Source organism: Providencia sp. 2024EL-00732 (genome assembly GCF_044006275.1).
GTDB lineage: Bacteria > Pseudomonadota > Gammaproteobacteria > Enterobacterales > Enterobacteriaceae > Providencia > Providencia huashanensis.
The window spans coordinates 57672-115342 of sequence record NZ_JBIPDG010000007.1 but is presented as its reverse complement, the minus strand read 5'-3'; the positions used below and the strand labels follow the sequence as shown (position 1 = coordinate 115342).

Annotated in this window: 47 protein-coding genes and 2 pseudogenes (2 of these 49 cut by a window edge); 28 read left to right on the top strand and 21 right to left on the bottom strand. The window is 40.9% G+C overall.

Going from position 1 to position 57671, the window contains the following annotated elements; genetic code table 11:
• The 3 genes from ACHB7C_RS12845 to ACHB7C_RS12835 all read left to right on the top strand — a co-directional run.
• On the top strand, positions 1 to 449 hold the 3' portion of the coding sequence (locus ACHB7C_RS12845) for an ABC transporter substrate-binding protein (RefSeq protein WP_370661211.1). It extends 412 nt beyond the left edge of the window; the window shows 449 of its 861 coding nt (coding positions 413-861); the start codon falls outside the window, past its left edge; the stop codon is at positions 447 to 449.
• A 157-nt stretch (positions 450 to 606) separates the two neighbouring features.
• Entirely contained in the window at positions 607 to 2091 is a 1485-nt protein-coding gene (locus ACHB7C_RS12840; RefSeq protein WP_042848784.1) for a sugar ABC transporter ATP-binding protein, read from the top strand.
• Positions 2092 to 2095: 4 nt separating this feature from the next.
• Entirely contained in the window at positions 2096 to 3073 is a 978-nt protein-coding gene (locus ACHB7C_RS12835) for an ABC transporter permease (protein WP_370661210.1), read from the top strand.
• Positions 3074 to 3137: 64 nt separating this feature from the next.
• On the opposite strand, the gene ACHB7C_RS12830 is transcribed toward ACHB7C_RS12835, so the two are convergent.
• From ACHB7C_RS12830 to ACHB7C_RS12820, 3 genes are all read right to left on the bottom strand, one after another.
• Complete coding sequence (locus ACHB7C_RS12830) at positions 3138 to 4145, bottom strand: LacI family DNA-binding transcriptional regulator (RefSeq protein WP_048608281.1); 1008 nt, start codon at positions 4143 to 4145, stop codon at positions 3138 to 3140.
• 215 nt (positions 4146 to 4360) lie between these two features.
• Positions 4361 to 5155 carry a sulfite exporter TauE/SafE family protein gene (locus ACHB7C_RS12825; protein WP_395347508.1) on the bottom strand — a complete coding sequence of 265 codons (795 nt, stop codon included), beginning with the start codon at positions 5153 to 5155 and terminating at the stop codon, positions 4361 to 4363.
• A 56-nt stretch (positions 5156 to 5211) separates the two neighbouring features.
• Positions 5212 to 5556: a co-chaperone YbbN gene (locus ACHB7C_RS12820; protein ID WP_042848788.1), complete on the bottom strand. Its 345-nt coding sequence runs from the start codon at positions 5554 to 5556 to the stop codon at positions 5212 to 5214.
• A gap of 128 nt (positions 5557 to 5684) precedes the next feature.
• Between ACHB7C_RS12820 and ACHB7C_RS12815 the strand changes: the two genes are divergently transcribed.
• The gene (locus ACHB7C_RS12815) at positions 5685 to 6560 is read left to right on the top strand and encodes a leucine-rich repeat domain-containing protein (RefSeq protein ID WP_395347506.1); all 876 of its coding nucleotides are present in this window, start codon (positions 5685 to 5687) and stop codon (positions 6558 to 6560) included.
• Here ACHB7C_RS12815 and ACHB7C_RS12810 read toward each other — a convergent pair.
• The 4 genes from ACHB7C_RS12810 to ACHB7C_RS12795 form a co-directional block, all read right to left on the bottom strand.
• Positions 6553 to 6786: a hypothetical protein gene (locus ACHB7C_RS12810; RefSeq protein WP_158516013.1), complete on the bottom strand. Its 234-nt coding sequence runs from the start codon at positions 6784 to 6786 to the stop codon at positions 6553 to 6555. The genes ACHB7C_RS12815 and ACHB7C_RS12810 overlap by 8 nt on opposite strands.
• Before the next feature lie 72 nt (positions 6787 to 6858).
• Positions 6859 to 7605, bottom strand: coding sequence for a polymorphic toxin type 24 domain-containing protein (locus ACHB7C_RS12805; protein ID WP_042848791.1), 747 nt, complete (start codon positions 7603 to 7605; stop codon positions 6859 to 6861).
• A gap of 447 nt (positions 7606 to 8052) precedes the next feature.
• The gene (locus ACHB7C_RS12800; RefSeq protein ID WP_042848792.1) at positions 8053 to 8277 is read right to left on the bottom strand and encodes a hypothetical protein; all 225 of its coding nucleotides are present in this window, start codon (positions 8275 to 8277) and stop codon (positions 8053 to 8055) included.
• Complete coding sequence (locus ACHB7C_RS12795) at positions 8274 to 9821, bottom strand: VENN motif pre-toxin domain-containing protein (protein WP_395347504.1); 1548 nt, start codon at positions 9819 to 9821, stop codon at positions 8274 to 8276. The genes ACHB7C_RS12800 and ACHB7C_RS12795 overlap by 4 nt, the downstream gene beginning before the upstream one ends.
• Before the next feature lie 57 nt (positions 9822 to 9878).
• Here ACHB7C_RS12795 and ACHB7C_RS12790 point away from each other — a divergent pair, with 57 nt between their 5' ends.
• The gene (locus ACHB7C_RS12790; RefSeq protein ID WP_210846918.1) at positions 9879 to 10166 is read left to right on the top strand and encodes a SymE family type I addiction module toxin; all 288 of its coding nucleotides are present in this window, start codon (positions 9879 to 9881) and stop codon (positions 10164 to 10166) included.
• Between the two features lie 47 nt (positions 10167 to 10213).
• On the opposite strand, the gene ACHB7C_RS12785 is transcribed toward ACHB7C_RS12790, so the two are convergent.
• The 6 genes and pseudogenes from ACHB7C_RS12785 to ACHB7C_RS12760 all read right to left on the bottom strand — a co-directional run bounded on the left by ACHB7C_RS12785 (position 10214) and on the right by ACHB7C_RS12760 (position 27044).
• Positions 10214 to 10594 carry a DUF6911 family protein gene (locus tag ACHB7C_RS12785; protein WP_210846917.1) on the bottom strand — a complete coding sequence of 127 codons (381 nt, stop codon included), beginning with the start codon at positions 10592 to 10594 and terminating at the stop codon, positions 10214 to 10216.
• Positions 10594 to 22380, bottom strand: coding sequence for a hemagglutinin repeat-containing protein (locus ACHB7C_RS12780; RefSeq protein WP_395347502.1), 11787 nt, complete (start codon positions 22378 to 22380; stop codon positions 10594 to 10596). The genes ACHB7C_RS12785 and ACHB7C_RS12780 overlap by 1 nt, the downstream gene beginning before the upstream one ends.
• Positions 22381 to 22391: 11 nt before the next feature.
• Positions 22392 to 24100: pseudogene (locus ACHB7C_RS12775) on the bottom strand (ShlB/FhaC/HecB family hemolysin secretion/activation protein).
• A 453-nt stretch (positions 24101 to 24553) separates the two neighbouring features.
• Complete coding sequence (ccmB, locus tag ACHB7C_RS12770) at positions 24554 to 25219, bottom strand: heme exporter protein CcmB (RefSeq protein WP_042846836.1); 666 nt, start codon at positions 25217 to 25219, stop codon at positions 24554 to 24556.
• Positions 25204 to 25836: a cytochrome c biogenesis heme-transporting ATPase CcmA gene (ccmA, locus tag ACHB7C_RS12765; protein WP_395347501.1), complete on the bottom strand. Its 633-nt coding sequence runs from the start codon at positions 25834 to 25836 to the stop codon at positions 25204 to 25206. The genes ccmB and ccmA overlap by 16 nt, the downstream gene beginning before the upstream one ends.
• A gap of 29 nt (positions 25837 to 25865) precedes the next feature.
• A complete protein-coding gene (locus ACHB7C_RS12760; RefSeq protein WP_042846838.1) occupies positions 25866 to 27044 on the bottom strand; it encodes an ion channel in 1179 nt (392 codons plus the stop codon).
• A 329-nt stretch (positions 27045 to 27373) separates the two neighbouring features.
• On the opposite strand from ACHB7C_RS12760, the gene cptA reads away from it, so the two are divergent.
• Positions 27374 to 29083, top strand: coding sequence for a phosphoethanolamine transferase CptA (gene cptA / locus ACHB7C_RS12755; RefSeq protein ID WP_042846839.1), 1710 nt, complete (start codon positions 27374 to 27376; stop codon positions 29081 to 29083).
• Positions 29084 to 29127: 44 nt separating this feature from the next.
• Here cptA and ACHB7C_RS12750 read toward each other — a convergent pair whose 3' ends face one another.
• Positions 29128 to 29814 carry a DUF421 domain-containing protein gene (locus ACHB7C_RS12750; RefSeq protein ID WP_042846840.1) on the bottom strand — a complete coding sequence of 229 codons (687 nt, stop codon included), beginning with the start codon at positions 29812 to 29814 and terminating at the stop codon, positions 29128 to 29130.
• 308 nt (positions 29815 to 30122) lie between these two features.
• On the opposite strand from ACHB7C_RS12750, the gene ACHB7C_RS12745 reads away from it, so the two are divergent.
• The 4 genes from ACHB7C_RS12745 (at position 30123) to ACHB7C_RS12730 (ending at position 33870) form a co-directional block, all read left to right on the top strand.
• Complete coding sequence (locus ACHB7C_RS12745) at positions 30123 to 30446, top strand: hypothetical protein (protein ID WP_042846841.1); 324 nt, start codon at positions 30123 to 30125, stop codon at positions 30444 to 30446.
• Between the two features lie 216 nt (positions 30447 to 30662).
• Positions 30663 to 31106: a GNAT family N-acetyltransferase gene (locus ACHB7C_RS12740; RefSeq protein ID WP_042846842.1), complete on the top strand. Its 444-nt coding sequence runs from the start codon at positions 30663 to 30665 to the stop codon at positions 31104 to 31106.
• Between the two features lie 71 nt (positions 31107 to 31177).
• Positions 31178 to 31444 (top strand): DksA/TraR family C4-type zinc finger protein, encoded by a 267-nt coding sequence (locus ACHB7C_RS12735; protein WP_042846843.1) that lies wholly within the window; start codon positions 31178 to 31180, stop codon positions 31442 to 31444.
• Between the two features lie 419 nt (positions 31445 to 31863).
• Positions 31864 to 33870, top strand: coding sequence for a choline BCCT transporter BetT (locus tag ACHB7C_RS12730; RefSeq protein WP_042846844.1), 2007 nt, complete (start codon positions 31864 to 31866; stop codon positions 33868 to 33870).
• A 98-nt stretch (positions 33871 to 33968) separates the two neighbouring features.
• Here ACHB7C_RS12730 and ACHB7C_RS12725 read toward each other — a convergent pair whose 3' ends face one another.
• The 4 genes and pseudogenes from ACHB7C_RS12725 to hpaR form a co-directional block, all read right to left on the bottom strand.
• Positions 33969 to 34574, bottom strand: a complete 606-nt coding sequence (locus ACHB7C_RS12725) for a hypothetical protein (protein WP_272679005.1) — start codon at positions 34572 to 34574, stop codon at positions 33969 to 33971.
• Positions 34571 to 35674 carry a hypothetical protein gene (locus tag ACHB7C_RS12720; protein WP_395347496.1) on the bottom strand — a complete coding sequence of 368 codons (1104 nt, stop codon included), beginning with the start codon at positions 35672 to 35674 and terminating at the stop codon, positions 34571 to 34573. Before ACHB7C_RS12720 ends, ACHB7C_RS12725 begins: the two co-directional genes overlap by 4 nt.
• A gap of 24 nt (positions 35675 to 35698) precedes the next feature.
• Positions 35699 to 35869, bottom strand: a pseudogene (locus ACHB7C_RS12715) (DUF637 domain-containing protein); the annotation flags it as partial.
• Between the two features lie 986 nt (positions 35870 to 36855).
• Entirely contained in the window at positions 36856 to 37311 is a 456-nt protein-coding gene (hpaR, locus tag ACHB7C_RS12710; RefSeq protein WP_042846846.1) for a homoprotocatechuate degradation operon regulator HpaR, read from the bottom strand.
• A 428-nt stretch (positions 37312 to 37739) separates the two neighbouring features.
• Between hpaR and ACHB7C_RS12705 the strand changes: the two genes are divergently transcribed.
• The 17 genes from ACHB7C_RS12705 to ACHB7C_RS12625 all read left to right on the top strand — a co-directional run bounded on the left by ACHB7C_RS12705 (position 37740) and on the right by ACHB7C_RS12625 (position 54672).
• Positions 37740 to 38369: a fumarylacetoacetate hydrolase family protein gene (locus ACHB7C_RS12705; RefSeq protein WP_042846847.1), complete on the top strand. Its 630-nt coding sequence runs from the start codon at positions 37740 to 37742 to the stop codon at positions 38367 to 38369.
• Positions 38369 to 39148, top strand: coding sequence for a fumarylacetoacetate hydrolase family protein (locus tag ACHB7C_RS12700; RefSeq protein WP_042846848.1), 780 nt, complete (start codon positions 38369 to 38371; stop codon positions 39146 to 39148). The genes ACHB7C_RS12705 and ACHB7C_RS12700 overlap by 1 nt, the downstream gene beginning before the upstream one ends.
• Complete coding sequence (hpaE, locus tag ACHB7C_RS12695; RefSeq protein WP_210855501.1) at positions 39148 to 40614, top strand: 5-carboxymethyl-2-hydroxymuconate semialdehyde dehydrogenase; 1467 nt, start codon at positions 39148 to 39150, stop codon at positions 40612 to 40614. Before ACHB7C_RS12700 ends, hpaE begins: the two co-directional genes overlap by 1 nt.
• A gap of 223 nt (positions 40615 to 40837) precedes the next feature.
• Positions 40838 to 41719 (top strand): 3,4-dihydroxyphenylacetate 2,3-dioxygenase, encoded by an 882-nt coding sequence (hpaD, locus tag ACHB7C_RS12690; RefSeq protein ID WP_042846850.1) that lies wholly within the window; start codon positions 40838 to 40840, stop codon positions 41717 to 41719.
• A 9-nt stretch (positions 41720 to 41728) separates the two neighbouring features.
• Positions 41729 to 42112, top strand: a complete 384-nt coding sequence (locus ACHB7C_RS12685; RefSeq protein ID WP_042846851.1) for a 5-carboxymethyl-2-hydroxymuconate Delta-isomerase — start codon at positions 41729 to 41731, stop codon at positions 42110 to 42112.
• A 40-nt stretch (positions 42113 to 42152) separates the two neighbouring features.
• On the top strand, positions 42153 to 43379 hold the full coding sequence (locus ACHB7C_RS12680) for a Bcr/CflA family multidrug efflux MFS transporter (protein WP_080750906.1): 1227 nt from the start codon (positions 42153 to 42155) through the stop codon (positions 43377 to 43379).
• Positions 43376 to 44839: an NAD-dependent succinate-semialdehyde dehydrogenase gene (locus ACHB7C_RS12675; protein WP_395347492.1), complete on the top strand. Its 1464-nt coding sequence runs from the start codon at positions 43376 to 43378 to the stop codon at positions 44837 to 44839. The genes ACHB7C_RS12680 and ACHB7C_RS12675 overlap by 4 nt, the downstream gene beginning before the upstream one ends.
• A 192-nt stretch (positions 44840 to 45031) precedes the next feature.
• On the top strand, positions 45032 to 45835 hold the full coding sequence (gene hpaH / locus ACHB7C_RS12670; RefSeq protein WP_129466846.1) for a 2-oxo-hept-4-ene-1,7-dioate hydratase: 804 nt from the start codon (positions 45032 to 45034) through the stop codon (positions 45833 to 45835).
• 9 nt (positions 45836 to 45844) lie between these two features.
• Positions 45845 to 46651, top strand: a complete 807-nt coding sequence (gene hpaI / locus ACHB7C_RS12665) for a 4-hydroxy-2-oxoheptanedioate aldolase (protein ID WP_042846854.1) — start codon at positions 45845 to 45847, stop codon at positions 46649 to 46651.
• A gap of 163 nt (positions 46652 to 46814) precedes the next feature.
• The gene (hpaX, locus tag ACHB7C_RS12660) at positions 46815 to 48182 is read left to right on the top strand and encodes a 4-hydroxyphenylacetate permease (protein WP_042846855.1); all 1368 of its coding nucleotides are present in this window, start codon (positions 46815 to 46817) and stop codon (positions 48180 to 48182) included.
• Between the two features lie 189 nt (positions 48183 to 48371).
• On the top strand, positions 48372 to 49262 hold the full coding sequence (gene hpaA, locus ACHB7C_RS12655) for a 4-hydroxyphenylacetate catabolism regulatory protein HpaA (protein ID WP_042846856.1): 891 nt from the start codon (positions 48372 to 48374) through the stop codon (positions 49260 to 49262).
• A 514-nt stretch (positions 49263 to 49776) separates the two neighbouring features.
• Positions 49777 to 51339 carry a 4-hydroxyphenylacetate 3-monooxygenase, oxygenase component gene (hpaB, locus tag ACHB7C_RS12650; RefSeq protein WP_042846857.1) on the top strand — a complete coding sequence of 521 codons (1563 nt, stop codon included), beginning with the start codon at positions 49777 to 49779 and terminating at the stop codon, positions 51337 to 51339.
• A 19-nt stretch (positions 51340 to 51358) separates the two neighbouring features.
• The gene (gene hpaC / locus ACHB7C_RS12645; protein ID WP_042846858.1) at positions 51359 to 51877 is read left to right on the top strand and encodes a 4-hydroxyphenylacetate 3-monooxygenase, reductase component; all 519 of its coding nucleotides are present in this window, start codon (positions 51359 to 51361) and stop codon (positions 51875 to 51877) included.
• 227 nt (positions 51878 to 52104) lie between these two features.
• Positions 52105 to 52662, top strand: coding sequence for a LemA family protein (locus ACHB7C_RS12640; RefSeq protein ID WP_129466848.1), 558 nt, complete (start codon positions 52105 to 52107; stop codon positions 52660 to 52662).
• Positions 52663 to 52692: 30 nt separating this feature from the next.
• Positions 52693 to 53733 carry a hypothetical protein gene (locus ACHB7C_RS12635; RefSeq protein ID WP_349483911.1) on the top strand — a complete coding sequence of 347 codons (1041 nt, stop codon included), beginning with the start codon at positions 52693 to 52695 and terminating at the stop codon, positions 53731 to 53733.
• 1 nt (position 53734) lies between these two features.
• Complete coding sequence (locus ACHB7C_RS12630; protein WP_042846862.1) at positions 53735 to 54277, top strand: LemA family protein; 543 nt, start codon at positions 53735 to 53737, stop codon at positions 54275 to 54277.
• The gene (locus ACHB7C_RS12625; protein WP_042846863.1) at positions 54274 to 54672 is read left to right on the top strand and encodes a hypothetical protein; all 399 of its coding nucleotides are present in this window, start codon (positions 54274 to 54276) and stop codon (positions 54670 to 54672) included. Before ACHB7C_RS12630 ends, ACHB7C_RS12625 begins: the two co-directional genes overlap by 4 nt.
• A gap of 20 nt (positions 54673 to 54692) precedes the next feature.
• On the opposite strand, the gene ACHB7C_RS12620 is transcribed toward ACHB7C_RS12625, so the two are convergent.
• The 3 genes from ACHB7C_RS12620 to ACHB7C_RS12610 are packed head-to-tail and all read right to left on the bottom strand — an operon-like array spanning position 54693 to position 57027.
• Positions 54693 to 55877: a cyanate transporter gene (locus tag ACHB7C_RS12620; RefSeq protein ID WP_042846865.1), complete on the bottom strand. Its 1185-nt coding sequence runs from the start codon at positions 55875 to 55877 to the stop codon at positions 54693 to 54695.
• Positions 55877 to 56341: a nucleoside deaminase gene (locus ACHB7C_RS12615; RefSeq protein ID WP_048608315.1), complete on the bottom strand. Its 465-nt coding sequence runs from the start codon at positions 56339 to 56341 to the stop codon at positions 55877 to 55879. The genes ACHB7C_RS12620 and ACHB7C_RS12615 overlap by 1 nt, the downstream gene beginning before the upstream one ends.
• Positions 56341 to 57027 (bottom strand): ankyrin repeat domain-containing protein, encoded by a 687-nt coding sequence (locus ACHB7C_RS12610; protein WP_131680455.1) that lies wholly within the window; start codon positions 57025 to 57027, stop codon positions 56341 to 56343. Before ACHB7C_RS12610 ends, ACHB7C_RS12615 begins: the two co-directional genes overlap by 1 nt.
• A gap of 83 nt (positions 57028 to 57110) precedes the next feature.
• Between ACHB7C_RS12610 and ACHB7C_RS12605 the strand changes: the two genes are divergently transcribed.
• Positions 57111 to 57671, top strand: partial view of a LysR substrate-binding domain-containing protein gene (locus tag ACHB7C_RS12605; protein WP_187550652.1) — the 5' portion only. 294 nt of this gene lie beyond the right edge of the window; 561 of the gene's 855 nt are visible here — the first part of the coding sequence; the start codon lies at positions 57111 to 57113; its stop codon lies off the right edge, out of view.

Here is a 57671-nt window from a genome sequence, read left to right as displayed (position 1 = left end):
GTATTCCAGTAGTCCCAATTCTAGAACGTGTTCGCGGTTTCGAAGCCGCCATGAAAGAATATCCAAATATCAAGATTGTGACTAAATTGAACGGTAAGCAAGAGCGTGATACTGCAATGAATGTCACAGAAAACATGCTACAAGCTAACCCTACACTAAACGGGATCTTCAGTGTTAATGATGTCGGTTCTTTAGGTGCATTAGCCGCAATTGAATCCTCTGGTCGTGATGTGAAATTGGTCAGTGTTGATGGTTCACCTGAAGCTGTTGCTGAAATTGCAAAAGGTAACTCTCCGTTTATCGCAACTTCTGCGCAGTTCCCGCGTGACCAAGTCCGCATTGGCTTAGCAATGGGGCTAGCAAAATATTGGGGCGCTAACGTACCGAAAGAAGTCCCTATTGATGTTAAGTTAATCGACAAAACTAACGCTAAAGATTTCCACTGGTAATCGTTCGTTTTATAAATAATGTATTGCACCCATATCCTATGTATAGGTGCAATACATCTCCAATAACAATTAATAATAAAATGCATATTGGAATATTTATCTTCCAAATGACTTTGTTACCCATTTTTAAGCGGTGAAGAAAATATAGGGAAGCAATATGATGCAATTATTAGCATTAAAAGATGTCAGCAAAACTTTCCCTGGGGTTAAGGCGTTAGATAATATCAATCTCTCTTTGGAAAAAGGAGAGGTTCACGCATTATTAGGTGAAAATGGCGCAGGCAAATCAACGCTAATGAAAGTTTTATGTGGAATACATAAACCTGATAGCGGGCAAATTCTGATTGAAGGTAAGGAACATACGTTTCATAACTACAGAGACGCCATTAAAGCGGGTGTGGGTATTATTTTCCAAGAGTTTTCACTAATTCCTTATTTAAATGCTTTTGAAAATATTTTTTTAAATAGAGAGTTAAAGAATAAACTTGGTTTATTAGATAGAAAATCAATGCGTAAAAAGTCTCAGGAGATATTAGCTGAGCTAGGTGTGAATATTAATATTGATGAACCTATTAGCCATTTAAGTATCGCAGAACAACAATTTGTCGAAATTGCAAAAGCACTTTCTTTAGATGCAAAAATCCTCGTATTAGATGAGCCTACAGCGACATTAACACCAAATGAAGCCAATCATTTATTTGATGTGATGCGTGATTTAAAAGCTAAAGGGGTTGGGATGTTTTTTATTTCTCACCATTTAGAAGAAATTTATGAGATCTGTGACACTATCAGCGTATTACGCGATGGTCAATACATCGGTTCGCGTAAAGTCGATGATACCGATTTAGATGTGATTATCGAAATGATGGTCGGTCGTGAAGTAGAAAATATTTACCCTCATAAGCGCCAATTTGATCAACAAGAGGTCATTTTAGATGCTGAGGTCCAGCGTTTTGCTAATAGCCCTGTAAACCATATTCAGTTAAAAAAAGGGGAGATATTAGGGTTAGCTGGTTTAGTCGGCTCAGGCCGTACCGAAACCATTCTTGCCATGATTGGTGCTGATAAATCCTATAAGAAAAAAGTTATTTTAGAAGGTAAAGAAGTCAAAATTAAATCAGCTGCGACGGCTTTACAATTAGGAATTGGTTTATTACCTGAAAGTCGAAAAACTCAAGGACTTGTTTTGCCTTTCTCTGTAAAAGAGAATATTTGGTTAAATAACCACGCTCAAAAATTATTTTTAATCCAAAATAAAAAAGAACTCACTTTATCTATTGAATTAATTTCTCAAGTAAAAGTTAAAACACCAGAGCCTCATACTGCCGTTTCCACTTTAAGTGGTGGTAATCAGCAAAAAGTTGTTATTGCTCGCTGGCTAAATAAGCAAGCTAAAATTCTTATTTTCGATGAGCCTACTCGAGGAATTGATGTTGGTGCGAAATCAGAAATCTATCAGTTAATGCGCTCTCTGACTGAAAAAGGGATTTCTATCATTATGATTTCATCAGAGTTGCCAGAAGTTATCGGTGTTAGTGACCGAGTTTTAGTTTTTCGAGATGGTGAAATTGCCGCTGAGTTAAATGGGGACGATATAAACTCAACTCAGATCATGGTACATGCAGCCGGCAATATTATATAGGATAATGACTATGTCTAATCAAAGTGCTATTCCATTAACTAAAAATAAATTTAGTTTTTCTAAGCTAACAAAAATACCTGCATTTTTACCACTCGTTGGTTTAATTCTTTTATTTACATGTATGTCCATTTTTAATGAGCATTTCTTAACGGTAAATAATCTTTCAACGATTGCTCGTCAGGTTTCAATTAATGCCATTATTGCTATTGGTATGACATTTGCTATTTTGACCGGGGGGATTGACCTGTCAGTCGGTGCTGTTATGGCTCTTTCTGGAACTTTAATGGCGGGTTTAATGAAATATTATGGCATGGACCCCTATGCCGCAATCGCTCTTGGCCTATTATCAGGTATTGCATTCGGTTTTATTAATGGAATATTAGCCGCTTACGGTAAAATGCCACCTATCATTGTCACACTTGGTGCCATGATAATCGCCAAAGGCTTAGCATTAATTTATACCGGTGGCTATCCTGTTTCAGGGCTCCCCCAAGAATTTGCTTTTTGGGGACGTGAAGAATTAATGGGGATACAAGTTCCTATTTTATTAATGCTGGGGCTTTACTTAATTTTTTATGTTGTTTTAAACCACGTTTCATTTGGTCGCTATATTTATGCTATCGGAGGTAATGAAGAAGCCGCTCGTCTTAGTGGTATCCGTGTCGAACGCTATAAAATGTTAGTTTATGTGATTAGTGGTTTTACCGCGGCATTCGCTGGCCTTATTTTTACTTCCCGTGTTATGAGTGGCCAACCTAATGCAGGTGTAGGCTTTGAATTAGATGCTATTGCCGCCGTTGTGCTTGGTGGTGCATCCATCGCTGGTGGCCGAGGAATGATTATCGGAACCTTAATTGGAGCAATGATATTAGGTGTTCTCAATAATGGCTTAAATTTACTCGGTATTTCCCCTTATGTACAATATATTGTAAAAGGCTTAATTATCTGGGGAGCAACATTAATTAGCTCAATGAAACGCTAAGCTAAACTTTTATTAAAATAATATAATAAAAAAATTAAAGGGCCTCTAAACGAGGCCGCTTTAATTAGTAAACAACCAGTTTACCATCTACAAATATTTGCTTTGTTTGGTGATTTTTATTTGTTTCACGCTCTATTTCAGAAAATAATAAATCTGTAGTTAACTCACCAAGGTAAACAGAGTCATGATGAACACCTGAAATAGACAGGTGATAAGTATCAGCATATGGCGGTAAATCGACTGAAAAATAACGGCAAGACAAGCCTAATTCTAAAATAATTTTATACATACCTGCTGTGATAATACCATTAAGCCCCACAATATACATATTAGGTGTGTATAGTTCTTGAACCTTTTCCCTTAAATAAGCTTCATCATTTTTATTAAACATATAGCTACTGTATAATACATGAATGTTCCCCCTATTTGGAAAGGCCTCATATATTCCTGATAAACGCGACAAACTAATTTCCGAATCTTTAGGACCAGAAACAATTAACGTATTATCACAATCTTGCTGACTCAAAAACTTACCTGTTAATGCCCCAATTTCAAAGTTTTTCAAAAATAAACCCGAGTATTTATTTTCATAGCCATAAATTGCACGGTCTACAAAAACTAAAGGTACATTGTGCTGGTCAATTAAAGAAAGGTAACTTGGTTGATAGCCTTTATCATCGCGAACAGGAGATAGCAGAATACCACTAGCCTTATAGCTAACTAAGGTCTCAATAGCCGTTTTCTCTGCTTTTTCATCGCTATCCGAGTCAAAGATCATCACCTGATAGCCTTTTTCTTTCGCTAAACGAGAAACTGTTTGAATTAATACAACATAAAATGGGTTAAATGTGCTATCAGTAACCACACCAATTATGCGGCTATTTTTATTCTTCAAATTCCGAGCGAAAAGGTTAGGAACATAATTTAGCTCTTGAGCTATTGCCAATATTTTATCTCGAGTTTCTTTCTTTACCATTTCTGGATGGTTAAATGCCCTTGAGACTGTAATATCCGTTACATTAGCACGCTTAGCTATATCTATTATCGTTGTTGAGCTATCTTGCTTTGCCATAATTATATTAGTTAACCTTTAATGACCACCCCGATGAATATAATATTAGTTCATATCAATCTTTATCAGGGCAGAAAAAATGCGATTATTCATTATACCTATTTGCGGATGAAGATAAATCGATTTTATGCCATTATGATAGGTTAAACTACGGTTTATCAAAAATAGTGGCATACCACATAGATTAATCGATTACCTATTAATCCCTTAATAAATCAAATGAAATTCAACTCACTTAATGATGAAATAAACAAGACTAATGCAACAATAATGACCAATATTGAAAATATCGTTTTAATCATTTTAGCTGAAAGATAATTAATTATTAACCTCCCTATTAATAAACCAATAATACAAGAGACAATAAAAATAGAGCTAATTTCTTTTGGATAGGGGAATCCATTTAATACATTAATAAAAATACTAATACTACCAATACAAAAAATCACCAGTAATGATGTTGCGATAATACTCTTCATATTTAAATTGGTAAACTTCCGTAGTGCTGGGACTATCACAAACCCCCCACCCACCCCGAGCAACCCTGTCAATAACCCAGAAATTATACCAATACCACCAAGTACAGCAGCAGTTTTCATATTCCAAATAAACTTTCCTGTTTCTTGATTAATTTGGCAAATTGAATGCGTTAACTCACTTGGTTCGCCCAAAAAACCTCGATAAGCCACATAAAACATAACCATGCTGAAAGTGAGCGTTAACCAAACCGGAGAGATAATATGGGAAAGATAGATACCATATTTAGCCGTAGGTATGCTTAATAACGCAATCCAAATAGCAGCTTTATATCGAATAGTTTTATTTATAAGCCCTTGAATTGCACCAACCAAAGCAGCGAGTGTCACAGCCAAAAGACCAACTGGAGCGGCTAAAGCTACACTCCAGTTCTGGCTTACCATCAGGGCGGGGACAGCAAGAATCCCGCCACCGGCCCCAGTTAAACCAAGTAAGCAACCGATTAATACACCTTCTAAAATAAGTATTAACATTGTGAATGTCTTGTATGAGTAGTTAGAGTTAACTTAACGCAAAAAATCGAATATTACTAACTATCGAGCACCTGCTTCAATACCATTAATACATTATTTAAGGGTACCTCTCCTGCAATCGTGTGAACTAACCGAGTGTCCTGAAAAATTGCGATAGTGGGTACAGTTTTTATCCCGTACTTAGGTGCTAAAGTTGGTGATTGTGCAATATCGACAACCCCAAAAACTATTTTTTTATCATCAATGTGGTTCGCGACTTGTTGGAAAATAGGTTGCATGTTCTTACATGGTACACACCAAGAAGCCGAAAAATAAACAATAACGCACTGCCCAGGTTGTTGTTCAGGCTGATAAAGCATACGTGAAAAATTGTCGCTATCTAATAACAAGATATTAGACATTATTTCCTACCTTTTGTTATGTATTATTTTGTTTAATTAGAATATCGTGGTTGTTTTATACTATTACTGACTTTGAGCGTTACCTGAAATTTAAGGGTAACTCACTTACTCATCATAGGGAGAAACCTATGTTACACCAACATTCAGATTCTAGTTTAGCGTTAAATTTAGATTCAGGTCACCATCTAGAAATTGATTCATTAATTTCATCGCCATTTTCCTATAGTGTTATTAGTGCATATAACAATAAGTTAGCGGAGTTCCCATCATTAATAACCCAATGTAAATCATTAAAAGTCCTTAACTTATCTTGTAATGAACTTAAATCAATCCCTACTGACATAGCAAGCCTTTGTTATCTTGAGATGCTAGATTTAGGGCATAATAGCATTAATGAGGTCATTACCGAAATTGGTAACCTAAATAAGCTACAATTTCTTTATTTAAGCGATAATGGTATTAAAAAGCTTCCTGAATCATTATCAAACCTACACGACTTGTTATATTTTAATGCCACTGATAACCAATTAAAAAAACTTCCTGACCAATTTTCTAAGTTAACAAATTTGAAAGAATTAAGATTATATAACAATCAAATTACAGATTTAACAAACTCGATCACGCAGCTATCGGGTGTCCATGAGGTTTATTTAATGAATAATTCAGTAACTCATATACCCGATGATATTTTAGGTTTAGCTGCAATAAGAATACTCGACTTAAATAATAATAAAATTGATAACATATCTTCAAAGATATCAAGTCTTAAACATCTTCACACTCTTAATTTAAGGTTTAATAAACTATATTCACTACCGAGCTCTATTGGGGAAATTGAGTCACTTCAATATCTAGATTTACGTGCTAATCAGCTTAGTAATTTACCCGATAGCCTAGTAAATATACCAAAACTAATGAAGCTAGACTTACGATGGAATAATTTTAGTATAGAACCTACGATTGTAAAAATACTAAGAAGCCGAGGTTGTACTGTTTTTATATAAGCTTGTTCATATTATGAGTTTGCAAAGATAACCATTGTGTATATTTATGATGTTTTAATAAATTTTGCCATCTGAGTAGAGGTATATCTTGCTTCTGATTAGCCTTATCACGAAGGATTATCTCACCTTCCGATACAGCAGCATGCGTGGTATTGCTGTCTTTCCCTTTGTTATTCACATTGGTCAGCAGTGAACCCACCACTTTGATAGTGCCCATTGCTCTCATGTTTTACACGATGGACTCAAAAATCATGTAAATAGCTAAAAGCCCAAAGGGCAAGATATGATTGGTTATTTTTTAAATTTGGCGAGCGCCTAAGAGAAGAGCATATCGATGATTGGCATGACGGGGAGTAGCTACACCTCCGTGAGCCGCTCCAGTAACGTCAACTCGTTTCAAAATCATACCGTTAGAGTCATAGGTCGCATAGCTTGTAATATTCCCTTGGTTATCAGCTCGATAAACAGTACCGTTTTTAGGTCCATTTTCAATTTGGAACCTTCCACTTACTTGTTGAGCCCTTTCTAAAGGACCACCTGCAAGGCTAGTCGCGTTTCGAGGTGGTCTCTGGTGATTATTACCTGTATTTTGTGGTGGCTGAGAGCTATTTTCTGAATCTTTTTGTTTTCCACCTTTATTACCACTTCCCTTAATCCCAGCAACCGATATTCCCGCTCCCGGCACTGCGCCACCAATTCCAATATTTTCACCCGCTTCTTTGGCGAGCAATGCTCCTTTAGCCGTTATCGATAATGAATCATAAATCGCTTGGGCACTTTGTGCATTTTCCGCTTTCACAAAATTAACAAGTTGAGCACGATCTTCACTACTCAAATCATCAACAAGGGCAGCCCATTTCAGACCGTCAGCAACATCAATACCGCCATTTAAATCAGACCACGCACCGATAGCATCAAACGAATCCCCATTTTTAACTTCAGCAACAGTTTTATCTCTGTTGTACTCACTGATTTTGCCGTATTTAGCATAAATGCCTTTTTTATCTGCGCCGGTTCTATCCGCTTCTTCAAGTTCTCTCACCATATCAATGACATTTTGAGAGCTCAGATAGTTATTCTCAACAACAACTCATTCCATTGCGATTTAGCCAGATAAAAACATAACTCAGTCAGTTAAAAGCCGACTTCTCCAGTGCATTTTTACCATCAGAGACGATTTTCCCGACGTGCGTTTTATAGCTCTGTCGCTGATTTAGGTAGGAATAAAAACACAGATAGCTCAAAAATAAGTGGTCAAAACTAGTCAATATTCAGTAGGCTACTTACCGAATAGTGGTAAAGCCAACCCCAGCCCGCAACTGATTGCTATGGGTAATTTATTGAATTGTATGGTATTTTAGACGGTTAACCACTACACCCTCACTCGCCAAGCCGGACAGTTGATTATCCGATTGGCTGAGGAGTGAGGTAGATAAAAGAGATCCCAGTGTGGCGCTGGTTTTTTTTATAAAAACAATAGGGTTTTATTTAACTATTTTTTCTTTAAAAAACTAGACAGCCAAATACCTATAGCTCCTATGCTTCCACCAACAATGCTCATCTTCATTATTCCCCATATTTCAGCTGAGTCTAGGCTAAAATCAGTTCCTTTAATTATGGTGAGTATAAAATTAATTACAGCGATAGAAATAATACTAGCAACAAATACACCAGCGATTAATAGCAGCAAGAAGACAAATAAAAATTTCAATTTCATTTTTCATTGCCTTCTTTTAGCTTATCATTGATTTTACTATTAGTATTTTCAGTAACGACAGAACTAGTAATATTACCAGCGACCCCAGGTAATTCGGCAGGTGATAGATCTTTTGATAAGCCTAATTGCCCTTTATTTGCGCCACCTTGTAACTTCGGATTATATTTAGGATCAAAACCATCGGAGACCCAATATCCCCACTTATTAGTACCTAGCTTAATTAACTTGCCTGCTCCATAGCCAACCCCGGAACTAAGCCCTGATGTCAGCCCACCTTCTAATGGATCCTCATCTTTCAGTACACTTGATGTTGCGCCACCTAATCCATTGATTCCCACCGTTCCAACTAAACCTGTGTTAGCTGTAAACCCACCGACATAGGAAGCAATAAGAACGTCATCTGGATTGATATTACCAGTCAATATGTACTGAATACCTGCATTCGAGGTTCCACCTATAACCGCTGTCATCTGCATTCCACCCGGCAAATAGACTAAACCGCCTGCTGCTAACACTTTTGCATAAGCTCTGTTCATCGCCATACCGCGACGACAAGATTCTGAAGCAGGATTATCAGCGCACGACATCACATCTTTTCCGTGCTCTTGAACATATTGGGTATGTGTTATTTCATTTCCACCGAATAAGTTATTCTCAACCGTGGTCTTCCCTGCCTCGGCGGCATTGCCTGCGCTCGATGTATCGCCACCCACTAATCCGCCGGCTATTCCCGCAGCCAAACTCGCAAAGGCGCTCACTGTCGCTTTTTCGTCTTCCGTCAGCTCACCGACCGTTTTACCGTACAGTTCTACCGACAGCATCCCCATCGCTTCACCCGTCATGGCTCCCAGCGATTGTGCCCCTGCATTTTCACCTTTTGCCAGCGCTAATGCAACATTCGCAATACCATGGGCCGCTAAACGCCCTGCTTTATTTTTCTCTCCAATATTCTTGGCTATCTGATTGGCGATATACGGTGCACTCGCATTCGCCACCGCTTTATTCACATCACCACTCACCAAACCTTGGATTAACGCCGTCCCTGACTCCACGATACGGCGATTATCACCACCAACGCCCCATTCTGACCCTTGAACCGCTTTCTCTATACGGTCATTTAATACCGCGTTCCGAATGGCCGTTTCATCCCCTTTTAAGTTCGGATCTTTGATAGAAGCAATGGCTTTCTTACGCTCATCGTCTGTCATTGGCGTTTTATCAAAGTTTTTCCTTTCGTTCTTAGTGGCTTCTATCCTTTCATTCGTCACCGCTATATCAGTAATCTGCTTACCTAACTCGCCCACTAACTGCGTTTTCTCTATCCGCTTTTGCTCTTTCTCTTTATCAAAAATCGTATTGAGTTTTTCATGAGCATTGTCTGTATCTCGGCTTAATTCGCTGACATCTTGTTTCTGATTGTCTTTATCGCGAATAACAATGTTACCCTCCGATACCGCAGCATGCGTGGTATTGCTGTCTTTCCCTTTGTTATTCACATTGGTCAACAGTAAACCCACCACTTTGATAGTGCCCATTGCTCTCATGTTTTACACGATGGACTCAAAAATCATGTAAATAGCTAAAAACCCAAAAGGCAAGATATGATTGGTTATTTTTTAGATTTGGCGAGAGATGATTGGTGTGGCGGGGGAGTAGTCACAGTGGCTAGAGACGATTGTAAAGTAAAAACCCAAACAGCTAAAGAACAGGCGGTAAAATCAAGACAGTATACAGTGGGATACTTGCCCAACCGACAGCGCCCGAACCCCAGCCCACAACTGATTATCAGTGGTAAGTGGCTGAATGAGCTCGGGTTTACGGTGGGTAGCAACGTCACGCTCACTCGCCAAGCCGGACAGTTGATTATCCGGCTGGCTGAGGGGGAGTAAGGCGGCTAAGGAGATCCCAGTGTGGGGCTGGGATCTTTTTATTAAAATTAAATTAATAAATGATTTTGTACATTACCAGTATTAAAGAATTCATACACAACTTGAACAATAAATGAAAAATCAGTTGTTATTTGATTTTTAGGCCAATAGTCACCTAATATACAAATTGTTTCTTTAGTCATTTTTTCATCATAATATGTTCTAACTTCATAATCATCATTGATTATCTCACCTAACATTACTAAATAATTACCTAGCTCTGCCCTTACTTGTAACATTTGTGAGCCAATATCATTATCATGAATATCTAGTGTTAAGGTTCCATATCCAATTTTTAATAATGTAAGTTTTTTTTCAATATCATCCCATATAGGATTTTCACTGTTCCCTCCAGTACCGTTTAATGTCCAGCTCAATGAAAATAACATTATTTTTTCTCCTTTAATGATTTCATGCCAGGATTCCAATACAATGTTTTTCCAGTACTTTCTTCATAAACAGTTAGAGATTTTAATCCTGCCTTATCTGCCATTGCTGCAATATCTCCACGACAGTATCCACATACAGGTTCTTTTGTAACTTTCATATTCATATCTCGACCGACTGTGATACCATCTTCAAACGCTTGCTGAATAGTACCCACTTCAGCATGAGCAGAAGCCATATTTCCATTTGGTAAATATTTGCTAGGATTTTTTTCTACTTTCGCTTCTATTCTATCGTTAATTAAAGTTGGACGACTTTTGTCACCTAAAAAATAATCAGGTCTATTTCCCTGGTTAGTATCTTTAAATATTTTCCCTGTTTCTTTATCTATTAATTCCGCTTCCACCTTCGGAATAGATGTATGTATTTTTTTATCTAAAACTGTACTACTTTCCTGAATTATTGTAGTTTCTGGAGAAACAATCCCACCATTTGGCTTACCAGTCGTAACCTTGTTTCCTGTATGTCCTCCAAGAACAACCGCAGCCCCAAGTCCTAGGTTAATACTGCCTTCAGTAATTTTTCCATCTGCAATTTGACCAATCCCTGTCCCTGCTTGATATGACCCTCCTGAAATCAAAGCCAACCGCATTATTTGGCTAGCTCTCCCCGGACCCGCTAATAAAGCATCTGTACCTATCGCCGCTTGCCATGCATGCCTTTCTTCCGCACTCAACTGGCCTAAGGCTTCATAATAAGCGGAGCGATCATTTTTAAACCCACCTGGATATTTTAAAATAATTTCTATCTGTTTTTTCGCATCGCTTTCGCTCATGCCTCTTAACTGTAGCTGTATCCCAATGGCATCAAGGTACTCAGTTAATTCAAGTTGTCCTTTACTGTCTAATTCTCCCTTACGATAGAGGTCGACTAACTTGTCGGTATAAGCATCTTTATCTGATAAATAAATAATATCTTGAGAGGCTTTCTTTAAGTTTCTGCCCGCCTTTTGATCTTCAAGTGCTTTATCTCTTGCATCTCTATCATCAGGACTTAATAGGTTATTCTCAACCGTGGTCTTCCCTGCCTCGGCAGCATTGCCTGCGCTCGATGTATCGCCACCCACTAATCCGCCGGCTATCCCCGCTGCCAAACTCGCAAACGCACTCACCGTCGCTTTTTCATCTTCCGTCAGCTGGCTTACATCCTTTTTATACAGCTCTTGCGACAGCATCCCCATCGCTTCACCCGTCATGGCTCCCAGCGATTGTGCCCCTGCATTTTCACCTTTTGCCAGCGCTAATGCAACATTCGCAATACCATGGGCCGCTAAACGCCCTGCTTTATTTTCCTCTCCAATATTCTTGGCTATCTGATTGGCGATATACGGTGCACTCGCATTCGCCACCGCTTTATTCACATCACCACTCACCAAGCCTTGGATTAACGCCGTCCCTGACTCCACGATACGGCGATTATCACCACCAACGCCCCATTCTGACCCTTGAACCGCTTTCTCTATACGATCATTTAATACCGCGTTCCGAATGGCCGTTTCATCCCCTTTTAAGTTCGGATCTTTGATAGAAGCAATGGCTTTCTTACGCTCATCGTCTGTCATTGGCGTTTTATCAAAGTTTTTCCTTTCGTTCTTAGTGGCTTCTATCCTTTCATTCGTCACCGCTATATCAGTAATCTGCTTACCTAACTCGCCCACTAACTGCGTTTTCTCTATCCGCTTTTGCTCTTTCTCTTTATCAAAAATCGTATTGAGTTTTTCATGAGCATTGTCTGTATCTCGGCTTAATTCGCTGACATCTTGTTTCTGATTGTCTTTATCGCGAATAACAATGTTACCCTCCGATACCGCTGCATGCGTGGTATTACTGTCTTTCCCTTTGTTATTCACATTGGTCAGCAGTGAACCCGCTGCATTCCCCATTAACTGGTCTTCAAATGGTGTGCCTCCTGTACTGAAACCACCACTTTGGCTATCCACCTTGTACTCCGCTTTGTTTTTAATATCACCAAAGCCCAGAGTACCTGTATCCAATGTGTTTTTATCCGCCTCTGCCGTACTGCTTATGACCGCACCATCAAGTTGTGTATGCTCACCCACCGTAATATCAAAACCGCCTTTGCCTGCATTGATACCCGTTTGCTTATCTACCGATTGATAATCGCTGTGCATTTCGGTTTTATTGGCATTCACGGAAGCTGTGGTATTCAACCCTGACCCAATACTGCCAGATACACTGCCACTTTGTTGCTTCGAGTCATATTTGTCCGTCGCTTGTTGGCTAGATAGGGTCAAATCCCCACCTACATTGGCTTTAACGCTTTCACCGCTCACTTGCGCACCGGTTAGCGTGGTGTCTTTGCCACTGTTCAGCGTCAGTTGTTTACCCGCATTAACCTCTGTATCGGTATAGAACTGGCTATTGCCTTTCTCAAAACCATTGCCTTTATTCACGCTCGCATTAACATTCCAACCGCCCGTACTAATACCTGCACCGATTGAACTGCCTTTACTTTCGTTCTTACCATCCACGGTTTGAGTGTTGGTGGCACTGGTCAGGTTAATATCGTTTTTCGCAGTCAAGGTTATGTTTTTACCTGCATCCACTTGGCTGCCTTGTACCGTCAGGTTGCCTTGGCTACCCTCTTTTTTACCTGTGGCTGTAAGGTTGACATTGTCCCCAGCACTTAAGCTGCTACCTGATGCGGTATTTTGCTGTGTTTTCGTGGTGGATTTTGAAGAACTACTGCCATAAGACACATTGACGCCAAAGGCATCTGCCACACTACCACCTTCTTTCAGTCCAGCCAACTCACCGGCTTGCTGAGCTTGTACACCCTGTAAGCCCGCTTTCATTCCTTTAAGTGCAGCTAACTGACCATCATCTTCTTGTTTCGCTGATTTTGCAGTCTGCGCCATACCATCTAACAGGCTACCCGCTGTACCGCCTAACGATACCGTCAACCCACTGGATTTACTTTCCACCGTGGTGATATCCGTACGGCTATTTTCAGCCGCGGTGATACTCACATCACTGCCCGTTACATTGATATCTTTCGCCGCAATCACATCACTGCCGTGAATATTTGCACTGCCACCAGCGGTTAAGTTTACATCTCCCGCCGTACTGCCAATCACACTGCCTTTTTTCTGGTTGCTATCGGTTTCGGTAGTCACTTTTTGTGAAGTTGAACCAACCGTGAAACCTAAACCGCCACTGCTCATTAACCCTGATTTTTTTGTTTTCGACACATGAGTTTCATGCAGTGCTTCGTCAGAAGTGGTTACATTCAATTGATTGCCAGCATTGACAGTAACATCGTTAGTTCCGAGTATATTACTCCCCTCGATATTCACGTCATTCCCTGCCGTCATTTTCACACTATCGCCACTGAATATACTACTGATGGCTGTGCGCTCATTCACCTCATCATGGGTTTCTTTGGTGGTACTTGATAAGAAGCCTTTATCCTTGTGTTTGGTGTGTTTCGCATAATCACTTGTTTCAATACCGGAAGTAATATTGATGTCACGCCCAACATTGATCGCTAACTCCCCACCGCTACTCACGTTTGCTGCACGGGCAGACAGGTCTTGCCCCGCAGATAAGGTTAAATCCCCTTGAGTTTGGATTTGTGTGCCAACCTCTGTGCTGTTAGCGCCACGATAGTAATTGCTTGAATTATGGGTGTAATCAAATGCCGAGCTAACATCGCGAGTTTCTAAACTAATATCACGCCCTGCAATTATCGATGTTTTGCCATCAACCCCTAAGTTGCCGATATCTGTCGCGATTAGGTTTATATCTTGCACCGCTTTTAAGGTAAGCTGACCATTATCACCCGTGACATAGATACTGGCAGGACGCTCGAGCCATTGTGATTTGCCATCCCCACGCTGCGCCGTTTCACTGAGAATATCGCGCCCCGCTGATAACGAAACATTGTCTAAACCACGGATTTCCCCACCAACATTTTTAATATCTTTTAGGGCATCAAGCTGTATGTCTTTGCCTTGGATGCGGCCGCTATTTTCGATATTTTCAGCACGTAAGTCCGTCAATTCACGGCTACTAATTTCGCCGCTATTAAGGATATTGCCAGTCATATTCGCAGAAACATTGCGCCCCGCCAGTAATGCTCCATTGCCGTTTAGATCCCCTTGGCGAGCACGAACGTACACCTGCGGGACACTCACTAGTTCAACACGTCCATCCGGCAACGTGACTTCCTTATTCACCATCCACACAATATCTGTGGTTAAATTCGCCATCTGTTCTGGCGTTAAGGCGATACCCGGTGTCAGGTTAAATTGGTTACCGAATGCCACACCATTGGTTAACAGTGCACGATACTGTTCCTCGTCACTACTGTAGTTACCCAGTAAACGCTGCCCAGTAGTTTCAATCAGTTGGTCACGCACTAAACGCTGCTCATAGTAACCATCACCTAACCGCTTATGCAGTTGTTCATTCGTGACAATATCAATACTCGACAACCATTTTTTATAGTTAGTGAAGCGTGGGTCTGTTTCAATCAGGAATTGGCTATCACTGTTAGGTGTTAGATTAAATAGACTGTTGTCGGGTAATTGGGTATTTGGTCCAACGGTTCTGATCACTGTATCGAGGTTATCTTTACCTTGAGAGCCAGTCTCTGCTGTGATGTTTTCCCCTTTACCTGCGTCATTTTGCCCTTGAATGTCAGTGCCGTTACCCACATTGGCATTTTCGACTTGCAATGATGAGTCAACTGATTTGTCATCTTTGACATCCACTTTGGCTGAAATCGACGGTAATTGCGTCACTTCCATTTGTTGACCTGGTAACAAGTCTAATGGCGTATTTTTACCCTCTTTTAGCGTTTGTTCAGTGATAGCTGAACCTTGGTTATCTTGTAGGCTTGCAGCAGAAACCCCCTCCGCTTGCCCGTCAAGTTTATTCACTTTCACTGAATCGAGCTGAGTTTTATTGATACCACCCGCATTTTCGGTGACTTCTAATAAATGTAATGCTAAATCTTCTTCGCTATTAACCCCTTGGTATTTTGACGTGCTAGTACGCGTTTTCCATTTTTTACCGCCTTTATAGCGATAAATCGTGTTTCCATCCTCAAAAATACGACGAACACCTTGCGCTTCTTCGTTGTTTAGTTCGTAGCCTGTTAAGATCAGGTTTTGCCCTGCCACAACACGTGAATTTTCATTGTTCAGTTGCTGCCCATCAATCGTCAAATGCTTACCACTGGTGATCAGTGCTGCATCGCGTTTGATAACTTGTGTTTCATAAATAATACGGTCGTAATCATATTCATAAAAATATTTTGTCCAGTTTCCGTATTCAAACATCCGCCAGCGATTGGATTTTTCATAATGAATACCCACTTCTTTATTGAGCGTGCCATCTTCATTAATCGCATAACGAGTTTGATTACCATTTCTTGGTTGCAACTTATAACGGTTACCATTACCCGCATCATACCAATCAAAGTGCTCACGACTGACCTCCACTGCATCGTCAGTCAGTTGCAAATGAATATCTTTGTTTTCAAGTAAATCAGTTTTCAGTGTGAGGTTGCCTGACGCTTCAATATTTGCACTGTGGTTTTTCACACTTTTGGCATGACCAGTGGCTTGTAGTTGGTCATTTAATTGCTTACCGATAACTAAATCACCGTCACTGTAAATCAAACCATGGTCACGGTTTAATAGCTCAGAAACCGCAAGGTTAACCTCTTTACGCCCTGCAATAACGGCCGCTTTATCCCCTTGCTTATCATTCAAGAGGGAATTGACCGCTATTGCTAAGAAATCTCCGTAAATACGCCCTGTGCCTAGATTATCTAAAGAATTCGCAACAATGTGAGTTAATACACCGTCTATAAGCCCAGTATTAAGCACCTGACCGCTGGCTTTAATTCGGGTATTTTGCCCACTGATCTCGCCGGAAAGTTGGTTGATAACGGCCGTAGTGGTTAACGCCAGTTCGCCAAGGCTAGAAAATAACCCTTTATTGGTAAAGCCTTGTGCAAAATTCGCGGTTAAGTTCTCGCCAGCTTGAATGCGCCCTGTATTTTCAAATAACTGGTTAAGTGTCAGTGATAATGCTTTTTGTGCAATCACCTTGCCTTCGCCCGTTAATTGGTCCGCAGAAATAGCGGCTGAGCCATTACTAACCATCACCCCTTGTTGGTTCGATAATACTAAGGCTTTACCTTGGGCATTATCAGTTACATTCAACTGAGTTCCCGCTGAGAGCATCCCTTGAATATTATTCAAGCTTTGTGCCACATTCGCTTCAATGGCTTGCCCTGCACGGAGTGCACCGCTTTGGTTATCTAATGTCGTGGTTTTCAGGGTGATATTCTGCCCTTCCAAACCTTTACCTGTTTTAGCTGTATTTTTGTTATCAATAGATTGAGCTGAAATATCGAGGTTTTCATTAGCCTTGATCCAGCCTTGTTGGTTTTCAATTTGCTGTTTTACTGCCAATTCAACATTATTGAGGCCTTGAATAACACCACTCGCATTATTGAGCTGTTGCGTATTCACGTTCAAGTTTTGACCAGACAAAAGCTGCCCTTGCTGGTTTTCAATCCGTTGATGAATATCCAGCGTTGCATTTCCCTGTGACTGAACAACCCCTTGAGTATTATCGAGGTTCTTTCCTGTCACGTTTAACGCCGATTGGCTCAGTAATAACCCTTTTTGATTATCAATCTGCTCAGCATTCACGGTAAGTCCAAGTTTTCCTTGAACAGTACCTTGGGTATTAGTTAAATCCCCTGTATTCAGTTCGAGCTTGCCATTACTCGCTAATGTGCCCTGTTGGTTTAATAGCACCTGTTGCTGGGTATTGATATCCATTGACTGACCCGCAAAAATTTGGCCATTCTGGTTTTCAATACCTGTGGTGGTGAGCGATGCCGCTTCCGAACTTTGAATTTGTCCTTGCTGGTTAAGAAGCTTGCCACTGTCAATGGATAAGCCTCCACCACTTAATATGCCACCATTTTTTTGCGTGTAGCTATTATTCACCACTTCACCATGGGAATTCAGAGTCAGCTGATGGCCTGCTTGCAGTCGGCCTTGTTGATTATCCAGCGCTCCCGTATTCACCGTTAAATCATTGGCGGCAAGAATTTCACCTTCGCTATTATCAACACGCTTTTTCTGGCTATTGAGTGAAATTTGACTAGCTTGAATTTTCCCTTGGCGGTTAATTAACTCTCCAATGGTTAATGCTAAATTTTGGCTAGCAAAAATCCCCTGTTCATCTGTTTTAGCTAGGTTAGTTAAACGCTGTCCTTGGGTATCAATATTAATGGATTGCCCTTTGATCACCCCTTCGCTGTTATCCAATTGTTGGATATTCATTGTCAGCTCGGACTGACTTCCCACCAAACCTTGCTGGTTATTAACCCCTTGGCTGTTCAATGTCAGTGCATTTTTTGCCACAATACGGCCCTGCTCATTATTGAGCTCACCGGTAGTTAGGGTTAAACCCCCTTGCGCATAAATCCCTTTGTCATCACCGCTTTGGGTATTAATCAGTTGCTCACCATGGGTATCAATCAGCATCTCACTGCCTGATTGAATTGAGCCTTGCTGGTTGTCTAGTTGGCCGCTATTTAATACCAGTGTTTGCTGAGCTAACAGTGAGCCCTGTGTATTATCAAACCGCTGGTTATGGGTATTAATATTGATAGCATTGGCTTGTAAGTAGCCCAACTGGTTTTGCAGCGCCTGATTGCGCATCTGTAAAAGGCGTTCTGCGGCAATTAACCCAGCTTGGTTATTGATATTATTAGTAATGTTCAGTTTTGCATTACCATGACGAGCAACCAGCTTACCTTCTCGGTTATCAACGCTATCTGCGCTAATATTCAGGTTATTTTCACCAACAATAGCCCCATGTTGGTTCAATAACTCACTCAGCAAATTAATAGTGAGCTCACCGTTCTTCGCGGTAATAATTTGCCCATCGTTGTTATTCAAAGAATCAGCTTGTAGAGTAAAATTACCGTTACTCCCTATTTCACCCGCTTGATTGTTCAAATAACCTTGTAACGTAATTTCCCCTGCTGTATCGCCAGTTTGCAATAATTTCCCACCTTGGTGGTCAAGGGTATTTGCCGTTATTAAGATTTGTTCAGCCTGAGTGATAGCCTGATTCAGTGAAACAGCACCCGTTTGAATATTCAACGTATTTGCGGCCAGTATTTCGCCTTTATCGCCATCCAGTGACTGGCTGTTTAATGTCACATTCCCCATACTGGCGATCACTTTTCCCGTACGGTTGATCAACGATTGGGCTTCCATAAACACGCCTTGGCGGCCTGTTAGCGTTCCACCTGTGTTATCCAGAGCATGCTGAATTTGTAAGTCTAACTTACCCATTTTTGCGCTGAATATGTGACCTTGTTGATTATCAAGGGTATTGGCTTTGATCAGCCAAGAACCATTACCACTGATATCCCCTGTGTTATTATCAAGATGTTGGGATAGGTTAATAGTACCTTGCTGCTCACCCAGTTGGGTCATCGTCCCTTGTTGATGCGTTAAATTATTCGCTGTCAATTGGATGTGTTGTGCTTGCGTAGTCGCTGCACTTAGGTCAATGTCTTTACCATTAAGTGATAAGTCACCTTGTGCAACCATCTCCCCACGTTGGCCTTGCAGGTTTTCAGTCGAAACCGACATATTGCCTTGTTTACTAATCACTTTCCCATCGGTATTCGTGAACGAGAGCGTGTTGAGCATAAAATTTTGCTCGGCAAACAATGTCCCTTGGGTGTTATCTATGCCCTGCTTTGCATTTAAGATCAAAGCCCCTACTTTTGATGCCACTACCACACCTTGCTGGTTAGAAAGCTTAGCCACATCCAAGCTTAATGTGCCTTGGCTACTAATATTTCCTGATTGGTTATCAAGGTGTTGAGCTAGTTTAATTTCCCCTTTTTCACTACCTGTTTGTAGCATTTGGCCACGTTGATGGGAAAGGCTTTGCCCATCAATTTGGATATTATCGGCTTGTGTCACTGCATCATTGAGGTTCAGGTTATCTCCTGTTAAGGCGAGTTTACCTTTCGAAAGGATTTCCCCTTTCTCACCATCCAGTTGTTTTAACGCCAGATGATTATCACCAAAACTGGCAATAACTTTGCCCGATTGGTTAATTAAATGCTCTACTGCGAGCTGAACCCCCTGATTACCTAATAATATTCCTTGCGTATTATTCAGCGCCTGTTGAATACTCAGTGTCAATTGCCCCTGTTTGGCGGCAATGATTTTCCCCTCTTGGTTATTCAACTCGTTTGCCACAATATCAACTTGACCATTACTGGAGATTTCCCCTTTCTGGTTATCAAATTGATTTTGAATATGCAGCTTGGTTTTTCCTTCCCCTGTTTGCAATAAGGTTGCGCTCTGATGGATGAAGTTATTGGCTAAAATAGAAATTTGATCCGCTTGGGTTAAACCTTGGTTTAAGTTGATATCAGCGCTTTCGATGCCTAATGTGTTTTTCGCAAAAATAGTGCCTTGTGCACCGTCTAAACTATTTGCTGTCAATAAAGCTGCACCCGATAAACTGCTGATTTTACCTTGTTGGTTAATCAGTTTATCCGCTTTGATCATCAAATACTTATCGGTTTGGACAACACCACGGGTGTTATCAAACACCTTTGCAGACGTAACATCTAAGCGATGGTTCGCCCCCGTTAGTAATTTACCGTCTGTATTGTCGACTTTTTCTGCCTGTAAGCGTAAATCACCTTTGGATGTGATACTTCCTTGGTAATTATCAAGCTCATTAGTCACATTAAGCCCCATGGCTTTACTCCCCGTCTGCAACATATTGCCTTGACGGTGAGATAATGTATTCGCTTGTAACGTGATTTGCTCTGCTTGGGTGGTGGCGTTATTTAAATTCACTGATTGTGCGGTTAAATTCAATGCACCATTGGTGAGGATCTCCCCTTTTTGCCCATCTAGTGAATCCGCTTTGATAGTTAGCCCTTGCTTACCAGAGGCTAACAACGTGCCTTGCTGGTTGTTCAGGCTTTGGCTTTGAATATCCATTTTGCCATCACGGCTTAATAACTGACCCGATTGGTTATTCAGCTGTTGCGTGATAACGGAAGTCTCTCCCGCTAGATTGACCTCACCTTGTTGATTACCTAATACCTTAGTGTGTAAGGTATTTTTTGAATTTCCTTTTTGAACGAGCTTACCCTGTTGGTTGTCGATAAACTCGGGAGCAGATAAAGTGAGTTGGTGAGCAACAATCTCCCCTTTTTGGTTATCAATGCCGCGTTTAGCAGTCAATGTCGCGTTGTTCGTTGCCAGTAAATGCGCTTCTTGGGTGCGAATATCCGTTGCGGTAGACGTCAGCGCGATATTTTTGGCTTGGGTATTGGAATGGGATAGATCTACTCCGCTGCCTGTTACTGTTAATGAGTCTTTAGCAACAATATCCCCTTGTAATGCTATTTCTTTCTCGCCTTTAACCGTTAATGAACCCGCTGATGTAAGCTTACCTTTACTATCGACCCCCGCGGCTAATAATGCGGTACGGTCACTATTGATTTGCTCAGCACTTAGCGTTGCATCGCGCCCTGCGACGATTTGGCCTTTATCGGTGTTGGTTATTACCTGTTTCGCCTTAAGTTGGATATCATTTTGCGCCAGTACGGTGCCTGTGTTATTGATAGCTTTCTGGCTATTTATTGCAATATTGTGACTGGCGGTGATCACCCCAGAGTTACCCACTTTACCATCAGCAGAAAGTGTAATATCCCCGGCTTCTGCACCAATATGCCCTGCATTTCGTACCCCAACACCATGTTCTGTACCACGCATTTTGATGGTATTGGCATACATCCCCCCTAATGCAGCCACATCTAGAGCAAATTCAGGCTTATCATCAATAGAGGAGTTATCCGTTTTAAGAATGGTTTTCCCATCCGCCGCAACAGTATTTTTTCCTGTCGTAATCGCTAAATCTTTCGCATGTAATTTGGCATTAATATTCACTGAGCGAGCGATCAACGCTGTGTAGTTAGTCCCATTGCCGTTATAGCCTTTACCGACAATATTGATACTGCCTTTATCAACGTCAAAGCCCTTAATTTTGCCATTTTCAATCAATGTTTTACCGGCAGAAAGTAACGCCTTGTCCGCATTAATAAAACCACAACCATTACAGGTGATCCCTGCTGGGTTGGCGATGATCACATCGGCTTTTTTCCCTGCAACTTCAATAAAGCCATTGAGCTGGCTAGGGTCGCGGCTATTCACCTCATTAAGGATGATCTTAGCTTCCCCTTTGGCGAGCCAATCATTGCCTTGGATCATGCCACCGAGTTGCGTATTGACGTTGGTACTACTGTTGTTGAGGATCGCCCCTTTATGATCAACATCGAATTGGCTGTATTGGTTACGAGATACACCATCGCGATTTGGCGCTTGAATGTTGACTTGTGGCAAACCATTTTGTGTATTCACGACAGTGGGTTGCTGGTTACCCGGCGCTTTACCATCCGCAACAATCGTTGACGAAGAAGCGCTAAAGCTCACCATTCCCAATGTTAGCCATAGGGAAGTGACAATCGGCTTGATTGACCAACGTACGCGGCTATTTGCGGTTTTCTCAACACGGTTTTCACTTGAACAGGCAGGGCCCGCACGATGACTGCGCGTAATATCCGCCACCACCATCACCATTTGGCGGGCAGTATTAAAAATTAAGCGATAAAATAACTTGTTCATCCTGAGAGTCCTTAATAATTCCAGTTAACCGAAAACGCAAATGTAGCAGGGTCTGTTTTAAAACCATCGGGTTTAGAGAATGGGGTGCCAATTGAAAGGTCATAGCTTAAGTTGGCAGGGTTGATTGCACCACGTAGGCCAATCGCGCCGCCTGCAAGGTGTGTACCTAAATTAATGTCAGTTCCACGCCCGCTAATTTTGCCATAATCGACGCCCACATATAGCTCTTGAGCGGGGACAGGTAATGCCCATGATAATGTGTTACGTAGCGTCCAGCCTTCATCCGCACTGAGAGTACGTTCGCCATCAAACCCACGGACTGTCCAACGGTTACCAATACTGAACTGGTCTTGGGGGGTCAGCGGCCGGTCACTCCGTTGGCGTAAATATTGCGTATCAAAACGCAAGGTTTGGTCAGCTACGCTGAAAGGCACGCTCGCTGAGGCTGAAAACTGCATAATAATGGCCAGTGCCGTCGCATAATCTTGGGAGTCTTTACTGCGAAACTCTTCAAAAGCAGGCATCGCACCAAACCAACGCGTACCGTGTTGATAACTCGCCCCTAAATTAATAGTTGATTGCCCCACATATTGGCGGTGATTTAAGCCCAATTTCCATGCGGTAGTGCGGCGCTTTTGGTTTTCAATTTCGGTGTTTTGTACAAAGTTACGGGTTTCACGCAAATTCACATCATAGGTGGCGGTCGTTTTAGCCGTCGCATCACGGTACAGCACATTACTCAGTTGCAGGTTCAGGCTTTTGCTTTTACCGCGATATTCAATATCACTGTTTGCACCAGCGATGGTTTGGGTGTATTCATAATCACTTGCGGTAGTGGCAAATTGCCAATACCCAAAGGGTACCGAATAATGAGCGCTGTAGTTGGCAGTATCTTTATCGCTGGAAAACTTAAATCCCGCGTTGCCGTAATGTAGAAAAGGTCACTAAGCGAAGTCGGGTTATCCAGTGCCAACATCACCCCTGCTTGGTTTTTACCGGTACTTTTTGAGCCTGTATTGTCCACCCACGCACCTGCATGCCAATAGCGTGACTGCTGCCGATTAATTACGATTTGGGTTTCCCCTGGGCCATCCCCCGGCACCATTTCCATTGAGGCTTGCACAGTAGGTAAACGTTGTAGATTTTCTAAACCTTGCTCGATATCACGCAAATCTAATAAATTACCTGAATGCGCTGGCATCGCGGTATACAGCGTACTGTATTGTGATGAGTCATCCGTAAATATGACTTTTTGCACTTTTCCGGGCATCACAACCAACTGGAGAACGCCAGTCGATAAATCTTGTTCGGGAACCAATACGCGACTGGTGATCCAGCCATGGCTAATTAATCTATTTTGGACATCTGTCACTAATAAATTAATGCCATCAATACCAATACAGTGACCCACTGCCTGATTCGCTAGCCTTTCAATAGGCACCCAATGGGGAAATGCCTCTTGCCCACTGACAGCAACTCGTTCAATTAAGAAACAGGGATTCTCTTGCGGAAATTTTAACCGTGTTTTTGCTATAGCCGCGGATAAATTTACATCAGGGGATTTCGCATCAAACTGTTGTTGTAAAGTTTGTTGTTGATGCGTTTGGCGATTGAATAAGTTATCGGTGTTATCCGGCTTCAATAACTGTTCTTTTGCTAAAACAGGAAAACAAAAGGTAGAAAAAAGAGTTCCGAGTAGTAAGGTACGTACATTAATCATTAGCTTTTTTTAATTATTTACATTTAAGTTAAGTCAATATACGTAACTTTACATTTTTTTGTTTAAATGACAATCCTAATGTTTATTATTTAATGTTAATTATTTAATTAAAATGTAAATACAGAATTTTCTTACAAAGATAAATTTATCAAATGGATAGCAAATACAATATCCATGATAGTTGTACTCAATATAAATTTTCGGCTTAGTTAACCCCAAGTAAATGCACTTAGAATGAAAATTTAAGTAAATTAGAATCAAATAGTTGCAAGGTACACTCAATTAGAGGGTAAAGAGAATCTAATTAATTACATTTAAAATAGTTTGTTACACTTTTTTATCAGGAAGGAGGAAAAAACTTATTCGAGTTTTTAAAACCCTCTTTTCTCCCCTCGAACTAAAAAGACGAAGGTTTCAGAGGGCTTTTTGATGAATATAGATGAGATAAACCAGTTAGCTATTACTGATATTGATTTTTAATGCCGCAGCAATCGCTAAAGGGGAAAAAGTGATACTCGCAGCGAATAAAGCCGCTAAAATAGCAAAATAGCCATCTAATGGCATTTTAAAACTATGGGCTTCCATCGTCCCTGTCGCATAAATAAGTACTGGGATATATAAAGGAAGAACTAGCAGGCTCACTAAAACACCGCCCTTCTTCAATGAAACCGTTAATGCGGCCCCAATCGCCCCAATAAAACTCAGCACTGGTGTCCCTAATAGTAACGTCCCCACAAGCACTAAAAGTGTATCAGCACTGAAAGACAGCATTAATGCGGCAATGGGAGATAACAGGATCAACGGCAGACCAGTCACTAACCAATGGGCGATAACTTTAGCGAATACGCTAATAAATAAGGGGTGTGGTGCGAGTAACAACTGTTCAAGGGAACCATCAAGATAGTCGTCTTTGAATAAGCGTTCTAATGATAAGAGTGACGATAAAATTGCAGCCACCCAAAACACCCCTACGGAGATACGCGCTAATAACTGGGGCTCAGGCCCGATACTTAGCGGAAATAATGTGATAACAATTAAGAAAAACCACAACGGGTTCATCAGTTCAGAAAAACCACGAAATGCAATTTTGAGTTCTCTATTAATTAATAACCAAAACATGATTCAACCCCACCAGTCAGTTTTAGTGACCCAAATTGCCCCGACATGGCTTGATGAGAGGTAAATAAAATGATGCCCCCCTGTTTTGCATGTTGATGAAAACGCTCTGTTAAGCGTTCCACACCAGCTACATCAATCGCAGTAAACGGCTCATCTAATACCCATAATAGTGCATCACTTAGCCATAACCTAGCTAAGTTCACTCGGCGCTGTTGCCCTGCTGACAGTTGGCTAACAGGGATATCTTCATAACCAATTAAAGAAACTTCCTCTAAAGCAGACCAAATCTGCTCTCCAGCATCCCCTTTATGATGCATTTGATGATAAAACTTTAGGTTTTCGTAAGGGGTCAATAAGGATTTAACTGCCGGTTTATGCCCTAAATAAAGTAGGTGACGGGTAAACTCCTCTTTAAGTTTATCAATCGGCTGATTATTCCAACAAATAGCCCCCTCATCAGGTTTTAATAGCCCAGCCACCATGCGTAAAAGGGTGGTTTTCCCCGCCCCATTTGGCCCTTCGACCTGTAAAATTTCACTGGGCTGCACCGTAAAATCTAGCTGGTGAAATAACACTCTATTTTGCCGATGGCAACTCACCTGTTGAGCACTTAGCATGAAGCAGAATTCCTGTTTTGATTTAGAGGTTAGCTTTTTGCAACTTTATTCAACAGCATATCACTAATCGAGTCATTGGATATTGCGTCACCGCAAAGCACTTGCATCAAAACTTCAGAGCCTAGAGTCGATAATGAAAACAGCATATCCGGCTTCAATAAACGAACTTTATCCATATTGTTTTCTTGGTTGATCAAAACCACAGTTTTAACTGGGTTATCACTCCCTGCTAACTCTTTCACGCCCAATAAAGCAAATGTACTGAGTGAATCACTGTCTGTCATAATCAGCACACACTTAGCATGCTTTACATTGGCTGCAGCGAGTAATTCACTACTCGTTGGGTCCCCAGTTACAATGTTATCTTTTTCTGGATAGTGACTTCGATGGTTTTCTTGGCAAATAACTGCAACAGGTAATTCACGTTTTTTCAGGCTTTGGTAAACATTCACAGCCATTGGGGTACTGCCAATCACCACATAATGATTTTTCATATAAGAAAACCTCTTACGCACAATTTCTTTTGTGCCTTTCGCTAATACCCCAACGATATAAACCACTGAAGTGGTAAAAATCGTGATCCCTAAAAGAATGACTGTCACTGTAAATATCCGTGCATCCACGGTGACTGGGACAATGTCGCCGAAACCGACTGTTGTCATACAAACCAAAGCAAAATAAAAAGCGGTCGTGCCATCTTTAACGACAGGTAAAAATTCATCACCAATATACAAAGTACCAAAAATTGAATAGAGCAATAATGCAATAATACAGGTAATGGCCACGAACCCTGCACTGGTTAAGCTATGGTGATGATATAGCTTCCAAAATACGCAAAGTGCCACTAACAAAGCGAGGGAGAAATAGCCTTGGTGAATATTTTCTTGCACTAATTTTAGATCAACAAATGAAATGATCCCGAGTAAAAACAACGAAAACACCCAGGCGATCCGCGCACCATTGACCATAAATAACGAAAGGAAAATCAATGAAATCCCCAATAGGAAACGCGGGATATCCAGTAATTTCATAAAGCCTAATGATTTTAACCACTGTGTTAGCCCTGATTCACGCCAATCAATGTAGTCTGTATAAGCGCTTAAAACAGGTTTTAAAATCATTGCACCATCAATAATAATCAGTAAAGAAAGTAATACCCTGATTGATAAGGATGATTTCAGAAAAGCCACAAATGAGTTGTCTAACATGAGTTGCTCTCACCCTTTATTGATAAAATTTGCAAATTTTTGATATACCATAAATATATCAAAGGATAATATCAATTCGCTAAATGCGATAACACATAATTATACGTCATCATAGTATTTCTATAATAACCTATAAAACATCGTCTATAATTGAATGTCACCTTATTTGGCTATTTGCTAACATGAAAAAAACAAAGAAAAATTAAGAAATCCTTATTGATAGATAACATATTTTTGAACTTAATTTACACCTTTTTATCTAAACACCGATTTCCCAATTATTTTTCAATGTGACTTAACGATAATAGAAAACAAGAGTTTACAAAACTATGGTTAACACTACACGCTCTGCAAGGTTTAGCTGGATCTCTTTGTTCTGGCTATTAATCTACTTTTGGTATTTTTCGTCATTATTACAGCTATATGTGCTTGTTACTGGGCAAAGCAACTCTATCGGCTTAAGGGACTCATTACTTTACAGCTCCCTTTGGCTAATCCCCGCCTTACTTTTTCCAAAAAAAATTAAGCTGGTTGCAGGGCTGATAGGTATCGTCCTGTGGCTATCTTCTGTGGTTGCTCTCGCCTATTTTGTTGTTTATGGGCACCAAATATCACAAAGTGTTATGTTTGTGATGTTTGAAACCAACACCAATGAAGCTGGGGAGTTTCTTAAACAATATTTTAGTTTCAAAGTGGTTGGTGTAATACTGGCTTATACTGTCGTTGCTATTTTTCTTTGGACACGCCTAAAACCAGTTACACTTCCAAAATCAGGGCGAATCGGTATCTCATTACTGATTTTAATTATTCTGTTTGGTATCCCTTATTATAATAAAGGAATTAAGCAAGACCGCCCAATAGCCAATGTCGCCTCTTATGTGAATAGTAAACTGGCATACGCAGCTCCATGGCAGTTTGTGAGTGGTTACTTATTATATAAGAACCAACTTGCGAATATGGAAGAGCTCATTCGCGATAATAGCAAGATCCCACCATTAGAAAACTTCGTCGATGCGAATGGTAACACTCCTCGGACATTTGTGTTGGTTATCGGTGAATCCACCAGCCGTGATAGAATGAGTTTATACGGCTACACACGCCCAACAACGCCTGAATTAGATGAGCTCGCTAGGGATTACCCAACAAATTTGTCAGTATTTAATGATGTCGTGACATCGCGTCCTTACACCATTGAAGCATTACAACAAATTCTCACCTTTGCAACTCAAACAGAACCGGAGCTATTTAATTCCCGCCCCTCCATTATGAACATGATGAAACAAGCAGGTTTTAAAACGTTCTGGATCACCAATCAGCAAACGATGACCGAGCGTAATACGTTACTTACAGCGTTCTCTCGCCAAACGGATAAACAGTATTACCTCAATAATGATATGGCACAAAGCTCGCGTATATACGATGACGTGGTCTTTGCTCCGTTTAAAGAAGCGCTCGCTGACCCTGCTGAGAAAAAATTCATTGTTGTACACCTATTAGGGACGCATATGCGCTATGAATTCCGCTATCCGGAAGAAAAAGCCATATTTAAAGGGAAAGACGATGTTGTCCCCAAAAACCTTAATGAAGATGAAGTAAACGATTATAACGCTTATGATAATGCACAACATTATAATGATTATGTTGTTTCAACATTAATTAAAGACTTTGATTCTTCAAAAGAAAATGGCTTTTTAGTCTTTTTCTCCGACCACGGTGAAGATGTCTACGATACACCGCCACACAAAATGCTAGGGCGTAGTGAAGGCAAACCAAGTAAAGTCATTTACAATGTTCCTTTCCTTGTTTGGCAGTCCCCTGAGTGGTTGAATACCCATCAATTTGATTTAAATGATAAAACAACTCGCCCATTTAGTACTATGGATTTTATCTATGCATGGTCTGACTTAGCTGGGTTAAATTATACTGGGTTTGAATCTCAAAAAAGCTTATTTAACAATGAGTTTAAACCGCAACCCCGTTATATAGGCGACCCTGAAAATAAATCATCACTGATGCTTTATGATGATTTGAAGAAATAATATGAGGGTAAGTAGATGAGGTTTGCTTCATCTACTTACTTGCTTTATGCAATAATTTTTAATTCATGGCTATTTTTACGGTTTATCTTACCATCTCGTAAAATAAAACTAACTTCTCCGCGCCAAAATTCAGCTAAGAAAATATCATCGACAGAAGCAATTCCTTGTAATTCAATTTGCTGCATTAGCCATTCTTCATCCCTTTCAATAGAATCTAACTCGCTATTTCTAACGATGCCATCTTTCATCAAGATCACCGAAGGCATATTTTTTTCATCACAAATAACCGTTAGCTGCCCATCAGGCTCTATTTGTGCATAATAAATTTCTTGAAATGAGTGAATACCTTGGGCGTGTATCCGTGAAGAAATATTAATAATGTCGATTTTATTTCCTTTTTTTAAGATATTTTCCATAATGAACTGCCCTTTTTTGATGATTGGTATGGGATTACCAATTGCAACATTACGAAAAAAATTAAACTTTTTTGTTAGAAAATTCAAAGAGCTAATAAATAAAACACCAATTATTAAAATAGTAATATACTGATAAAGAGGGATAGTATCACTGTAAATGACCCCACCAATTATTCCCCCAAGCACAAAATTGCCAATAAAATCAATTGGTGTCATCTGGGAAAGCTGAGTCTTTCCTGATAAATTCATATGTGTGATAACAATAGCGAAACCAATAATAAACTTCAAAATGATAAACGAATAATAGTACGTCATATTGCTATCCCTCTATTATCTCAATTAAAAATATATTTTTATCGTTTGTAAACCGACAGCTATTCATCATTTTAGCTGGTTTGCTTACTTATATGTCTACATGACCGACTTAACCATTAAAATATTTTATTTGCCTTTCAACCAAGTCGGCCATCAAGTCTCTTTATCTACCCTAATTTATATTAACCTTTCAAAAAATCATTAATTTGTTTTATAACAATTTTACTTTCAACTATATTTAAATATGAGCATTATGATTAATGCATTTGCATGATTTCAATCACCCCTTTAATACTAAGGATATGTTTATGAATACGAAAGTTATCGCCTCACTATTTTTTGCTGGCATTATGACGGCCATAGCAGGCTGTGATGACGCATCCAAAGGGAATGATACGGTTAAGCAAGCTGAAGAAAAAGCACAACAGCTAAAAGAAGATGGTCAGCAAAAAGCAAATGAACTCTCTGAAGATGTAAAAAATAAGACCGAGGAATTAAAGCAAAACACGGCTGAGTTTGGCCAAGAAGTCAAAACAGATGCTATCAATAAAGCGGATGAAATGGCCACCGATGTGAAAGAAAAAACGGAGTCACTCAAAGCCGAAAACGATGCTAAAACAGATGAGAAATAAGTTTTAGTAACGCTAAAAACAGGAATAAGCTTTGATTAATCAATAAATCAAACGCCTATACTCTCACCTTATCTGCAACCTTAAATGCAGGCTTAAATGCCTGCATTTCCCATCTTTTATTTTTCGTAACAATAAAAGTACTAAAACCTTCCTTACTTAATGGTTATCTCGTTATATAGTGGGGTTTCTTTTATAACGTCGATATCAGGATTTTTCATGCAAATTAAATATAGCCTTGGACATGCAATCCCCAAACTCGTGGAAGATGCATTTGACCTACGCCAACAAGTCTTTACCCACGAACAAGGCTTCCCTGCTGACATCGATGTTGATGAATATGATGATACTGCCTTGCATGTCGTTTTGTACCTTAATCAACACCCAGCAGCAGTGTTACGTTGCATTCTGTTTGAAGAGACCGGGTTAGTCAAAGTGGGCCGTGTTGCGGTACAAAAACAGCATAGAGGAAAAGGGCTAGGCCGCGAACTCATGAAATTTGTTGAGCATTACGCACAACAACATCATTTCAAAAAAATAGGCCTTTCTGCACAACATACTGCCATCGAGTTTTATCACTCTTTAAAGTACCAAACAGAGGGGGAAATGTACGATGAAGACGGAATGGACCACATCTATATGACTCGCTCTTTAGAACAATAATTGACCTTGAATTTAATTTTCTCGCCTCTATATTAATATTAGGTCAATAATTAAACAAACCGAGGTTTCTTATGGCGAATGGCTGGGCAAATGAAAATGCCGTTCAAGAACAAATTGATGCAACATTAGATGACGCAATCACCAAAGCTCGTAGCCAGTTACATTCAGGTGAAAGTGCTGAGATTTGTGAAGAGTGCGGCGAAACCATTCCTGAAGCCCGTCGTTTAGCCTTACCAGGGGTCAGGTTGTGTATCAGCTGCCAAAATGAATTGGATAAAAAAAACGCTGCGTATAGCGGCTATAACCGCCGTGGAAGTAAAGACAGCCAGCTACGATAATTCTGTTAATCTCACTGCTAACTTATCGTTTTTACGTAAAAAACCGCTTGTTTTATCTATTTCGATTAACTTCTCCATAAAGAATGTAAATATTACATTATAACTTATTAATAATATGATAATTAACATGATATTTTTATTACATCCTTATTTTATTTCCCGCTGTTGTTGATCATTTATCCATATCGTGGCAGTATGTCCGCCTGATTTTTTACACTAAAGAGGGTTCAAGGCTCAAAATTAATCACTACTTTTAGCCGTTTTTACTGCTATTAACACGATGTATTTATTGTTCTTTCTACTTTGTTTCCTTAGGAAACCTTTCACAATTATCCATTGTTTCATTAAGAAGGACAGCAGGTTGCATACTTTGTCTCTATTGGTATGCCAAAAATAAAATAAAACAAAAGAAGGTTGTTATGAGTCAAATAAATGATGATTCTAAAAAAGTTCGCTCCAAAATTAGTCCCCCAGTATTTTATAGCTCCGCAATTGTTATTTTGGTCATTGTTGGCTTTGCTGCCTTAATGCCCCAAGTTGCAGAATCTCATCTAAGTCATCTTCAACAAAATTTATTTAATAACGCCAGCTGGTTCTATATCCTTGCTGTTGCGATTGTTCTATTGAGTGTGACTTATCTGGGACTCTCTCGTTATGGGCAAATAAAATTAGGACCGGATCACGCACAGCCAAATTTTAGCTATGTTTCATGGTTTGCCATGCTATTTTCCGCTGGTATGGGTATTGGTTTGATGTTCTTTGGTGTTGCTGAACCAGTAATGCATTATCTGAACCCACCTATTGGTGATCCCCAAACCGTTGAAGCCGCTAAAGATGCCATGCGATTAACCTTTTTCCATTGGGGGTTACACGCTTGGGCGATTTACGCCATAGTTGCATTAATTTTAGCCTTTTTTAGCTATCGCCATGGGCTTCCTCTTACTTTACGCTCCGCTCTTTATCCTATTATTGGCGAGCGTATTTATGGCCCAATTGGTCACGCTGTCGATGTTTTTGCGGTTGTTGGTACCGTATTTGGTGTCGCCACATCGCTCGGTTTTGGTGTTTTACAAGTCAATGCGGGGATGAACCACTTATTTGGTCTGCCCGTTAATGAAATGGTGCAAGTTGGGTTAATTATTGCTTTTACAGGCTTAGCGACTATCTCGGTGGTCTCAGGGTTAGATAAAGGTATCCGTATTTTATCTGAACTCAACCTTGGTTTAGCCTTCCTATTGTTGCTCCTTGTTCTTATTTTAGGCCCAACAGTATTACTGTTGAAATCGTTTGTTGAGAACACAGGTGGCTACCTATCAGAGATCGTCACTAAAACCTTTAATCTTTACGCTTATGAACCCAAATCAAGTAGTTGGTTAGGGGGATGGACTCTCTTGTATTGGGGTTGGTGGTTATCATGGTCTCCATTTGTAGGGATGTTTATCGCTCGTATTTCTCGTGGGCGTACTATCCGTGAATTTGTTACTGGAGTACTGTTTGTTCCTGCCGGTTTCACTTTAATGTGGATGACGTTCTTTGGTAATACTGCTATTGATTTAATTAAAAATCAGGGAGCTACTAAGTTAGCGGAAACCGTACAATCTGATGTTTCTCTCGCCTTATTTGAATTTTTAACTTACTTTCCTTTTTCTACTGTATTGTCATTTTGCGCCATGCTGATGGTCATTGTGTTCTTTGTGACTTCGGCGGACTCAGGTGCAATGGTTGTTGATACCCTTGCCTCAGGTGGTGATTCAAATACCCCTATTTGGCAGCGTATCTTCTGGGCAGCCCTGATGGGTATTGTTGCTATCACTATGCTACTCGCTGGTGGTTTACAAGCCTTGCAAACGCTGACGATTGCGAGTGCATTACCATTTGCTATGGTCTTGTTAGTCTCTATTTATGGTTTGTTTAAAGCATTGCGTGTCGATGCCTACAAACGCGATAGCCAACAGCTCGCAACGATCGCTCCTACAGCAAGCCGTAATCCTATACCGTGGCAGCGTCGCTTACGTAATATCGTTTATTTCCCTAAGCGTTCACATGTTAAGCGTTTTATCGAGGAATCCGTGAAACCTTCAATGGAAATGGTATCAGAGGAACTCGAGAAGCAAGGGACGGTTTGCCATATCCACACCGACAGAGATGACCGGATCGGGTTTGAAGTGGATTTAGGTAATGATATGAACTTTTTATATGAAGTTCGCCTTCGTTACTATATTCAACCTTCTTTTGCCTTAGCAGGTATGGGGGATGAAATTGATGAAGAGAAAAATGAAGAACAACGTTACTACCGTGCTGAAATCCATCTAAAAGAAGGTGGGCAAGATTATGATGTGATGGGTTGGGCTAAAGAACAAATCATTCACGATATTCTTGACCAATATGAAAAACATATTCACTTTTTACACTTATTGGGTAAGTAGCCCTAAAAAAGAACTTAGTCATTAGAGACTAAAGTTTATACCGCAGTAACCGCCATCTTTACGTAAAGATGGCGGTTATTTATAATACTTTCCTAACTTTAATCATGGTACATACGAGGAAAATATTCACTAATTTTGTCGTTATCGAATAACTGGTCTACAGTGAAATCAATGGTATCAGATACCGCAATTCCATGGCGCAACTCTTTGGGAAAGTCTTCAACTGAAGCATAAATAGTCGGCATCAAATAACGGAAATAATCTCCCATCTTAGTTTCACCATCATAGCCGACAGGGTAATCATCTCCAGGGTTATTGCCTTCTATAGCTTGATAAATAAAAAAGCCTTTATTGACTGACAGATTAGTATCACTGTAATGCCCCGAAGTCATTAACTCGCTTTCTATACACTCTTCAACTTCTTTTTTCGAAGATAGATGTCGATAAAGACATGATGAATATAAATCTAAAATAGCTAAGCCACCTTTATCAAGGGGATAGTTTACAAAAGTTGCTGATTCTTCCCACATAAATTCATTTAAATTATTCAATAGTTCTGTAACATTACTAATCGCCAGTAACGATTTAGGTAAATCACCAAAACCATTATTAATCATGACTGCGATTTTTCCATTTTTATCTATGGCAAACCAAGTAAAAACCGAACCAAAGCTAGGTTTCCAATTAATATCTAACATACTCATTTATCTACTCCTGTTGGCCATGTAACTAAGCAATTATCACATGTTTCTTTTATTGCTTTTAGCGGAATTGTATCTTTTCCCCAAACCTCTCTTGGCCTGATCGCTTGGGTAAATCGGATATTTTCTGGCTTAACTCCTTGACGAATCAACGAGTCCGCGGCTGATACCTCAGCACAAGAGCCAACTGTATTTTTACAAAATGTTGTATATTCACCTATTTTAACACCGAGTTGGTTCTCAACATAAATTACAGTGTCCTTATTCAGCATTTCAGCTGAAATTTTACCATCGCTATATCCAATAGCTATCTTCCCCGTCACAGGATCATACGCACCTATCATGGTGGCTGTATTTGCAGCCTGAGTCTTAGACGGGAGTCTATTAATCTCTGCGATCAGTTTGTTAGTCGCAGAGGCGTGCAACTGCTCTTTTTCTATGATGGGGATTAATTTCGAGATATTAAGCTTACCTGAAGTCAATAGCTCTTTTGAGGTGGTTGGTATTATATTTTTTAATGATTTAAGTGCCTCTTCAGAATTCACTACGACTTTATAGCCCGCTCCTCCAATTGCGGTTGTCGATATAGCAGCTTCAGGTGCTGCTATATCGGCTGCTACCAAGCCTAGCTTAGTCGCGCAGAAACTGACGCTAGCTTTACATCCAGCAAAACTTAATTTTAACCCTTCCGCAATTTGTGGAGTCGCGGCAACAACTATTTCACCTCCGAGTATGATGACAACCCCGCCGACGGCAACTAAACCCACTACTCCAGCTGCTTGTTCTCTTGCAGCAACTCTTTGTGCGGCAGCTTTATCTCCTTTAGCTGCTGCCATCATATCCAGATTGTTCTCTATAATTATTTGCTGTAGTTGATGCTCTGTATAATTGTACGTATAAACCAGCTCAGCAGAATTAGCGGCAGAAAAAGCCCCTTCTGGCTTATGGGTAATTAATGCCCCTGCAAATCCACCTAATACTTTAGTGAATTGAGTTTTGGCATCATTCCCCTTAATAGCATCTTGTAGTAATGCGATTTGTCTTTCTTGCTCATTGATATATTTTGGCTCAAACAATTTACTGTTTAATGTTATTGCAGCCAACTCTGCTGCTAGTGCACCAACAACTGCACCTTTCGCATCTCCACCAGCAATTTCAGCACTTACACCCGAAACAACAGAGTGACTTAATAGTTTTCCTGTATGGCCTAGAATCTCCCCATTGTCGCCAATAAGTCGAGCACCCTCAGCATTAATCTGATTTCCAATATTACTGAGTAAGGCAGTCTTAAAGTTAATGGTAAAAATTATTGTTATATGCTGACAATCAATCGATTGATTTTATTGATAGTGATTTTACTGATGAGTTTGGCACTAGTAAGTAGAGCCATCGAGGTAATTTCACAATTGCAAAAAAGAACATGACAGTGAGGAATTGACTACCTATCTAATAAGTATCAGTGAAGTTCGACTTCAGTGAATCTACAGGGAAAGTGAATCATTTAAGTATCTAAATAATTCAAATTGCAGGAAGGGGACAATTGAGGATAGTTTGGGGAGCATACATTAGTATGTGACCCAAATAGCCGAAAGAAGCCAACACAGCTAGAGCTCGAAATATAACGAATACAGGTTAATTTTCTAAATAGTTCGAACTCTAGCAAGGCGGCAATTGAGGATAGTTTGGGGAGAATATATCAGTATGTGACCCAAATAGCCGAAAGAAGCCAACACAGCTAGAGCTCAAAATATAACGAATACAAATTAATTTTCTAACTAGTTCGAACTCTAGCAAGGTGGCAATTGAGAATAGTTTAGGGAGAATATATCAGTATGTGACCCAAATAGCCGAAAGAAGCCAACACAGCTAAAGCTCGAAATATAACGAATACAAGTTAATTTTCTAACTAGTTCGAACTCTAGCAAGGCGGCAATTGAGGATAGTTTGGGGAGAATATATCAGTATGTGACCCAAATAGCCGAAAGAAGCCAACACAGCTAGAGCTCGAAATATAACGAATACAAATTAATTTTCTAACTAGTTCGAACTCTAGCAAGGTGGCAATTGAGGATAGTTTGGGGAGAATATATCAGTATGTGACCCAAATAGCCGAAAGAAGCCAACACAGCTAGAGCTCGAAATATAACGAATACAAGTTAATTTTCTAAATAGTTCGAACTCTAGCAAGGCGGCAATTGAGGATAGTTTGGGGAGCATACATTAGTATGTGACCCAAATAGCCGAAAGAAGCCAACACAGCTAGAGCTCGAAATATGACGAAAATTTAGGCGCTCTTTCTCTTATCAGCAGAAATATTACTATAATCTGGGCTCTCTAATGCAATTAGCTCATCTAATAGCTCGGTTAAACGTTGCATTTTTTCCTGAGAAAAGGCCTGCTCTATTTTTTGATAACCCTCTTCCACTTCTTGGCGCGCTTTGTCATATAGCTCTTGCCCTGCGGGCGTCAAAGAGACATACAATTTACGTTGGTCATTCAACGGTTTTAAGCGGAAAATTAAGCCCTCACGCTCCATACGGGTTAAGATCCCCGTTAAACTTGGACGAAGAATACAGGTTTGGACTGATAATTCATGAAAATCAATTGAACGTTTATCAGCTAAAACCCGAATGATACGCCATTGCTGTTCAGTCAAATTATACGACTTCAATATTGGCCGAAAGAACCCCATTGCGGTTTCCCTTGCCTGCAACAATGCAATTGTCAATGATTCATGCATAAGCTTAAAACTCACCACTCAATTAAAGTTATTTAATCCAATTTAGGTGCTTCACGGTGACTACCATTTTGCTGTATTGGACGTTATTTTGTTCAATCGCACACTGTCTATACTGACTTTTACACGACCAATTTACTTATTACCAAGAGTAGCACGGTCAAATAACAATCTCAAAGAAAAACCCTAAAATATTAATGAGTAAATAATTTAAAAAACAATATACAAGTTAAATATTTGTAAACCATAAAAAATAGCAAAAATAATAAACCATACAATAACAATGGGTTGCATCATTGCCATCTGATTATGTTAATACGATCACAATTAAAATTAACATTTCCATAAACCTATTGCTAATTTCAAAATTATACTTTATTAATATATTAATAATTACTCGAAAGTTAAATTCTTTTCATAAGGAGTTGTCAATGAAAGGCACTGTTTTTGCCGTTGCCCTCAACCACCAAAGCCAGCTTAATCACTGGCTAGAGGCATTCCAGCAAGCCCCTTATAAAACCCCACCTAAAACACCAGTGTGGTTTATTAAGCCGCGTAATACGCGTATTAACTCAGGTGAGCCAATCATCCATCCTATTGGAGAAGAAGTTCAAAGTGGTGCAACGCTAGCGCTAGTCATTGGTAAAGAAGCACGTAAAGTGAGTAAAACCGATGCACATCAGTTTATTGCAGGGTTTGCACTAGCAAACGAAGTGAGCTTGCCAGAAGACACCTTCTATCGTCCTGCCATTAAAGCTAAGTGTCGCGACACCTTTTGCCCAATAGGTGAAATGGCGACAACTTCGCTAAATGCTCCTGTCGATATCATCACTCAAGTAAATGGTAAGGAAGTGGATCGTTGGTCAACAAAAGATCTGATCCGCGATGCTAGCGAGTTAGTGGCAGCACTAAGCGACTTTGCCACCCTAAAACAAGGGGACGTGATCCTAATAGGCACGCCACAACAACGTGTCACTATCAAACCGGGTGACGAAGTGGTCATCCTAGCAGAAGGCTTCCCTAGCCTGAAAAACACCGTTGTGGCAGCAGGAGGAAAATAATGTCTACTATCACTAAACGCGCAAAAGTTCTGTTTAAAGGCACTGAATATTCCGTCACTGTTGGCGACAACGAAGAAATAACCTTACCAAACGGGGATGTTATTGCTGGTGATTCTTCCGATATCGTGTGGTTACCTCCTGCACAAGGGACTTTATTTGCCCTAGGCTTGAATTATGCGGATCACGCAACAGAATTAGAGTTTAAGCCACCTGAAGAGCCGCTAATTTTTATTAAAGCTGAAAATAGCTTAACGGGCCACCGCCAAGTCTCAGTCCGTCCAGATAATGTTGAATATATGCATTATGAGTCTGAATTAGTGGTCGTAATTGGTAAAGCTGCCCATAAAGTATCGAAAGAAGACGCGATGGATTATGTCGCAGGTTACACCGTGTGTAATGACTATGCGATCCGCGACTATCTTGAAAACTATTATCGTCCAAATTTACGTGTTAAAAGCCGCGATACCTTAACACCAATTGGTCCTTGGATCGTCGATAAAAGCGCAGTTAAAGACCCTCACAACCTAGCTTTATATACCTATGTTAATGGTGAACTTCGCCAAAAAGGGACAACTGCTGACCTAATTTTCGATATTCCATTTTTAATTGCTTACCTCAGTGACTTTATGACACTGCAACCGGGGGACATGATTGCCACAGGGACACCAAAAGGGCTGTCTGATGTGGTACCGGGCGACGAAGTCATTGTTGAAGTTGAAGGTGTTGGCAGACTAGTCAATACCATTATCAGCGAAAAAGAATATGAGGAACGAGTGTAATGACTAAGATTAACCATTGGATCAACGGAAAAAACGTTGCTAGCAAAGACTATTTTCAAACCACCAACCCAGCAACTGGCGAAGTATTGGCTGAAGTCGCGGCTGGTGGGCAAGATGAAATCAACCAAGCCGTTGCTGCTGCAAAAAATGCCTTTCCTAAATGGGCCAATACCCCGATGAAAGAGCGCGCTCGCTTAATGCGTCGCCTTGGTGAACTCATTGATGAAAACGTCCCTCAAATTGCGGAAATGGAAACCCAAGATACTGGTTTACCTATTCATCAAACTAAAAATGTGTTGATCCCTCGTGCCTCACATAACTTTGAATTCTTTGCCGAAATTTGCCAGCAAATGAATGGTCGTACCTACCCAGTTGACGACAAAATGATGAACTATACCTTAGTTCAACCTGTTGGTGTTTGCGCACTGATTTCCCCATGGAACGTCCCATTTATGACGGCAACATGGAAAACAGCCCCTTGTTTAGCGCTGGGTAATACCGCTGTGTTGAAAATGTCTGAATTATCACCATTGTCCGCTAACCGCCTTGGGGAACTGGCACTTGAAGCAGGTATCCCTGCGGGTGTTCTTAACGTGGTTCAAGGTTACGGTAGTACTGCCGGTGACGCGTTAGTTAAACACCATGATGTACGCGCGGTTTCCTTCACAGGGGGTACCGCCACTGGCCGCACCATCATGCAAAATGCAGGCTTGAAAAAATACTCAATGGAATTAGGCGGAAAATCCCCGGTTCTGATTTTTGAAGATGCAGACATTGAACGCGCATTAGATGCCGCACTGTTCACTATTTTCTCAATAAATGGTGAACGTTGTACCGCAGGTTCTCGGATCTTCATTCAAGAAAGCATTTACCCTGAGTTTGTAAAACGCTTTGCTGAACGTGCAAACCGCCTCATCGTCGGCGACCCGAACGATCCAAAAACACAAGTCGGTGCATTAATCAGCGAACAACATTGGAACAAAGTATCTGGTTACATTCGCTTAGGTATGGAAGAAGGTGCAACCCTATTAGCTGGTGGCCCAGATAAACCAACTGACTTACCTGCACACCTAAGAAACGGTAACTTCTTACGCCCAACTGTTCTGGCCGATGTTGATAACAGCATGCGTGTCGCACAGGAAGAAATTTTTGGTCCAGTTGCTTGCTTAATTCCGTTTAAGTCAGAAGAAGACGGTTTACGCATGGCAAATGATATCGAATACGGTTTAGCTTCCTATATTTGGACACAAGATGTGAGCAAAATCTTACGTTTATCTCGTAATATCGAAGCCGGTATGGTGTTTGTTAATACCCAAAACGTACGTGACCTACGTCAGCCATTTGGTGGTGTTAAAGCATCCGGTGTTGGCCGTGAAGGTGGCGAGTATAGCTTCGAAGTCTTCGCGGAAATGAAGAACGTCTGTATCTCCTACGGAGACCATAACATCCCTCGCTGGGGTGTGTAATAAAAAGCAAAATTATTCAGTAGCAAGCTACACCATTCTTTATTCTAAGTAATTTTGAATCAATGATAATTAATTTGGCTACTTATCCTAAATAATTCGTATTGTAGCTAGGCGGCAAGTGAAGTTATCCCTAGGAGCATACTGAAGTATGTGACTAGGGTAACTTTATGAAGCCAACAACGCTACGGCGCGAAGTATGACGGATAAGCGAAGGAGGAAGGAAATGGGTAAGTTGGCACTCGCCGCAAAAATAACACACGTCCCATCCATGTACCTATCAGAACTACCGGGTAAAAATCATGGATGCCGCCAAGCCGCTATCGATGGTCATAAAGAAATTAGCCGTCGTTGTCGCGAATTAGGCGTTGATACCATCATTGTTTTTGACACGCACTGGCTGGTCAATAGTGCTTACCACATCAACTGCGCCGATCATTTTAAAGGTATATATACCAGTAATGAACTCCCTCATTTTATTCGTGATATGGAATATGAATATGATGGAAACTCAGTCCTAGGCCAAATGATCGGCGAAGAAGCGCGCAAATTAGGTGTTCGAGCTCAAGCTCATGAAATTCCAAGCTTAACTCTCGAATATGCGACTTTAGTTCCTATGCGCTATATGAATAGCGACCGCCACTTTAAAGTGATTTCTATCTCCGCATTCTGTACTTCTCACAGCTTTGAAGACAGCCGGAAATTAGGCGAAGCCGTACTGACCGCGATCGAAAAATACGATGGCACCGTGGCTGTATTGGCTAGTGGTTCTTTATCACACCGTTTTATTGATGACCAAAAAGCCGAAGATGGTATGAATAGTTACACCCGCGAATTTGATGAGCAAATGGACAAACGTGTTGTGAAACTATGGCGTGAAGGTCGTTTCCAAGAGTTTTGCAAAATGCTGCCTGAATATGCTGATTATTGCTATGGTGAAGGGCATATGCACGATACGGTAATGCTATTAGGCATGCTGGGTTGGGATAAATACGCGGAAAAAGTGGAAGTGTTAACGGATTTATTCGCCAGCTCGGGGACAGGGCAAATTAACGCCGTATTCCCTCTTCCAAGTTATATTACTGAAAAACAAACCGCTACTGTATAAGGAATTGTTATGCCTCATTTTTATGCAGAATGCACAGAAAACATTCGTGATGAAGCCGAGCTCCCAGCGTTATTCGCTAAAGTGAATGATGCCCTTGCTGAGACGGGGATTTTCCCACTAGCTGGAATTCGTAGTCGCGCTATTTGGCTAGATACTTGGCAGATGGCCGATGGTAAGCACGACTATGCGTTTGTCCATATGACGTTAAAAATTGGTGCTGGTCGTTCCCTTGAAGATAAGCAAAAAACAGGGGAAATGATTTTCGACCTCATCAAAAACCATTTTGCTGATTTAATGGCAAAACGCTACTTAGCACTATCTTTCACCATGGAAGAGCTAGACCCTGTATTAAATTACAAACAAAACAATGTGCACGCCCTATTTAAAGGGTGAGGGTTTAGGCAGTAACTAATCGTTGTATTGAGAGGGCAAGATGGTTAAAAGTTTCGATAAACACATACCGCACTACCTAATCCCATTATTGGGGTCATTAGTGGCATTCGGCCCATTGTCTATCGATATGTATCTTCCTGCCCTACCTCAGATGGGGGTTGCTCTTCAAGCCTCTCAGGGGCAAATGCAGTACACACTAGGCGCTTTTTTTGCTGGCTTTTGTGTCGGGATGCTGTTTTACGGGCCACTGAGCGATTTGCTGGGCCGCCGTAAAATGTTGTTAAGTGGCTTGGCAATCTTTACCGTAGCAAGCTTATTATGTGCTCAAGCCTCTGATGCCAATACGTTAATTATTTTCAGGGCGCTACAAGCTTTTGGCAGCGGTGCTGCAATCGTGATGGCGAGGGCAATTGCTAGGGATGTGTATCCCGCAAATGAATTACCTAAAGTGTTGTCATTAATGACACTCGTCACCATGATTGCTCCATTACTTGCCCCATTACTAGGTGGTTTTCTACTTATCCACTTTCAGTGGCAAGCTATTTTTTATTTGTTGGCGCTGATTGGCCTATCTTCCGTGGCGGCAATTTTTTTCTTGCTCCCTGAAACATTACGCCACCAGCGGGGCACTGAGAATATTATTTGCGTTGCTTTTAAAAACTACGCTCAGGTGCTCAGCGACAAAGAAGCACTGAGTATTATCGGTACCATGGCGTTCTCTTTCGCAGGGATGTTCGCCTTTATTAGTGGCTCACCATTTGTTTACATCAGCTATTTTGGTGTTTCTGAACAGCATTATGGCCTGTTATTCGGCTGCAACATCTTGGGGATGATTGTCATGCTGTTACTCAATGTTAAGTTGCTAAAAACCTATAGTTTGACGCGTATATTGACCATGCAAAGCGGTTTTCAACTTGCGTTTGGCTTATTGTTGTTACTTTTTTATCAACAAAGCCTCTCCATAATTGTTATTCTGGTGGTACTGTTCCTATCGATGGTAAATGCTATCGGCACTAACAGTTTGTCACTGTTACTGCAACATCGCGGAAAAATTGCAGGTAGCGCCAGTGCACTCGCAATTTCAATTCAATTTGCATTGGCTGCTCTGGCTAGTGTTGCAGTTTCTGTATTACAGGATGAATCCCCATTTGCTATGACACTCGTTATGGCTATCTGTGCTGGGTTAAGTTTCACAAGCCAATATTTATCGGCTAAAAATCCCCACTCACAGGTGCAATCAGTGTCTTCGGAGAAAAACGAAAAATGAGCATAAATACCAATTCTACATTATTCCGCCAACAGGCTTATATCAACGGTCAATGGGTTGACGCACAAAACAACAACGTGTTTGAAGTGACAAACCCTGCGAATAACCACGTTATCGCCAAAGTGAGTAATGTAGGGGCGTTAGAAACCCAGCAAGCTATTGAAGCTGCTGAAAAAGCCCTCCCAGCATGGAGAGCTAAAACTGCGAAAGAACGTAGCCAGATTTTAAATAAATGGTTCCATTTGATGATGGAAAACCAAACAGAATTAGCGCAATTGCTCAGTGCAGAACAAGGCAAGTCGATAACCGAATCGATGGGAGAAATTGCCTACGGAGCCAGTTTTATTGAATGGTTTGCTGAAGAAGGTAAACGCATTTACGGTGAAACTATTCCGTCACCACTCCCAGGTCGCCGCCTTGTAACAATAAAACAACCTGTCGGTGTGGTTGCGGCAATTACGCCTTGGAACTTCCCTAATGCGATGATCACCCGCAAAGTCGGTCCAGCTCTAGCAGCCGGTTGTACTATGGTACTAAAACCCGCCGCAGAAACACCACTCTCCGCGCTTGCACTCGCGGCATTAGGTGAACAAGCAGGTATCCCTGCTGGCGTATTTAACATCGTCCCAGGCACAGATGCCCAAGCCATTGGCGGGGTAATGACCTCCAGCCCTATTGTCCGTAAATTGACTTTCACAGGTTCTACCCGTGTTGGCAAATTATTGATGGAACAATGCGCTAATACTGTGAAAAAAATGTCCCTTGAGTTAGGTGGTAATGCGCCATTTATTGTCTTTGATGATGCGGATTTAGACGCAGCAGTACAAGGGGCTTTAGCCGCAAAATTCCGTAACAGCGGGCAAACCTGTGTATGCGCTAACCGCATCTTAGTTCAAGAAGGTGTCTATGATGAATTCGCCGCTCGCTTAGCAAAAGCTGTAAATGAACTAAAAATTGGCCCATCAACCCAAGCAGATTCACAGCAAGGCCCGCTGATTAACCAAGCCGCTGTCGATAAAGTGACAGAGCACATTGCTGATGCTGTTTCTCATGGTGCGAAAGTGATTGCAGGTGGTAAACCAGCGTCGTTGGGTGGTTTGTTCTTTGAACCTACAGTGATCACCGGTGTAACCGAATCCATGAAAGTCTCTAAAGAGGAAACATTCGGTCCACTCGCGCCTTTATTCAAATTCCGTGATGAGCAAGAAGCCATTGCACTAGCGAATGACACTGAGTTCGGCTTGGCATCCTATTTCTATTCAAAAGATATCGGTCGAATCTACCGTGTTGCTGAGGCTTTAGAAAGCGGAATGGTCGGTATTAATGAAGGCATTATTTCAAATGAAGTGGCCCCATTTGGTGGCATTAAGCAGTCTGGTCTGGGGCGTGAAGGCTCACGCTACGGAATTGAAGATTATCTGGAAGTGAAATACCTCTGTTTCGGTGGTCTTTCTAATTAGAAAGACACATTAACTGGCGGTATTCGCTTTTAAAATCTTAGCTCTAAATAATTCGAGTTAGAACAAGGCGGCAAATGAGACTAATCCCTTAGGAGCATACCCGTGTGACTAGGGGATAGGCGCAAGCCTATCGTGAAGCTAACGCAGTTATAGCTCGAAGTATGACGAGCTGAGGTGCAAAAGGAGAATAAGATGTTACAAAAAGATGTCATATTGCAAATAGCCCAACGCCTTAATCAGGCTGAAAAATCACGTGAGCAGATCCGCCAGATTTCGTTGGATCACCCAGAGATGACGATTGACGATGCTTATGCCATCCAAAAAGAATGGGTTGGTTTGAAAATTGCTGAAGGACGTATACTCAAAGGCCATAAAATTGGGCTAACCTCCAAAGCAATGCAAGCAAGCTCACAAATAGATGAACCTGATTATGGCGCGCTACTTGACGATATGTTTTTTGATGACGGTTGTGATATTCCCACTGACCGCTTTATTGTCCCTCGTATTGAAGTAGAGCTTGCTTTTGTTCTCGCAAAACCCTTACACGGCCCCAACTGCACCATCTTTGATGTCTATAACGCAACTGATTATGTGATCCCTGCTCTTGAGCTAATTGACGCACGTTGCCATAACATAGACCCAGACACTAACCGTCCCCGTAAAGTATTCGACACAATTTCGGATAATGCGGCTAATGGTGCAGTAATTTTAGGCGGCAGACCTATCAAACCACGCGACTTAGATATGCGTTGGATTAGCGCACTGTTATATCGCAATGGCGTGATTGAAGAGTCTGGTGTCGCTGCCGCAGTTCTCAATCATCCCGCTAACGGTGTTGCTTGGTTAGCCAATAAATTAGCGCCGCATAATGTCCAACTTGAACCGGGCCAAATCATTCTTGGTGGTTCATTTACCCGACCTGTTCCTGCACGTAAAGGCGATGTGTTCCACGTCGACTACGGCAATATGGGTTCTATTAGCTGCCGTTTTGTATAAGGAAATACTATGGATCTGTTAGAAAATAAATTTAAAAAAGCCTTAAAAAGTGGTCAACCGCAAATTGGGTTATGGCTTGGGTTATGTAGCCCATACAGTGCTGAACTTGTTGCTGGTGCTGGCTTCGATTGGCTATTGATTGACGGTGAACATGCACCGAATAATGTACAAACTATATTATCTCAATTACAAGCAATAGCCCCTTATCCATCACAGCCAGTCGTCCGCCCACCGTGGAATGACCCGGTGATCATCAAACAATTGCTGGATATTGGTGCTCAGACACTTTTATTACCTATGGTGCAAAATGCTGAACAAGCAAAACAAGCCGTCCGTGCGACTCGCTATCCACCAGCGGGAATACGCGGTGTTGGTAGTGCATTAGCGCGTGCGTCACGCTGGAACCGTATCCCCGATTATTTAACTCGTGCAAATGATGAAATGTGCGTAATCGTGCAAGTAGAAACTCGTGAAGCAATGAATAACCTGCCTGAAATTTTAAACGTTGAAGGGGTGGATGGCGTATTTATTGGCCCAGCAGATCTCAGTGCCGATATGGGTTTTTCTGGTAACCCTAATCACCCAGAAGTTAAAGCCGCAATAGAAAAAGCTATTGTACAAATTCGTGAAGCCGGTATCGCCCCTGGGATCTTAATGGCGGCACCAGACGTTGCCGAACACTACCTGAAACTCGGTGCCCTGTTTGTGGCAGTAGGTGTGGATACCACATTACTTGCTCGTACCGCTGAAGCGCTGGCAGCTAAATTTGGCAAAACCGCCTCAGAGGTCACTCCAAGTACACCAAGCGTTTATTAACAATAAGTATCGCTAAATAGGTCAATTTTAACCCTACAGACAATTACCCTATTTAGCTAAATAAAAAAGCAATATCACAATATAGGGCAGACAGCACCATGACTGCCTACTAGTCCCTTGTACCTATAAAATCTTCAAAAGAAAGAATTGAGGGCCCTACAATATGAGTAATCAACAACTTGCAAGCACTAACCCTGCTGAGCAACATAAAAATTTAACTGAGCCACAGCAACGGGTAATTAATAAACTATTCAAACGGCTGATAGTATTCTTATTCGTACTATTTGTGTTTTCATTCTTAGACCGGATTAATATCGGCTTTGCCGGCCTAACTATGGGAAAAGATATCGGCCTCACTTCCACCATGTTTGGCTTAGCGGCAACCTTATTTTATGTCACTTATGTTATTTTTGGTATTCCAAGCAATATCATGCTCAGTATTGTGGGGGCTCGCCGTTGGATAGCCACCATCATGGTGCTTTGGGGAATTGCCTCAACCGCAACCATGTTTGCGACCGGGCCAACCAGTTTATACATCTTACGGATGTTAGTTGGGATAGCAGAAGCAGGTTTCCTACCGGGCATTTTAGTGTATTTAACCTACTGGTTCCCCGCTTATTTCCGCGCTCGTGCTAATGCCTTATTTATGATAGCCATGCCAGTTACCATGGCATTTGGTTCACTCGCATCTGGCTATATCCTTGGTTTAGATGGCGTTTTAAACTTAAAAGGCTGGCAGTGGTTGTTCCTACTAGAAGGTTTCCCATCTGTGATCCTTGGGGTACTCGTTTGGTTCTATCTGGATGATTCTCCGAAAAAAGCCAAATGGCTGACCCAAGAAGATAAAGACACGCTTCAAGAAATGATGGACCAAGACCAACTGGAATTAGTGCAACCCCATGGCTCAAAAAGCCATACAGCAATGCAAAATACCAGTTTATGGAAAGAAATATTCACCCCTGTTGTCTTGATGTATACCGTCGCTTATTTCTGTTTAACCAATACATTAAGCGCAATTAACATCTGGACACCTCAGATCATGCAAAGCTTCAATGAAGGCAGTAGTAATGCCATGATCGGCCTGTTAACTGCAATCCCACAATTTTGTACCATCTTAGGGATGATCTACTGGAGTCGGCGGTCAGACCGTTTGCAAGAACGGAAAATGCATACTGCCTTACCGTATTTATTCGCCGCCGCAGGCTGGGTACTTGCTGCCATGACGAGTCACCCAATTATCCAATTGATTGGGATTATCATGGCCTCGACAGGTTCTTTCACTGCCATGGCCGTATTCTGGACGACCCCTGATCAATCCATTAGTTTACGTGCTCGAGCTATCGGTATTGCGGTTATCAATGCAACGGGTAATATAGGCTCAGCCGTCAGTCCACTATTGATAGGTTGGCTAAAAGACCAAACAGGTAGCTTTAATTCAGGCCTCTATTTTGTGGCAGGTTTGCTGGTCGTCGGTGCACTATTAGTTATCGCTATCCCAATGAAGAACTCAAGACCAAGAGCAACACCTTAATATTTTGATGGTTTGAATGATTTGAAGGTTTTGAATGTTTTAATAATTTATGCTGCAAATAATTATTAAAGGGTGTTACCCAAAATAATTTGGTTTGCAGCTAGGCGGCAAGCAAGTTAACCCTTAAGAACATACTGCGGTATGTGACTAGGGTTGGTTTGTGAGGCCAACAACGCTGCGAGCCGAAGAATGAAGGGTAACTCAACTTTAATTACGAATATCGACATCAGTACAGACTACGACGAAACCCAAGGTAACGATGACGTTCACTACCAAACCTTTGGTAACATGGCGGCTTTCTTTGGCCGTGATATGCAAGCCCATCGCCATGACGGTTTTTTCCAATTACACTATTTGGTTACTGGTCATATCACCCTACAACTTGATGAATCTCGTTATTCGGTTCAGGCACCTTTATTTATTCTAACGCCCCCATCTGTCGCCCATGCCTTCTTTACCCAAGAAGACACTGATGGGCACGTACTAACTGTACGGCAAGATTTAATTAGCCCACTATTGGGTTCGCTTTACCCTGCTAACCCTGACTTAGTCAATATTCCAGCAATTTGTTTATCTGTTGCAGACAAACCCGAAGATATTGACACCTTCAATCATTATTGGGCGCTAATGGCTCGTGAATCGGCAAATAACGCTGTAGGGAAAGATCAGGTTTTATCCTCTTTAGCACAGGCTTTTTTTGCTTTTCTACTAAGGTCAATCCCTCTTGATGAGCACCCGACCACAGGTGTTCGAGGGGAGCATCGTTTATTCCAACGCTTTAATCAACTCATTGACTTACATTATCATGAGCACCTAGCAGTACCTGAGTATGCAAAAAAACTCGGGGTCACTGAATCTCGATTGAAAGATATGTGCCGCCGTTTCGCGAATAGGCCGCCTAAACGGCTCATTTTTGATAGGATATTAAGGGAAGCAAAACGTATGCTGCTATTTTCTGATAGCCCAGTCTCTGAAATTGCCTACCAGCTTGGTTTTAAAGACCCCGCTTATTTTGCCCGCTTTTTTAACCGATTAGTGGGTTGTTCCCCAAGTTTATGGCGCGAACAAAATATCCACTAGTACGGGTAGTTTTATCACAAAAATAACACATGTATTGCATATTAAGAATGCAATACATTTTCATGCTTCCTGATAGCCTATCTTTTCCCACCACCACACTTTTATCTTACATTTTAAAAACATTTTGATGTTTTATTGATTTTGTTTCAACATTATCAACAATGTCAAACTGATTAACAAAAAGTGAATGTCAAGATTAAAAAACAACCACCAAAAACCAAAACAACAAATATATATTAATATATAAATAAATTATAATTAATTGATATACATTGTTTTTATGTTTAATCCAATAATTACATTAACATCAAAACATCGAAGTGATCACAATTCTTTCATAAAAAACCATTTCCAACGAAAAGTACCCGTTAACCTTTAAAAAGTCTCTTTAAAACTTACTCAGAAAGCGATTCAATTAATAAACACAAAAGAAACATAAAATTAACATAATTTAGCTTGCAACCTTTGTACCCCCTATCATTGCAAGCCCTCATTGTGAGATAACGAGGTAGACATGAAACCAGAAGATTTTCGTTCAGATGCTAAACGCCCTTTTAATAGCCAGGAATATCTAAAAAGCCTACAAGATGGCCGTGAAATCTATATTTATGGCGAGCGTGTGAAAGATGTCACCACTCACCCTGCTTTTCGTAACTCCGCCGCTTCTATAGGACAATTATATGATGCGCTTCATGATAAAACGACTCATGACCAACTTTGCTGGAACACCGACACCGGTAATGGGGGATACACACATAAGTTCTTTCGTTTCGCCACAAGTGCAGATGAATTGCGCCAACAGCGCGATGCAATCGCAGATTGGTCACGCCAGAGCTATGGATGGATGGGACGCACTCCAGACTATAAGGCGGCATTCGCCAGTTGTTTAGGTGCTAACCCAGAATATTACGGCCAATTTGCTGATAACGCCCGTAACTGGTATAAACGCATTCAAGAAAGTGGGCTTTACTTTAACCATGCTATTGTTAACCCACCTATCGACCGCCATAAACCCGCAGATGAAGTAAAAGATGTTTATATAAAACTAGAAAAAGAAACTGATGCAGGTATTATCGTCAGCGGTGCAAAAGTCGTTGCAACTAACTCTGCGTTAACGCACTACAATTTTATTGGTTTTGGCTCTGCGCAAGTCATGGGTGACAACCCTGATTTCGCACTGATGTTTGTCGCCCCTATGGATGCTGATGGCGTGAAACTGATTTCACGTGCATCTTATGAATTAGTCGCAGGAGCTACTGGCGCACCATTTGATTACCCATTATCAAGCCGTTTCGATGAAAATGACGCAATCCTCGTGATGGATCATGTGTTAATTCCATGGGAAAACGTGTTGATCTACCGCGACTTTGATCGCGCTCGTAACTGGGCAGTACAAGGTGGTTTCGCTCGCCTGTTCCCGTTACAAGCTTGTGTACGTTTAGCGGTGAAACTCGATTTCATCACCGGTCTTCTGCAAAAAAGCTTGGAGTGTACTGGTGTTATCGACTTCCGTGGTGTACAAGCAGACTTAGGTGAAGTGGTTGCATGGCGCAATTTGTTCTGGTCATTAACTGATGCAATGACCTCTGAAGCAAAAGCTTGGGAAGGCGGTGCATTCTTACCTGATACTCAAGCAATTCAAACGTATCGTGTTATGGCACCAATGGCCTACACCAAAATCAAAAATATAATAGAAAGTAACGTCACCAGCGGCCTGATTTATCTACCATCTAGCGTTCGTGACATGAATAACCCAGAGATTGATAAGTATTTAGCAAAATATGTTCGTGGCTCCAACGGTATGGATCATGTTGAACGTATTAAGATCTTAAAACTTATGTGGGATGCAATCGGCAGTGAATTTGGTGGCCGTCATGAGCTGTATGAAATTAACTATGCAGGTAGCCAAGATGAAATTCGCCTGCAATGTCTGCGTCATTCATACGGTTCTGGCAATATGAAAGCCATGACAGATATGGTTGATCGTTGTTTATCCGATTACGATCAGCACGGATGGAAACGTCCACACCTGCATAACAACAATGATATTAATCAGTTAGATTCGCTGCTAAAATAATCGGCAGCAGGAGGTCAAAATGTCTTTAGAAAATGAACATCGCCTGCGTTTCAGAGATGCGATGGCAAGTCTTGGTGCAGCAGTTAACATAGTCACCACGGATGGTACTGAAGGTCGCTGTGGGATCACCGCAACCGCAGTCTGTTCAGTTACAGACACGCCACCAACTTTGATGGTATGTGTCAACCGCAATAGCGCCATGAATGCGGTATTTCAAAAGAATGGCCGCCTGTGTGTAAACGTACTAAGCCATGATCAAGAAGAACTCGCCTGCCACTTCGCAGGTATGAAAGGTTCAACCATGGAAGAGCGTTTTAGTTGGAATGTGTGGGACAACGGTATTTTACAACAACCTTTACTGAAAAATGCCCTTGCCAACCTCGAAGGTGAAATTACGCAAGTCCAAGATATTGGTACTCACTCAGTGTATATGGTTGAAATGAAACAAATCATTGTCAATGACACAGGGCATGGTCTGGTTTACTTTAAACGCAAGTTCCACCCTGTTATGCACCAAATACTTGAACCAACAGCGTAAGTAGCGATACAACTTGAAATATAACGAGTATATCTGACTGAAATAGCCTCTAATTTAAGAGGCTATTTTGTTATATATACTAAACTGTTACAGAAATACTTTACGATATTCCTTTTCTTTTTATATTACATTCCCTTTCACTCTTTTCTGATTGCATAATTAATAAGACTCTTATACGGTTAGCTAAAATCAAATTAAATAAAAACCGCTGACTAAAAGGCATTAATATGACCATCACTCTTATCATTGTAGCTGTTTTATTATTATTGGCTGTTGGCTGGGGGATATCTATTTATAACCGCTTAATCAATGCGCGTAACCAAGTGAATAACCAATTTGCTAATATCGACGTGGTTTTAAAGCAGCGTGCCGATCAAATTCCACAACTGGTCACTATTACAGAAAAAGCAATGGAACATGAAAAAAGCCTTTTTATCTCATTAAGTGACGCACGCCAAAGCTACTTTAGTGCCCAAAATATGGCGGACAAGATCACCGCTTCAAATGAAATGAACCGCGCACTGGGTAACCTTATAGCTATCGCAGAAAATTACCCTACCCTCATTTCTGGTGAGCAATTCACACAATTACAATTAGCCCTAAGCGATGTTGAAAATAAAATAGCCCAACGCCGTGAAAGTTTTAACGATGCAACAACAGAGTATAATACTGCAATACAAATGTTCCCTGACAACCTGATTGCTAATGCCTTTCGTTTTACACAATTACCATTACTTGATATTTCTGAAGATGATAAAAAATATCATGGTATCCAGTTTAAATAATATCAACGTAAAGGGTATTAGTCTGTGAATATGTATTTTTTACTCGGGGCAGCGATTGGTGCTTTAATTTTATTTATCGATAATAAGTTTTCGATAAATAAAAGAGTAAATTGGGGGATCATCCCTTTTATCAGCATTGCCTGCGGTATGTGGTACTCGCTATCACCTACTCAAGGGGATTACGGCAGTATCATTTATTATATTGTGATATTGACCATTTCCTTTTTTATTATTCGTCATATCGTCAAAGCCAGTAAAGCCGGCTTTCAGCGGTATCAGCGATTACAAAATGAAGGTTCATCAAAGTTTAGCGCTTTTCTTAAAGTACTCGTGGGGACTTTACTAGCAAGTTGCTTATTTGTAGGCTTTTTTATCGACATGCGAGTGTTTTTCATCGCATTTGTCTTAGCCTTCGTATTTAAGTTTATTGAAAATACACCAACCAAGCGCTTCTTAAAATTTCAAAAAAACCTCGCGACATCCAAAATACGCTCAATAGCTATGGGGCTTGTCGAAGTTGAAGGTGAAATAACCACAGGTACTGAAATTAAAAGCCAGTTAGGTAATAAAACCTGCTATGGCTCCTTTTATTTTGAGTATTCCATATCGAAAGATAAAGATGGTAAAAAAAGTTATACATTACAAAATAGTAAAAGCCGTATGGAGAGTTTTATCCTGACCGATGATACAGGGTCAGTAAAGGTAGAATGTGACCCCGATTACTTTGTTTATCCAGGGCTACAAGCGCATATGGATATTGAGCAAGGCAACCGTCGTTATACTGAATATTTGCTTGAATCAAAAACCCGTTATTTACTGATTGGCACCGCTGACGCGAATGAAAAAGGTGAGCCCGTTATTATCCGCAAAGCTCCTCATATGCTATTAGGTGTTTCTCCGGCTGACTATGTTGTACGTTGGAATAAAACCGGGCCGTTACGTCGGAATTTATCCATTACCGCCATTATTGCACTGTTATTGATTGGGGTTATTTTGGTTACCCCGATAAATTACCGTAATGGGCAATTAAATCTGTATTTTGACAAAATATCATTATTCGGTGATAACTAGCATGGAAACGCTTATTTTCTTCATTATTATTGTTATCATTGGCTATATAATCATTCGCTATCTAATTAATATTTATAACAATATTGTCTTTTTGAAAAATAATTGCCTCAAAGCATTTGCCAATATTGATGTGCTATTAATGAAACAAATTGAGTTAATACCAGCGCTGACTCAAGTGGCAGATAAAGCTATCGCGTATGAAAAACAGCTTATTAATGAAATAGTTGAAAGCCGACAGCGCTATTTATCCAATACGGCCATTGAAATCAAAATTGATACTGCAAACCAACTATCGCCAAAAATAAAGCCATTAATTGCTATCGCAGAAAACTATCCCGCGCTTATCAGTAAGGCGGTACTATTGGAATTACAAACACAAGCAAAGCATATTGAAGAGCAAATTGCTGACAGACGTGAATTTTTCAACCAAACGGTCACACTCTACAATACCGATATTCACATCTTTCCAAACCTAATTTTTGCAGCGTTATTTCGCTTTAAAGCTATTCCTCTGCTATACGGTAAACAGGAGCCTTCACAATGATCAGCATTCCTTTTTCTTGGTTTGGTTTTACTGATTGGCTTCTTGAGCAAGAAGCTGGGTTAGTCATTATGTTTGCCACGTTCGGCACATTGTTTTTATCTATTGCCACCCTTGTCGTACTAAATATACTCGGGTTAAAAAAACTCTCACTCTATATTTCAGGGGCTTTATTTTGCTCAGTTTTTATTAGCATGATTGTGATGATCCCACTATTACTGCTTTTCAGTATTGAAGACTCAATCAAGTTACAACTTATCTGGGTCATTATTGTTGCCAGTTGCCTAATTTCATTTTTAAGTAACCGACATTATTTGGAGATCTATTTTAATTCCATTGAAAATAAAATTGAAAAAGAAACCAAAAAACAAAAATCCAAACGGAAAAACAAAAAATAGAGGACAAATAAAAGTCCTTTTTATGGTTTCAATGCAAAAATCTTACTGTAATTTTTAGGGTTTAAACGTAAATAAAGCAACAATGTCACTAATACAAATGCAATATGCATTGCCCACACCCATGTAAAATTATGGCTGACTTGGTGTAACCAAGCTGCACATAGCGGGCCAAATGCGGCAATAATAAAGCCCCCCGCTTGCATTAAAGACGTAAGAGCTCCAGCACTAACAGGGTGCGATATATGGTCTAATGCAGTGATAATACTCAGTGCAAAACACCCACCAAGCCCTAGGCCGAGCAAAGCAACCCATAACAACGGGAAAGCATTCGCGAATAACATTAACCCTAAAAATCCAATTGCTTGGCTACTAAGCGTTACCATTAGCCAAAATCGCCGATCAATATTATGTGAAGCCAGTACAGGGATCATCAATGCAGATAACGCTTGAAACACCGTTAATATGGCAACAAAAGAACCGCTTTGTGCAGCACTGATCCCTTGTTGTTGGAAAAATGGCGCCAACCAAGTCACCACAGTGCCATAGCCTGCGTTGATAAGCCCAAACCCAGCCATTAACAACCAAGCTCTGGGTTTACGTAAAAAGCGCCATAAAGAAACCTGCTCGGCTTTTGGCGTACGAGCCGTACGAATGTTCAGAAAAACAGCAACCAAAGCCAACAGCGCAGGGAATGCAAGCCAAGCTAAAGCCGTTTGCCAATGCCCCGTTGCATTTTCTAATAGTGGCGTTAATTGCGCCCCGATCGCACCACCAGCCATTAAGGTTGCAGAATACAGCCCTGTCATCATCGCCATTTTTTGTGGGAAGTTAGCTTTGATAAGCCCCGGAAATACCGACTGAATGTACGCCGCCCCTACACCACATAAAAAGGCCGTGAACAGTAAAGAGGTGCCATCCTCTACAAAATAGCGCCCTAATGAGCCAACGAGCAGCAATAACATCGCTGCACTAATCCCTAACCGTTCTCCTAACTGTTGATTTAAGATAGGTACAATTAATGCGCCAATGCCCATCAACAACATAGGTAATAAAGTGAGCAAAGAAATACTTTGATAGCTCATCCCTGTCGTTTGCATAATACTATCAATAACGGGCCCTGGGCCGGTCATGAATGGCCGTAAATTGACCCCCACTAACACAATAGTGAGTATCAAGGCAAAAGAGGATGAGGCTGTTTTACCCATTATTTCTGTTGTTCCGACCATAACTGATACAGTGAAGAACAAGCGTCATTATCAGGTTTCAACTGTTCAAAACGCAAACCGGATTGGTGTTCAGGTTCAACCCGCAAAGCCTTGGCAATCCCTTCTGTTGAAAGCCCAAAGGGCTCTGCATCTTGGTTTGAATAAGCGTACACAACCCGGCTAACCCCTGCCATTCGCATAGCGGCAAGGCACATAGGACAAGGTTGCCCACTGGCATAGACCACACAATCTTCCAGTTTAACGCGGTTCAATGTTTTCCCTGCTTGTCGCAAAGCCATCAATTCGGCGTGTGCTGTTGGGTCACTTAATTCAAGCATTTGGTTCACACCAGTCGCCACCACTTGCCCGTCACACACCACGACAGCACCAAATGGGCGACCACCAGCCCGTACATTTTCTGCCGCTAAAGTGATAGCTTGCTGTAAAAATTGCCTATCTGACATTATTTAGCTCCTGATTTTTCAAGAATTTCAATAAGGTTACGATACCCTTTACTTTTTGCCAGCGTCAACGGCGATGCACCCGTACTATCCGCTAAATTGACATCCGCGCCACCGTTAATCAATAGTGTCACAATCTGCGCGTACTTATCACTACCATCACCCAAAATAATAGCTTCAATTAGAGCAGTCCATCCTAGGCGATTAACATGGTTAACATCCACACCAGCGTCAATCAACGTCTTAACTGTCTGCACATGCCCCCGCTCTGCCGCTGGGATCAGCGCCGTACCACCATAACGGTTGGTACTCGTTAAATCAGCCCCATTTTGTAAGGTTAATAACAAAATCTCCTGCAAGCCGCGGGCACCTGCATATAAATAAGGGGAATCTTGCATTGCATCCCGTGCATTCACATTTGCCCCTTGTTCAATCAGGTAACGAGCAACTGCAATTTGGTTTTTATGTGTTGCTGCCATCAATGGTGTACGCTGACGCAGATCTCGCTGTTCAATATCAGCCCCCTGTTCGACCAAAGATTGCAACTGATGAAGGTCGCCTTGCTCCGCAAGTGCGACAAGTGGACTCTGTTGTGGATTTGCCATCCCTTTCACCATAAATATCAAAGAAATAGCCAAAATACCCAGTAAAGAAACCAACCACTTAATAGATAAAAAAGTTATTTTCATGATTTATCTCCTATAAGCCCTTTAATCTACTCAAAAAATATGCTATTTAAAAATTAAATAACTTAATGATAGGTATTAAAAAAATGAATCCACTACTCAACTTTGTATTATTAAAAACCTTTGTAACGGTTGCTGAAACAGGGAATTTTACTGTTGCTTCACAGCACCTAAATTCGACGCAGTCAACATTAAGTCAACAAATACAACGTTTAGAGGTACTTGTGGAACACCCTTTATTTATACGTGGGCATCGAATACTGACACTCACAGAAACAGGGGAGATCCTACTTAGCTACGCTAAAAATATTTTAGCCCTAAATGATACTTTCTTTATGAAAATAACAGGTAATGCCGTCATCCAAACTATTCGGCTAGGTTTCCCTGAAGATTTAGCATCAGGGCAAGTCACTCCCACTTTAGCTGCTTTTATGCAGGCAAACCCGAATGTGCGCTTAGAAGTCACTAGTGGATTAAGCCGCCAATTACACCAACGTTACCAACATGGTGAACTGGATTTGATCATTGTTAAGCAAAAAAAAGGCGAGTTTAAAAGCGACTATCACTGGCCAGAGCCTTTATGTTGGTTAACCAGCAGCCAAGCAAAACGGTTAAATATTGACTCCGTGCCACTGGTGGTTTTCCCT

What these genes read in the sequence shown, in the direction of transcription:
- hpaA (WP_042846856.1), top strand. Translation starts at nt 48,372, where the DNA reads ATGAAGGGTAACTCAACTTTAATTACGAATATCGACATCAGTACAGAC.
- hpaB (WP_042846857.1), top strand. Translation starts at nt 49,777, where the DNA reads ATGAAACCAGAAGATTTTCGTTCAGATGCTAAACGCCCTTTTAATAGC.
- ACHB7C_RS12830 (WP_048608281.1), bottom strand. Translation starts at nt 4,145, where the DNA reads ATGGCAAAGCAAGATAGCTCAACAACGATAATAGATATAGCTAAGCGT.
- ACHB7C_RS12820 (WP_042848788.1), bottom strand. Translation starts at nt 5,556, where the DNA reads ATGTCTAATATCTTGTTATTAGATAGCGACAATTTTTCACGTATGCTT.
- ACHB7C_RS12740 (WP_042846842.1), top strand. Translation starts at nt 30,663, where the DNA reads ATGCAAATTAAATATAGCCTTGGACATGCAATCCCCAAACTCGTGGAA.
- ACHB7C_RS12800 (WP_042848792.1), bottom strand. Translation starts at nt 8,277, where the DNA reads ATGAAATTGAAATTTTTATTTGTCTTCTTGCTGCTATTAATCGCTGGT.
- cptA (WP_042846839.1), top strand. Translation starts at nt 27,374, where the DNA reads ATGGTTAACACTACACGCTCTGCAAGGTTTAGCTGGATCTCTTTGTTC.
- hpaD (WP_042846850.1), top strand. Translation starts at nt 40,838, where the DNA reads ATGGGTAAGTTGGCACTCGCCGCAAAAATAACACACGTCCCATCCATG.
- ACHB7C_RS12620 (WP_042846865.1), bottom strand. Translation starts at nt 55,877, where the DNA reads ATGGGTAAAACAGCCTCATCCTCTTTTGCCTTGATACTCACTATTGTG.
- ACHB7C_RS12745 (WP_042846841.1), top strand. Translation starts at nt 30,123, where the DNA reads ATGAATACGAAAGTTATCGCCTCACTATTTTTTGCTGGCATTATGACG.
- ACHB7C_RS12700 (WP_042846848.1), top strand. Translation starts at nt 38,369, where the DNA reads ATGTCTACTATCACTAAACGCGCAAAAGTTCTGTTTAAAGGCACTGAA.
- ACHB7C_RS12760 (WP_042846838.1), bottom strand. Translation starts at nt 27,044, where the DNA reads ATGTTAGACAACTCATTTGTGGCTTTTCTGAAATCATCCTTATCAATC.
- hpaX (WP_042846855.1), top strand. Translation starts at nt 46,815, where the DNA reads ATGAGTAATCAACAACTTGCAAGCACTAACCCTGCTGAGCAACATAAA.
- hpaR (WP_042846846.1), bottom strand. Translation starts at nt 37,311, where the DNA reads ATGCATGAATCATTGACAATTGCATTGTTGCAGGCAAGGGAAACCGCA.
- ACHB7C_RS12630 (WP_042846862.1), top strand. Translation starts at nt 53,735, where the DNA reads ATGGAAACGCTTATTTTCTTCATTATTATTGTTATCATTGGCTATATA.
- ACHB7C_RS12635 (WP_349483911.1), top strand. Translation starts at nt 52,693, where the DNA reads ATGTATTTTTTACTCGGGGCAGCGATTGGTGCTTTAATTTTATTTATC.
- ACHB7C_RS12730 (WP_042846844.1), top strand. Translation starts at nt 31,864, where the DNA reads ATGAGTCAAATAAATGATGATTCTAAAAAAGTTCGCTCCAAAATTAGT.
- ACHB7C_RS12825 (WP_395347508.1), bottom strand. Translation starts at nt 5,155, where the DNA reads ATGTTAATACTTATTTTAGAAGGTGTATTAATCGGTTGCTTACTTGGT.
- ccmB (WP_042846836.1), bottom strand. Translation starts at nt 25,219, where the DNA reads ATGTTTTGGTTATTAATTAATAGAGAACTCAAAATTGCATTTCGTGGT.
- ACHB7C_RS12840 (WP_042848784.1), top strand. Translation starts at nt 607, where the DNA reads ATGATGCAATTATTAGCATTAAAAGATGTCAGCAAAACTTTCCCTGGG.
- ACHB7C_RS12785 (WP_210846917.1), bottom strand. Translation starts at nt 10,594, where the DNA reads ATGTTATTTTCATTGAGCTGGACATTAAACGGTACTGGAGGGAACAGT.
- ACHB7C_RS12625 (WP_042846863.1), top strand. Translation starts at nt 54,274, where the DNA reads ATGATCAGCATTCCTTTTTCTTGGTTTGGTTTTACTGATTGGCTTCTT.
- ACHB7C_RS12675 (WP_395347492.1), top strand. Translation starts at nt 43,376, where the DNA reads ATGAGCATAAATACCAATTCTACATTATTCCGCCAACAGGCTTATATC.
- ACHB7C_RS12780 (WP_395347502.1), bottom strand. Translation starts at nt 22,380, where the DNA reads ATGAACAAGTTATTTTATCGCTTAATTTTTAATACTGCCCGCCAAATG.
- ccmA (WP_395347501.1), bottom strand. Translation starts at nt 25,836, where the DNA reads ATGCTAAGTGCTCAACAGGTGAGTTGCCATCGGCAAAATAGAGTGTTA.
- ACHB7C_RS12705 (WP_042846847.1), top strand. Translation starts at nt 37,740, where the DNA reads ATGAAAGGCACTGTTTTTGCCGTTGCCCTCAACCACCAAAGCCAGCTT.
- ACHB7C_RS12835 (WP_370661210.1), top strand. Translation starts at nt 2,096, where the DNA reads ATGACTATGTCTAATCAAAGTGCTATTCCATTAACTAAAAATAAATTT.
- ACHB7C_RS12805 (WP_042848791.1), bottom strand. Translation starts at nt 7,605, where the DNA reads ATGGTGAGAGAACTTGAAGAAGCGGATAGAACCGGCGCAGATAAAAAA.
- ACHB7C_RS12610 (WP_131680455.1), bottom strand. Translation starts at nt 57,027, where the DNA reads ATGAAAATAACTTTTTTATCTATTAAGTGGTTGGTTTCTTTACTGGGT.
- hpaH (WP_129466846.1), top strand. Translation starts at nt 45,032, where the DNA reads ATGTTACAAAAAGATGTCATATTGCAAATAGCCCAACGCCTTAATCAG.
- ACHB7C_RS12725 (WP_272679005.1), bottom strand. Translation starts at nt 34,574, where the DNA reads ATGAGTATGTTAGATATTAATTGGAAACCTAGCTTTGGTTCGGTTTTT.
- ACHB7C_RS12685 (WP_042846851.1), top strand. Translation starts at nt 41,729, where the DNA reads ATGCCTCATTTTTATGCAGAATGCACAGAAAACATTCGTGATGAAGCC.
- ACHB7C_RS12640 (WP_129466848.1), top strand. Translation starts at nt 52,105, where the DNA reads ATGACCATCACTCTTATCATTGTAGCTGTTTTATTATTATTGGCTGTT.
- ACHB7C_RS12795 (WP_395347504.1), bottom strand. Translation starts at nt 9,821, where the DNA reads ATGAGAGCAATGGGCACTATCAAAGTGGTGGGTTTACTGTTGACCAAT.
- ACHB7C_RS12810 (WP_158516013.1), bottom strand. Translation starts at nt 6,786, where the DNA reads ATGAGAGCAATGGGCACTATCAAAGTGGTGGGTTCACTGCTGACCAAT.
- hpaE (WP_210855501.1), top strand. Translation starts at nt 39,148, where the DNA reads ATGACTAAGATTAACCATTGGATCAACGGAAAAAACGTTGCTAGCAAA.
- hpaI (WP_042846854.1), top strand. Translation starts at nt 45,845, where the DNA reads ATGGATCTGTTAGAAAATAAATTTAAAAAAGCCTTAAAAAGTGGTCAA.
- ACHB7C_RS12815 (WP_395347506.1), top strand. Translation starts at nt 5,685, where the DNA reads ATGTTACACCAACATTCAGATTCTAGTTTAGCGTTAAATTTAGATTCA.
- ACHB7C_RS12790 (WP_210846918.1), top strand. Translation starts at nt 9,879, where the DNA reads ATGATTGGTTATTTTTTAGATTTGGCGAGAGATGATTGGTGTGGCGGG.
- ACHB7C_RS12735 (WP_042846843.1), top strand. Translation starts at nt 31,178, where the DNA reads ATGGCGAATGGCTGGGCAAATGAAAATGCCGTTCAAGAACAAATTGAT.
- hpaC (WP_042846858.1), top strand. Translation starts at nt 51,359, where the DNA reads ATGTCTTTAGAAAATGAACATCGCCTGCGTTTCAGAGATGCGATGGCA.
- ACHB7C_RS12750 (WP_042846840.1), bottom strand. Translation starts at nt 29,814, where the DNA reads ATGACGTACTATTATTCGTTTATCATTTTGAAGTTTATTATTGGTTTC.
- ACHB7C_RS12680 (WP_080750906.1), top strand. Translation starts at nt 42,153, where the DNA reads ATGGTTAAAAGTTTCGATAAACACATACCGCACTACCTAATCCCATTA.
- ACHB7C_RS12615 (WP_048608315.1), bottom strand. Translation starts at nt 56,341, where the DNA reads ATGTCAGATAGGCAATTTTTACAGCAAGCTATCACTTTAGCGGCAGAA.